The organism is Salipiger bermudensis HTCC2601 (genome assembly GCF_000153725.1).
Taxonomy (GTDB): domain Bacteria; phylum Pseudomonadota; class Alphaproteobacteria; order Rhodobacterales; family Rhodobacteraceae; genus Salipiger; species Salipiger bermudensis.
On sequence record NZ_DS022276.1, the window covers coordinates 1,639,251 to 1,692,874 of the forward strand.

47 protein-coding genes, 3 tRNA genes, 3 rRNA genes and 2 pseudogenes (1 of these 55 only partly in view) are annotated in these 53,624 nt (G+C 65.8%); 26 read left to right on the forward strand and 29 right to left on the reverse strand.

Annotated elements, in window-relative coordinates; all coding sequences use genetic code 11:
* Positions 1-47, reverse strand: partial view of a 3'(2'),5'-bisphosphate nucleotidase CysQ gene (cysQ, locus tag R2601_RS07760; protein ID WP_040544485.1) — the 5' portion only. 751 nt of this gene lie to the left of the window's left edge; the window shows 47 of its 798 coding nt (coding positions 1-47); the start codon lies at positions 45-47; the stop codon falls past the left edge of the window.
* A gap of 123 nt (positions 48-170) precedes the next feature.
* On the opposite strand from cysQ, the gene R2601_RS07765 reads away from it, so the two are divergent.
* Positions 171-1,001 (forward strand): ABC transporter permease, encoded by an 831-nt coding sequence (locus R2601_RS07765; protein ID WP_007796148.1) that lies wholly within the window; start codon positions 171-173, stop codon positions 999-1,001.
* Positions 1,002-1,058: 57 nt separating this feature from the next.
* Entirely contained in the window at positions 1,059-1,670 is a 612-nt protein-coding gene (locus R2601_RS07770) for a hypothetical protein (protein ID WP_007796151.1), read from the forward strand.
* A gap of 73 nt (positions 1,671-1,743) precedes the next feature.
* Here R2601_RS07770 and R2601_RS07775 read toward each other — a convergent pair whose 3' ends face one another.
* From R2601_RS07775 to R2601_RS07805, 7 genes are all read right to left on the reverse strand, one after another.
* A complete protein-coding gene (locus tag R2601_RS07775) occupies positions 1,744-2,220 on the reverse strand; it encodes an Hsp20 family protein (protein WP_007796153.1) in 477 nt (158 codons plus the stop codon).
* A gap of 143 nt (positions 2,221-2,363) precedes the next feature.
* Positions 2,364-3,116, reverse strand: coding sequence for a trypsin-like serine peptidase (locus R2601_RS07780; protein WP_007796156.1), 753 nt, complete (start codon positions 3,114-3,116; stop codon positions 2,364-2,366).
* A gap of 68 nt (positions 3,117-3,184) precedes the next feature.
* Positions 3,185-3,892 carry a trypsin-like serine peptidase gene (locus tag R2601_RS07785; protein ID WP_007796158.1) on the reverse strand — a complete coding sequence of 236 codons (708 nt, stop codon included), beginning with the start codon at positions 3,890-3,892 and terminating at the stop codon, positions 3,185-3,187.
* Between the two features lie 159 nt (positions 3,893-4,051).
* Complete coding sequence (gene glcF / locus R2601_RS07790; protein ID WP_007796161.1) at positions 4,052-5,410, reverse strand: glycolate oxidase subunit GlcF; 1,359 nt, start codon at positions 5,408-5,410, stop codon at positions 4,052-4,054.
* A 7-nt stretch (positions 5,411-5,417) separates the two neighbouring features.
* On the reverse strand, positions 5,418-5,759 hold the full coding sequence (locus R2601_RS07795; RefSeq protein ID WP_007796164.1) for a hypothetical protein: 342 nt from the start codon (positions 5,757-5,759) through the stop codon (positions 5,418-5,420).
* Positions 5,756-6,868, reverse strand: a complete 1,113-nt coding sequence (locus R2601_RS07800; protein WP_007796167.1) for an FAD-binding protein — start codon at positions 6,866-6,868, stop codon at positions 5,756-5,758. The genes R2601_RS07795 and R2601_RS07800 overlap by 4 nt, the downstream gene beginning before the upstream one ends.
* Positions 6,869-6,936: 68 nt before the next feature.
* Complete coding sequence (locus R2601_RS07805; protein ID WP_007796169.1) at positions 6,937-8,379, reverse strand: FAD-linked oxidase C-terminal domain-containing protein; 1,443 nt, start codon at positions 8,377-8,379, stop codon at positions 6,937-6,939.
* A 134-nt stretch (positions 8,380-8,513) separates the two neighbouring features.
* Here R2601_RS07805 and R2601_RS07810 point away from each other — a divergent pair, with 134 nt between their 5' ends.
* Together R2601_RS07810 and R2601_RS07815 are read left to right on the forward strand one after the other, a co-directional pair.
* A complete protein-coding gene (locus R2601_RS07810; RefSeq protein WP_040544491.1) occupies positions 8,514-8,924 on the forward strand; it encodes a CopD family protein in 411 nt (136 codons plus the stop codon).
* A 3-nt stretch (positions 8,925-8,927) separates the two neighbouring features.
* Positions 8,928-9,629 (forward strand): DUF599 domain-containing protein, encoded by a 702-nt coding sequence (locus R2601_RS07815; RefSeq protein WP_040545221.1) that lies wholly within the window; start codon positions 8,928-8,930, stop codon positions 9,627-9,629.
* Positions 9,630-9,639: 10 nt separating this feature from the next.
* On the opposite strand, the gene R2601_RS07820 is transcribed toward R2601_RS07815, so the two are convergent.
* From R2601_RS07820 to R2601_RS07845, 6 genes are all read right to left on the reverse strand, one after another.
* Complete coding sequence (locus R2601_RS07820) at positions 9,640-9,981, reverse strand: DUF2794 domain-containing protein (RefSeq protein WP_040545223.1); 342 nt, start codon at positions 9,979-9,981, stop codon at positions 9,640-9,642.
* A 91-nt stretch (positions 9,982-10,072) separates the two neighbouring features.
* Positions 10,073-11,275, reverse strand: a complete 1,203-nt coding sequence (locus R2601_RS07825; RefSeq protein WP_007796178.1) for a ComEC/Rec2 family competence protein — start codon at positions 11,273-11,275, stop codon at positions 10,073-10,075.
* Complete coding sequence (locus R2601_RS25450; RefSeq protein WP_007796179.1) at positions 11,272-12,948, reverse strand: gluzincin family metallopeptidase; 1,677 nt, start codon at positions 12,946-12,948, stop codon at positions 11,272-11,274. The genes R2601_RS07825 and R2601_RS25450 overlap by 4 nt, the downstream gene beginning before the upstream one ends.
* 3 nt (positions 12,949-12,951) lie before the next feature.
* Positions 12,952-14,262, reverse strand: coding sequence for an esterase/lipase family protein (locus tag R2601_RS07835; protein ID WP_007796181.1), 1,311 nt, complete (start codon positions 14,260-14,262; stop codon positions 12,952-12,954).
* A gap of 18 nt (positions 14,263-14,280) precedes the next feature.
* The gene (locus R2601_RS07840) at positions 14,281-15,582 is read right to left on the reverse strand and encodes a ComEC/Rec2 family competence protein (RefSeq protein WP_007796184.1); all 1,302 of its coding nucleotides are present in this window, start codon (positions 15,580-15,582) and stop codon (positions 14,281-14,283) included.
* Between the two features lie 307 nt (positions 15,583-15,889).
* Positions 15,890-17,302, reverse strand: a complete 1,413-nt coding sequence (locus tag R2601_RS07845; protein WP_007796185.1) for a fused MFS/spermidine synthase — start codon at positions 17,300-17,302, stop codon at positions 15,890-15,892.
* A gap of 429 nt (positions 17,303-17,731) precedes the next feature.
* Here R2601_RS07845 and R2601_RS07850 point away from each other — a divergent pair, with 429 nt between their 5' ends.
* From R2601_RS07850 to R2601_RS07875, 6 genes are all read left to right on the forward strand, one after another.
* A complete protein-coding gene (locus R2601_RS07850; protein WP_007796187.1) occupies positions 17,732-17,932 on the forward strand; it encodes a hypothetical protein in 201 nt (66 codons plus the stop codon).
* 2 nt (positions 17,933-17,934) lie between these two features.
* The gene (locus tag R2601_RS07855; RefSeq protein WP_007796189.1) at positions 17,935-18,696 is read left to right on the forward strand and encodes a MauE/DoxX family redox-associated membrane protein; all 762 of its coding nucleotides are present in this window, start codon (positions 17,935-17,937) and stop codon (positions 18,694-18,696) included.
* Between the two features lie 69 nt (positions 18,697-18,765).
* Complete coding sequence (locus tag R2601_RS07860; protein ID WP_007796192.1) at positions 18,766-19,098, forward strand: hypothetical protein; 333 nt, start codon at positions 18,766-18,768, stop codon at positions 19,096-19,098.
* Positions 19,099-19,192: 94 nt separating this feature from the next.
* Positions 19,193-19,627, forward strand: coding sequence for a c-type cytochrome (locus tag R2601_RS07865; RefSeq protein WP_007796194.1), 435 nt, complete (start codon positions 19,193-19,195; stop codon positions 19,625-19,627).
* Between the two features lies 1 nt (position 19,628).
* Positions 19,629-21,017, forward strand: a complete 1,389-nt coding sequence (locus R2601_RS07870) for a multicopper oxidase family protein (RefSeq protein WP_110740004.1) — start codon at positions 19,629-19,631, stop codon at positions 21,015-21,017.
* A gap of 33 nt (positions 21,018-21,050) precedes the next feature.
* A complete protein-coding gene (locus R2601_RS07875) occupies positions 21,051-21,485 on the forward strand; it encodes a c-type cytochrome (protein WP_007796197.1) in 435 nt (144 codons plus the stop codon).
* Positions 21,486-21,602: 117 nt separating this feature from the next.
* Here R2601_RS07875 and R2601_RS07880 read toward each other — a convergent pair whose 3' ends face one another.
* Genes R2601_RS07880 through R2601_RS07905 form a run of 6 tightly spaced genes read right to left on the reverse strand, consistent with a single transcriptional unit; the run spans position 21,603 to position 28,707 of the window.
* Positions 21,603-23,192, reverse strand: a complete 1,590-nt coding sequence (locus R2601_RS07880; protein WP_007796201.1) for a gamma-glutamyltransferase family protein — start codon at positions 23,190-23,192, stop codon at positions 21,603-21,605.
* A 53-nt stretch (positions 23,193-23,245) separates the two neighbouring features.
* Positions 23,246-24,280 (reverse strand): ABC transporter ATP-binding protein, encoded by a 1,035-nt coding sequence (locus R2601_RS07885; protein ID WP_040545227.1) that lies wholly within the window; start codon positions 24,278-24,280, stop codon positions 23,246-23,248.
* Positions 24,281-24,282: 2 nt separating this feature from the next.
* A complete protein-coding gene (locus R2601_RS07890) occupies positions 24,283-25,257 on the reverse strand; it encodes an ABC transporter ATP-binding protein (protein WP_007796206.1) in 975 nt (324 codons plus the stop codon).
* Positions 25,254-26,153 carry an ABC transporter permease gene (locus tag R2601_RS07895; RefSeq protein ID WP_007796208.1) on the reverse strand — a complete coding sequence of 300 codons (900 nt, stop codon included), beginning with the start codon at positions 26,151-26,153 and terminating at the stop codon, positions 25,254-25,256. Before R2601_RS07895 ends, R2601_RS07890 begins: the two co-directional genes overlap by 4 nt.
* Entirely contained in the window at positions 26,150-27,100 is a 951-nt protein-coding gene (locus R2601_RS07900; RefSeq protein WP_007796210.1) for an ABC transporter permease, read from the reverse strand. The genes R2601_RS07895 and R2601_RS07900 overlap by 4 nt, the downstream gene beginning before the upstream one ends.
* Positions 27,100-28,707 (reverse strand): ABC transporter substrate-binding protein, encoded by a 1,608-nt coding sequence (locus R2601_RS07905; RefSeq protein WP_007796213.1) that lies wholly within the window; start codon positions 28,705-28,707, stop codon positions 27,100-27,102. The genes R2601_RS07900 and R2601_RS07905 overlap by 1 nt, the downstream gene beginning before the upstream one ends.
* Positions 28,708-28,929: 222 nt before the next feature.
* On the opposite strand from R2601_RS07905, the gene R2601_RS07910 reads away from it, so the two are divergent.
* The 6 genes from R2601_RS07910 to R2601_RS07935 all read left to right on the forward strand — a co-directional run bounded on the left by R2601_RS07910 (position 28,930) and on the right by R2601_RS07935 (position 34,924).
* The gene (locus R2601_RS07910) at positions 28,930-29,571 is read left to right on the forward strand and encodes a GntR family transcriptional regulator (protein WP_007796216.1); all 642 of its coding nucleotides are present in this window, start codon (positions 28,930-28,932) and stop codon (positions 29,569-29,571) included.
* Between the two features lie 38 nt (positions 29,572-29,609).
* Positions 29,610-30,434 carry a sulfite exporter TauE/SafE family protein gene (locus R2601_RS07915; RefSeq protein WP_007796218.1) on the forward strand — a complete coding sequence of 275 codons (825 nt, stop codon included), beginning with the start codon at positions 29,610-29,612 and terminating at the stop codon, positions 30,432-30,434.
* 206 nt (positions 30,435-30,640) lie between these two features.
* Positions 30,641-31,774 carry an ABC transporter permease gene (locus R2601_RS07920; RefSeq protein ID WP_007796226.1) on the forward strand — a complete coding sequence of 378 codons (1,134 nt, stop codon included), beginning with the start codon at positions 30,641-30,643 and terminating at the stop codon, positions 31,772-31,774.
* The gene (locus R2601_RS07925) at positions 31,771-32,562 is read left to right on the forward strand and encodes an ABC transporter ATP-binding protein (RefSeq protein ID WP_007796229.1); all 792 of its coding nucleotides are present in this window, start codon (positions 31,771-31,773) and stop codon (positions 32,560-32,562) included. Before R2601_RS07920 ends, R2601_RS07925 begins: the two co-directional genes overlap by 4 nt.
* Positions 32,563-32,565: 3 nt before the next feature.
* Positions 32,566-34,305 (forward strand): MlaD family protein, encoded by a 1,740-nt coding sequence (locus tag R2601_RS07930; protein ID WP_007796239.1) that lies wholly within the window; start codon positions 32,566-32,568, stop codon positions 34,303-34,305.
* 13 nt (positions 34,306-34,318) lie between these two features.
* Complete coding sequence (locus R2601_RS07935; protein ID WP_007796247.1) at positions 34,319-34,924, forward strand: ABC-type transport auxiliary lipoprotein family protein; 606 nt, start codon at positions 34,319-34,321, stop codon at positions 34,922-34,924.
* Positions 34,925-35,038: 114 nt separating this feature from the next.
* Here R2601_RS07935 and R2601_RS07940 read toward each other — a convergent pair whose 3' ends face one another.
* Entirely contained in the window at positions 35,039-35,476 is a 438-nt protein-coding gene (locus R2601_RS07940) for a DUF302 domain-containing protein (protein WP_007796251.1), read from the reverse strand.
* Positions 35,477-35,593: 117 nt separating this feature from the next.
* Here R2601_RS07940 and R2601_RS07945 point away from each other — a divergent pair, with 117 nt between their 5' ends.
* Positions 35,594-37,102, forward strand: a complete 1,509-nt coding sequence (locus R2601_RS07945; protein WP_040544495.1) for an FMN-binding glutamate synthase family protein — start codon at positions 35,594-35,596, stop codon at positions 37,100-37,102.
* A gap of 65 nt (positions 37,103-37,167) precedes the next feature.
* On the opposite strand, the gene R2601_RS07950 is transcribed toward R2601_RS07945, so the two are convergent.
* Positions 37,168-37,785, reverse strand: a complete 618-nt coding sequence (locus tag R2601_RS07950) for a hypothetical protein (RefSeq protein ID WP_007796259.1) — start codon at positions 37,783-37,785, stop codon at positions 37,168-37,170.
* A 276-nt stretch (positions 37,786-38,061) separates the two neighbouring features.
* Between R2601_RS07950 and msrP the strand changes: the two genes are divergently transcribed.
* On the forward strand, positions 38,062-38,967 hold the full coding sequence (msrP, locus tag R2601_RS07955) for a protein-methionine-sulfoxide reductase catalytic subunit MsrP (RefSeq protein WP_007796261.1): 906 nt from the start codon (positions 38,062-38,064) through the stop codon (positions 38,965-38,967).
* Between the two features lie 27 nt (positions 38,968-38,994).
* Here the strand turns inward: msrP and R2601_RS07960 are convergent, their stop codons facing one another.
* Positions 38,995-39,642, reverse strand: a complete 648-nt coding sequence (locus R2601_RS07960; RefSeq protein ID WP_007796265.1) for a hypothetical protein — start codon at positions 39,640-39,642, stop codon at positions 38,995-38,997.
* A gap of 104 nt (positions 39,643-39,746) precedes the next feature.
* Between R2601_RS07960 and msrQ the strand changes: the two genes are divergently transcribed.
* From msrQ to R2601_RS07995, 7 genes are all read left to right on the forward strand, one after another.
* Complete coding sequence (gene msrQ / locus R2601_RS07965; RefSeq protein ID WP_007796268.1) at positions 39,747-40,355, forward strand: protein-methionine-sulfoxide reductase heme-binding subunit MsrQ; 609 nt, start codon at positions 39,747-39,749, stop codon at positions 40,353-40,355.
* Positions 40,356-41,091: 736 nt separating this feature from the next.
* Positions 41,092-42,555: ribosomal RNA gene (locus R2601_RS07970) — 16S ribosomal RNA — on the forward strand.
* 236 nt (positions 42,556-42,791) lie between these two features.
* Positions 42,792-42,867: transfer RNA gene (locus tag R2601_RS07975), tRNA-Ala, on the forward strand.
* A 22-nt stretch (positions 42,868-42,889) separates the two neighbouring features.
* Positions 42,890-42,966: transfer RNA gene (locus tag R2601_RS07980), tRNA-Ile, on the forward strand.
* 395 nt (positions 42,967-43,361) lie between these two features.
* Positions 43,362-46,259: ribosomal RNA gene (locus R2601_RS07985) — 23S ribosomal RNA — on the forward strand.
* A gap of 193 nt (positions 46,260-46,452) precedes the next feature.
* Positions 46,453-46,567 (forward strand): 5S ribosomal RNA (gene rrf, locus R2601_RS07990).
* Together the 16S, 23S and 5S rRNA genes with 3 tRNA genes alongside form the textbook arrangement of a ribosomal RNA operon.
* 72 nt (positions 46,568-46,639) lie before the next feature.
* Positions 46,640-46,716 (forward strand) — tRNA-Met (locus R2601_RS07995).
* Here the strand turns inward: R2601_RS07995 and R2601_RS25800 are convergent.
* From R2601_RS25800 to R2601_RS08010, 4 genes are read right to left on the reverse strand one after another with little or no spacing between them, the layout of a single operon-like run.
* A complete protein-coding gene (locus tag R2601_RS25800) occupies positions 46,673-48,106 on the reverse strand; it encodes a recombinase family protein (RefSeq protein ID WP_254656073.1) in 1,434 nt (477 codons plus the stop codon). The two genes, R2601_RS07995 and R2601_RS25800, sit on opposite strands and share 44 nt — an antisense overlap.
* A 4-nt stretch (positions 48,107-48,110) precedes the next feature.
* Positions 48,111-48,320: a recombinase family protein gene (locus tag R2601_RS27275; RefSeq protein WP_007796279.1), complete on the reverse strand. Its 210-nt coding sequence runs from the start codon at positions 48,318-48,320 to the stop codon at positions 48,111-48,113.
* Complete coding sequence (locus R2601_RS08005; protein WP_007796282.1) at positions 48,317-49,360, reverse strand: tyrosine-type recombinase/integrase; 1,044 nt, start codon at positions 49,358-49,360, stop codon at positions 48,317-48,319. The genes R2601_RS27275 and R2601_RS08005 overlap by 4 nt, the downstream gene beginning before the upstream one ends.
* Positions 49,357-50,769: a tyrosine-type recombinase/integrase gene (locus R2601_RS08010; RefSeq protein ID WP_007796285.1), complete on the reverse strand. Its 1,413-nt coding sequence runs from the start codon at positions 50,767-50,769 to the stop codon at positions 49,357-49,359. Before R2601_RS08010 ends, R2601_RS08005 begins: the two co-directional genes overlap by 4 nt.
* 147 nt (positions 50,770-50,916) lie before the next feature.
* Between R2601_RS08010 and R2601_RS26445 the strand changes: the two are divergent.
* Positions 50,917-51,051 (forward strand): annotated as a pseudogene (locus R2601_RS26445) (helix-turn-helix domain-containing protein); the annotation flags it as partial.
* A 90-nt stretch (positions 51,052-51,141) separates the two neighbouring features.
* Here R2601_RS26445 and istB read toward each other — a convergent pair.
* Positions 51,142-52,009 (reverse strand): annotated as a pseudogene (gene istB, locus R2601_RS27695) (IS21-like element helper ATPase IstB).
* Positions 52,006-53,532 (reverse strand): IS21 family transposase, encoded by a 1,527-nt coding sequence (istA, locus tag R2601_RS08025; protein WP_040544143.1) that lies wholly within the window; start codon positions 53,530-53,532, stop codon positions 52,006-52,008. The pseudogene istB and the gene istA overlap by 4 nt, the downstream one beginning before the upstream one ends.
* Between the last annotated feature and the right edge of the window lie 92 nt (positions 53,533-53,624).

A 53,624-nucleotide genomic window follows, 5' to 3' on the forward strand; every position in this document is an offset into this window, starting at 1 on the left:
TCCAGGGCGAGGCGGCGCATGACCCGAACAAGAGTTTCGTAATTCAAAGTGGTTCTCCTTTACCGCGGCGGCGCAATGTTTGCGTTGGCAGCCACGAATCCTTATGCTTTCCTCAACCAAGATGGGCAAGAAAGACCCGTCGCACCCGCCGGCACCGGAGCAGTTTTGCCATGTTTCAGACCACGAAGCCGCGCTCGCGGCTGGGTTCCGCGTTCTACATCTCCGAGTTGATCTACCACAATTCGGTACGCGCTGTCCGCCGGACCCATGGCAACGCCTTCATGGCGATCTTCATGAACATGCTGCAGACCATCATCTTTGTGCTGGCCTTCTACTTCATGTTCCAGATCCTCGGCATGCGCAGCACCGCGATCCGCGGCGATTTCATGATCTACATCATGACCGGCGTGTTCCTCTACATGACCCACACCAAGACGCTGAGCGCGGTGGTGGGCTCGGAGGGGCCGGCCAGCCCGATGATGCAGCACGCTCCGATGAACACCGCCATCGCCATCGCCTCGGCGATGCTGAGCACGCTCTACATCCAGATCCTCAGCCTCGTGTTCATCCTCTTCATCTACGATGTGGCCTTCAATCCCTTCGTCATGCAGGAAATCCACGATCCCATCGGCTGCATGGCGATGATCCTGCTGTCGTGGTTCTCGGGCGCGGCGATCGGCATGGTGTTCCTTGCCGCCAAGCCGTGGTTCCCGACCCCGGTGCAGATCCTCTCGACGGTTTATCAGCGCGCCAACATGATTGCCTCTGGCAAGATGTTCGTGGCCAACACGCTGCCCAGCTACATGCTGGTGATGTTCGACTGGAACCCGCTGTTTCACACCATCGACCAATCGCGCGGCTATGCCTTCGTCGACTACAACCCGCGCAACTCCGATTGGGAATATGCGCTTTACCTGTCGCTGGTTCTCATCATGATCGGTCTTATGGGAGAGTTCTACACGCGCAAGCACGCCTCGGCGAGCTGGAGCGCGCGGCGGTAAGGCCCGCCTGCCACGGGGCCGGCCCGCGAGTTCGAAAGTCTCAAAGGAGGGTATGCGATGTTCAGATCCGTACTGTTCTGCCTGGCGATCTGCCTCGCTGGCGCGAGTGCCGCGCAGGAGGCACCCGCGCTCTACGATGTTACCGGTGTGGCGAGCGATGACCACCTCAACATCCGCGCCGAGCCCGAGGCCGGGGCCGCGCAGATCGGCACGCTCGCGCCCGACGCCACCAATATCGAGATCACGGCCATCAACGAGGAGGGAACCTGGGGCCGGCTCAATACCGGCGAGGGCAGCGGCTGGGCGTCGCTCTCGTTCCTCGAGATGCAGCCGGGCAGCGCCATGCCCGATGCCGCCGAGGTGGGCTGCTTCGGCACCGAGCCGTTCTGGAGCTACCGGGTCGACCCGGACAGCATCGCGAGCTGGTCCGAGCTGGGAGAGGATCCGGTGACCCTGCTGGCGGGCGACACCCGGCGCGTCGATGCCGGGCTGCACCCGTTCGTGTCGGTGGCGGCTGCGCCTGACCTTCAGGCCATCCTCGTAATGACCCCGAAATTCGCCTGCAGCGATGGCATGTCCGACCGGCTCTATGGGTTGGGGGCCACGCTGGTGCTGACCGGCAAGGTCAGCCGCGCGGTCACCGGCTGCTGTATGCTGACCGCGAACTGAGAACATCCCGGCGGATCCATGCGAAAAGGCCCCGGCGGGTGCCGGGGCCTTGCAGGCGGGTTTGAGGTCGCGATCAGTTCACCGACTTGCTGTCGACCACGTCCTTTTCCAGCGCCGGAGTGCCGGAGGCGCGGGCGATTTCGATCCGGCGCGGCTTCAGCGCCTCGGGGATCTCGCGCTTGAGGTCGATGTGCAGCATGCCGTTCTCGTGCACCGCGCCGGTCACGCGCACGTGGTCGGCAAGGGTGAAGCGGCGCTCGAAGGCGCGGGTGGCGATGCCGCGGTGCAGGTAGCTGCGGGCCTCGTCCTCCTCGGCCTTGCGGGCCGACACAACGAGCTGATGCTCTTTCAGTTCGACCGACAGGTCATCATCTGCGAAGCCTGCCACGGCGATCGAGATGCGGTAGGCATCGGCGGCGGTCTTCTCGATGTTGTAGGGCGGGTAGGTCGGCTGGGCGACGTCGCTGGTCAGCGCCCGGTCCATCAGGTCGGCGATCTGGTCGAAGCCGACGGTTGCGCGATAAAGCGGTGCGAAATCAAAGTGACGCATGGATCATCCTCCATTGAGCGATACCATATGTGATGCGCCTTCCCGGCATGGGACAGGCGGCTTGAACGCTCCGGAGCCCTGTCTCAGGCACTCCGGATAGCTCTTAGTTGGGGAGGCGATTTGTGGCTTTCAAGACCTTCGGCTCAGGGCTTCACGAAGCGCGCACCGATGCCGTCGCGGTTGCTGCCGCCGACGGTGATCCGGCGTGCGCCGGAGGTCACCTTGGGGCGCGCGTCCTCGCGGTTGAGGCGCTGCCGCAGTTCGGAAACCAGGGCCGGCAGGCTCGGGCCGAAGGCCTCGCCGCCAGCGTTGCCCGAGGAGATCACCGACAGGATGCGCAGCCGTGCGTTCTCGCGCACGAAGACTGGCGCCCCCGACGATCCGAAGGTCACGTCGCAGTCGAACCCGAGGATGTCATCGCGGTAGCGCTCGGTGAGTTCGCAGTCCGGCTGGCGCGAGAGCACCTCCTCGCGGCCGCGTCCGTAAGAGACCACGCTTACGCCGGTGCCCGGGGAGGGGGTCTCGTGGATGCGGAAGGCATCGGCCTCGGCGCTCGAGACCGGCTGTTCCAGCTTAAGCAGCGCGACATCGGTCGCGACCGCCGTGCCGGAGGTCATCGACCCGCCAGCGGCCAGCTCGGCGGCGTAGCGCTCGGGCACGGCCCAGCGCTCCACCCGGCGTTCGGTGATGGCGCTGCCGTGGTGATAGCCGGCACGGAAGGTCATGCCGCGGGCCGGGTAGGGCTGGCGCGTGGCGGTGTCGTAGACGCAATGCGCAGCGGTGAGCACGAGATCGCGGCCGATCAGGGCGCCGGTGCAGAAGCCTTGGGGCATGTCGAGCCGGCCCACCGCCTCCCAGCCGAGCATGTCGCCACGGCTTTCCATCACGTCGAACACGGCGCGGCTCTGCGCGTGCGCAGCCGCGGACAGGCTGGCGAGCGCGATGCCGGCAGCGGCGAGATATCTTACGGCGTTATGAATTTTGCCCCCGTTTCCCGCCGCATTCCGGCGTCGAGTGTCTGGCGGACCGCGTCGGTGTCCAGCGCGGCGCGCAGCGGCGCCAGCGCGTCCTCGATCTCGGCGCCAAGAGCCACCGGGAGGCCATCGGCCTCGGCCTTGGCCGAGATCACCGAAACGATGACCGGCGCGTCCTCGGGGCCCGAGAAAACCGGAGAGCCGGAGGCGCCGAAATCGACCTCGCAGGACAGCACCATCATCCGGCTCTGCAGGTCGAGCACACCGCAGAGCCCCTGCAGCGAGGGTGCCTCGGAGCGGTCATGGGCGTAGGAGACCACGCTCACCTCGCTGCCGACCGCCGGGTGCGGCCCGGTGGCGAAGGGCCGGATGGTGGTGTTGCGGATCGGCAGCTGCAGCTCGATCAGCGCAACGTCGCTGCTGACGCGGTGGCCGTCCTTCGGCGCGGTGAAATCATAGGAGGGATGCGCAACCGCCCGGCGCACCCGGCGATAGGCGGCGGCGCGGCCATTGCGCCAGCCGGCAAGGAACTGGATCTTCTCGGCCGGGATGCGCGCGCCGGTCTCGGCATCAAACAGGCAATGCGCGGCGGTCAGCACCAGATCCGGAGCGATCAGCGCCCCGGTGCAGAACGCCTTTCCCGCCAACTCGAGCCGGCCCACGGCCTCCCACGGGCGGCCGTCTTCGCGGCTCTGCATCGAAAACAGACTGCCATCCGCCCATGCGGGACCAGACAGGCAGATCAAAAGGACTGCCAGAAATAGACGCACCGAGACTTCCCCTTCTCACGCCCTTCAGGGGTACCGGCGGTGTTTGTCAAAAATTGGGCGCAACCGCGCCGGGCAGGAGCCCCGGCGTTACTCCGCCAAGGCCCGCGGTTTCGGTCCGCCGGTGGCCCAATCGAGCAGTTCGACCGTATGCACGACCGGCACCCCGGTGCCCGAGCCGATCTGCATCATGCAGCCGATATTGCCGGCGGCGATGATGTCGGGCTGCTTGGCCTCGAGCGTGCGCACCTTGCGCGCCTTGAGCTGGCCCGAGATCTCGGGCTGCAGCAGGTTGTATGTGCCGGCGCTGCCGCAGCACAGATGGCTGTCGGCGGGTTCCACGACCTCGAAGCCCGCGCCTTTCAGCAGCGCCTTGGGATGGGTCTTGATCTTCTGACCGTGTTGCAGCGAGCAGGCGGCGTGATAGGCCACCCGGATCGGCCCGCTGCCCTCCGCGCCGGTGGGCTCGGCCATGTCGGTGCCGGCGATCTCGGCCTTGGCGAGGTTGCGCGCGGTGACGTCTGCCTCGGGCATCAGCTCGGCCAGCAGCTCTGAGATGTCGCAGGCGAGCTTTGAAACCCGCGCCGCATCGCCGGCCAGCGCCGCGTCGGTGCGGAACATGTGGCCGTAATCCTTCACCGTGGTGCCGCAGCCCGAGGTGTTGATCACGATGGCATCAAGACCGTCACCGTCGATCTCGGCGCACCAGGCGCGGATGTTGCGCGCCGCCGAGCCGTGGCTCTCGTCCTCGCGCCCCATGTGATGGGTGAGCGCGCCGCAGCAGCCGGCGCCCTTGGCCACCACCACCTCGCAGCCCAGCCGGGTCAGCAGCCGGATGGTGGCGTCGTTGATATCGGTGTTGAGCGCCTTCTGCGCGCAGCCGGTCATCAGCGCCACCCGTTTGCGGCGCGGGGCCTCCGGCGCAAAGCTCTGAGGGTCGTCGTTGCGGCTCACCGGCGGGATGGTTTTCGGCGCCATCTCGAGCATGGCGCGCAGGCGCGGATCGGGCAGCAGGCGGGCGAAGGGGCGGCCGAGCTTGGCCCCGGCCAGCGCCGCGCGGAACCGCATCGGGTGCGGGATGATGCGCGCCAGCAGCCAGCGCAGCGCGCGGTCGCTCCACGGGCGCTGGTAGTTCTGTTCGATATAGGCGCGGGCGTGGTCGACAAGGTGCATGTAATGCACCCCCGAGGGGCAGGTGGTCATGCAGGCGAGGCAGCTCAGGCAGCGATCGATATGCTTGACGGTCTTGGCGTCGGGCACGCGTTCGTTCTCGAGCATGTCCTTGATCAGGTAGATCCGCCCCCGCGGGCTGTCGAGCTCGTCGCCCAGCACCTGGTAGGTCGGGCAGGTGGCGGTGCAGAAGCCGCAATGCACGCAGGCGCGCAGGATCTCGTTGGCGCGCTCGGTGCCGGGGTCTTGAAGCTGCTGGTCGGTGAAATGGGTCTGCATGGAACTCTCAGGAGGTCATCATCCGGGCGGTTGCGAGCCCGAACCAGGGAAGGGGAGTGGCGCAGAGGCCGAGGATCGCGATGGCGCGGCGCGGGGCAGGGGCGGTCACGTGGCGCCGCAGGGTCAGTGCCATCATCGCAACGGCAAGCACCCAGGCAAACCACATCAGCGCCAGCGAAGACGCCGGCGCCGAGGGCTGCAGCACCAGCGCCAGCAGCGCGCTCGCCACCACCGCCAGCGCCAGCGCAAGCCGCGCCGTCAGGCCGGAGACCAGCCGCGGCAGCAGCGCGTAGGCCAGCGGACCGGCCACGAAGCACAGCGCGAAGGCGATGAAGGCGGCGGAACTCATGCCATCAGTCCGGGATTGAGCAGGCCCTTGGGGTCGAAACGCGCCCGCAGACCTGCGCTCAGCGCTGCCACCGGCGCGGGCTCGGGCTGAAAGGTCGGCACATCGCCGCTGGCGCGCACCGCCGTGGCATGGCCGCGGAACCCCGCGCCAAGCCTGTCGCGCGCGTCGGCGCCCTCGGGCAGCAGCGCCCAGATCAGCCCGCCGCCCCAGTCGAAGACCAGCGCATCGGCTCCCAGCGTCGCCGCCAAAGCCGGCGCCTCGGACGGCGTGCAGGAGATCCGCCAGACATCGCCCGGCCGGCCGTGGAACGCCTCGACATCGCGGACCGCTTTCCAGAGCGTCGCCCCGCGCGCCTCGTCAGTTTCCACCAGCGGCTGGTGCCGGGCGAAGAGCTCGGAAAGCCGCCCGCCGCGATAGGCCACCGACTCGGCAAAGCCCTCGATCCGCACCAGCGTCAGCGGCGAGCCCTCCGGCCCCTCGGGCAGATGCGCCGCGCCGCTCACATCGAAGGGCGAGCCAAGCGCCTGCGACAGCACCGGCACCGCCTCCTCCGGGCTCAGCCCGCCCAGCACCAGCGTCGCCGTGGCGGCCGGTTTCGGCAGCACCTTGAAGGAGATCTCGGTCATCACGCCCAGCGTGCCCCAGCTGCCCGCCATCAGCTTGACGAGGTCATAGCCGGTGACGTTCTTCATCACCCGCCCGCCATTGCTCACCACGCGGCCCGCGCCGTCGACGAAGCGCACGCCCAGCATGAAGTCGCGGCAGGCCCCGGCCTGCACCCGGCGCGGCCCCGAGACGTTCGCCGCCGCCACGCCGCCGATGGTTGGCGCGCCGTCGGTGCCCAGCAACCCGCGATGGTCCATCGGCTCGAAGGCCAGCCGCTGGCCCTCGCTCTCGAGCGCGGCCTCGATCTCGGCCAGCGGTGTGCCGGCCTTGGCGACCAGCGTCAGCGCGCCCGGCTCGTGCAGCACGATGCCCGACATCGCCCCGGTCTCCAGCAGCTCGCCGGCGCTCCTCCCGACCGCGCGGGTGCCGCCGCCGCGCACCCTCAGCGGGCCGCTTGCGTCCCGGATCATCTCGGCCAGCTCGGTCTCTGTCTCAGGTCTCATGGTCTTCTCTGGTTCAAAAATACCTCGGGGGAGTCCGCGCCTTGCGCGGACGGGGGCAGCGCCCCCGGCTATTCGGCTGCCACCGCGCGCCGCGCTTCGGACACCGCGAGCGGGAACACCTTGGCGGGGTTCAGCAGCCAGCCCGGATCGAACACATCCTTCACCGCCATCTGCGCCTCGAGATCCGCGGGCGCATATTGCACCGTCATCAGGTCGCGCTTCTCGATGCCCACGCCGTGCTCGCCGGTCAGGCAGCCGCCGACCTCGACGCAGAGCTTCAGGATTTCCGCCCCCAGCGCTTCGCATTTCTCGAGTTCGCCGGGCTGGTTGGCGTTGAACAGGATCAGCGGGTGCATGTTGCCATCGCCGGCGTGGAACACGTTGGCCACCTCGAGCCCGACCTCGCGCGACAGCTCACCGATGCGGCGCAGCACCTGCGGCAGGGCCGAGACCGGGATCGTGCCATCGAGGCACATATAGTCGTTGATCTGCCCCATGGCGCCGAAGGCGCTCTTGCGGCCGAGCCAGATGCGACCGGCCTCGTCGGCGTCCTGCGCCTCGCGCAGCTCCACCGGATCGTGGCGGCGGGCAATCTGGGTGATCAGCCCGAGCTGCTCGGCGATCTCGGCCTCCGAGCCCTCGACCTCGACGATCAGAAGCGCCTCGCAATCGGGATAGCCCGCCTTGGCAAAGGCCTCGCAAGCCACGATGCAGGGCCGGTCCATGAACTCGATCGCCACCGGCAGCACGCCCGCCTTGATGATGTCCGACACGCATTCGCCCGCCACCTCGTTCGAGTTGAACGCGATCAGCACCGGGCGCGCCCCCTCGGGCTTGCGCAGGATCCGCAGGGTGGCTTCCGTCACCACGCCAAGCTGGCCCTCCGAGCCGCAGACGAGCCCCAGCAGATCGAGCCCGCCGGGATCGAGATGCGCGCCGCCAAGTTCGATCACCGTGCCGTCCATCAGCACCATGGTGACGCCGAGCAGGTTGTTGGTGGTGACGCCGTATTTCAGGCAATGCGCCCCGCCCGAGTTCATCGCGATATTGCCGGCGATGGCGCAGGCCAGCTGCGACGAGGGGTCGGGGGCGTAGAAGAAATCCTCTTCCTCGACGGCGCCGGTGACGCTGAGATTGGTGCGTCCGGTCTGCACCCGGATGAAGCGGTTGTCGTAATCGGTCTCGAGCACCTCGTTCATCCGCGCCACGCCAAGGATGACCGAGTCCGCCGTCGGCAGCGCGCCCCCGGCCAGCGAGGTGCCGGAGCCGCGCGGCACCACCGGCACGCCCTCCTCGTGGCAGATGGTCAGAACCGCCGAGACCTCTTCGGTGGTGGCGGGCAACACCGCGCAGAGCGGCGGGCAGCGATAGGCGGTCAGCGCGTCGCACTCGTAGGCGCGGGTCTCGGCCTCGTCGTCGATCACCGCGTCGGCGGGCAGCACCTCGCGCAGGCGCGCAACGATCTCGGCCTTGCGGGTCAGCACCCTGGCGTCGGGCTCGGGCATCTGCATCTGAGGGTCCTCCCTTGGAATTGGTAAAGTGATATAACCAATTTGCCACGCCCGCGCCAGACATTTTCCGGCCCGCGCCGCTGCGACGCGGCAGCGTCTTGCCTTCGGCGGGGAAACGGTAGCACTACTGGGCCATGGACTGGGTAAAGATCATACATCTTCTCTGCGTGATGGGCTGGATGACCTCCATCTTCGCGGTGCCGCGCGCGCTGATCTACTGGAAGCGCGAATATGCCAAGCTGGGCGAGTTCGGCCCACTGGGCGACCTGACCATCCGGCTCTACCGCTTCTCAGCAGGGTTGGGTGTGATCGCGCTAATCACCGGGCTGGTGCTGGCGCAGCTCTGGGCCTGGGCGCCGTGGATCCACCTCAAACTGGCGCTGGTGGCGCTGCTTGCCGGGCATTACGTCTGGACCGGCAGGCTGGTGATCCGTGCCAAGCGCGGCGAGTTCCGCGAATCCGACCTGTTTCTGCGCATCTTCAACGAGATCAGCGTGGTCGGCGTGATCGCCGTGCTCTGGGTCGTCGTGGTCAAGCCGTTCTGATTGATGGGATGGCTCGACCAGCTTGGCTATTTCAGCCTGCTCGACCTCGCCGGGACGGTGCTGCTGGTGACGGGCTGGCTGCTGTGCTCGTGGTTCGTCGAGCATCCGCCGAGCTGGCGGCCCTCGGTGTCGCGGCTGATGGCCAATTACCGGCGCGTCTGGATGGTGCAGTTCGTCACCCGGCAGCCGCGTATCTTCGATTCGCAGATCGTCGCCTCGCTGCGTCAAAGCACCGCCTTCTTCGCCTCGGCCTCGATGATCGCCATCGGCGGTATCTTCGCGCTCCTGGGCAATACCGAGCAGCTGCGCGGCGTGGCCGGTGACCTGACCGACGGCGTTGCGCCGGTCTTCGTCTGGGAGGTGAAGCTGCTGCTGCCGCTGCTTTTCGCCGCCAATGCGTTCCTGAAATTCGTCTGGTCGAACCGGCTCTTCGGCTATTGCTCGGTGATGATGGGCTCGGTGCCGAACGAGCCCAGCGATCTGGCCTATGCTCGCGCCGCCAAGGCGGCCGAGATCAACATCTTCGCCGCCAAGAGCTACAATCGCGGCCTGCGCGCGGTCTATTTCGGAATCGCCTCGACCGGCTGGCTGATCGGCCCGGAGGCGCTGCTTGTCGCCACCATCGTCACGCTGGTGATGATCCTGCGCCGCGAGTTTGCCTCGCAATCGCGCGAAGTGCTGCTCCAGAGCGAACCCGAGGGCTGAGCAGGCGCGTCTAGTCGACGGCGCGGATCAGCTTGCGTTCGAGGACGCGGAGCACGGTGCGCAGGTCGTGGCCGCGCTTGAGCACCTGTCCTTCCATGCTGATCACCGCGTATTGCCCCTGCTTGCTGCGCAGCTTGGGGCGTTTCTCGATGCGGTAGAGCGGGTGTTCGGCGGTGCGGCGAAAGACCGAGAAGATCGCGACGTCGCGCAGGCTCGAGATGCCGTAATCACGCCATTCGCCGGCTGCGACCATGCGCCCGTAGAGCGAGAGGATGACGTTCAACTCGGTCCGGTGAAAGGCCACGACGTCCTGCGCGTGGCCGGGGCCCGGAAAAGGCGTAAGGCTGTTCATGTCATAAAGCTGCGCCTGATATCGGCGCAAATCAAGAGTCTCGCTGCTCAAATGCCGGTCATCTCGCCTGCGGTGCCACGGAAATTGCCGCTCAGCCGGTCGGCGGAGCCCCCTCCGAGACCGTGATGGGGCCGCCATCTGCCGGAAACCTGAGCTCGAACCAGCCGCCCATCGCGAGGCTCCGGGTGTCGAGCAGCCGCGCCCGCCGGCGCAACGCGGTCAGCGTTTCGTCATGCGGCACGCCGCGATAGGCGCCGTCGGCGGTCGAGACCGCGACCACCCGGTCGCGGGCATCGGGCGGGGTCTCGGGCAACACCTCGGAGAGCACCGCATCGGGGGTGCCGTTGTGGCTGCCGTGATGGCTCACCTTGAGGAAATGCGCCGGGCGCAGCGCCTGTTGCGCCTCCATGAACGCCCAGCTGCGCTCCTCGGCGTCGCCGGGAAAGAGCAGCCGCCAACCGCGCCATTCGAACTCGAACACGATGCTGGAATCGTTGGCTGCCCGGTCGATGTGGAAGAGATTGGCAAAGCTCGACGCCGCGCGGAACGCCAGCAGCTCGGCAAAGTCGCTGTCGCGCACGCCCTCTGGCGCGGTCAGCGTGGCGCTGGCAGGGGCGCCTGAATCGCCATTGGCCAGCCGCAGGCCGAGAGCGCGGGGCTTCAGGCGGCCGTAATAGACCGAGCAATCCTGCTCGGGCGCCAGCACGCGGAAAGAGGCGTCCCGGAACGGCTGCGGCAGCGTCGGCGCGCTCTGGCGCGAGACGTAGTGCGGCGCGGCGGGCGCGCTCATGTCGCGGATGTAGTCCACGCAATCGGCGCTGGCGCGCGGGTTGTTGATGCCGAGCAGGATGTCCATGCCGAAGGGCAGCGCACCAGCCATGCCGCGTGCCGCCTCGGCGATGTCCTCGAAGGCGTCGAGCGCCAGCCGCCGTTTCCTGCGGGCCTCTGGATGGGCGCCGTAATAGCCCGGTTCGCTCGAGGCGGTCATCCAGACGCTGCGGGCGCGCAGGTCGAGCCCGTCCTTGCGGGCGGCCATCAGCGGTCCCTGGATATGGTCGAGATGCTCGTGCGTCATGATGTAGAGGTCGAGCGGCGCCCCGGCGAGCCGGGCGTGGATGTCGCGCAGGACGGCGCGCAGGGTGTCGTCATCGCCATGTGTGCCGGTCAGCGCGTTGCCGGCGTCGATCAGCACCGTACGGGTGACATCGGCGCCGGTCGCGTCGGTGTCGGGCAGGCTCAGGACAACCGCGTCGCCGAAGCCGACATTGTAGAGGCGCAGCGTCAGCCCGGTCATGACCGGCCCGCCATGTGAAGCTGCTGACCAAGGCCGCGTAGGCGCAGGCTGCCATCCGGCAGCGCGGTGGCGTCTTGCAAGAGGTCTATGGTGCCATCGGCGATGCAGGCCTTCAGGAAGCCGCGGCGCATCCGGTCGCTGACCTGCCGGTCGCGCGCGCCGCCATGCGGGCCGAGGCGGCTGTTGGTGACCACGGCGCGGATCTCGCGGGTCTCCCAGCCAATGGCGAGGGTGGTGCCGAAGGTGACGTTGAGGGGCTCGGGAATGCCGGCCCGGTCCAGCACGAACTCGTCCTCTTGCCAAGCCACCTTGAGGATCAGCTCGCGGGTGTCGACCCGGCCGCCGCCCTTGCGCCACGTGGCCTTGGTCACGTCAAGCCGGGGCCGCAGGGTGAGGCTGGCACCTGCGGGCACGTAGAGCGCCGCGCGGTGCCGTTCGGCAAAGGCCAGCGCCGCGGCATCGTCGGAGAGCAGCGCCTCGAGATCGTCGCCCGGTTCGAGCGTCAGGCGTGGTGCCGCCGGGGCGAGATCGGCGGCCTGCGCCACGATCTGCCGGGTCAGGCATTCGGCGGTGAAGGCGGCGCGCTCTTCGGGGCTTTGCGGGTTCGAGGCGGTGTCGGCGGCGATCAGCGCGCGGGCGTAGTCGGCAAAGGAGATCTCGCCCGGCGGCAGGTAGTCGAGCGCCCGGAAGGCGATGCGGCGCAGCCGGCTGGCGGCGCGGAACAGCACCCTGCCGGAGCGGCTGAAGCGCTCGTCGGCCTGCTCTGCCTCGGGCACCTCCGCGAGTTCCTCGGCCATCTCGGTGTCGAAGACCCAGAGCATCAGCGCGTAGAGCGTTCCGGTCAGCACCTCGCTCAGCGCGTGCGGCGTGGCGCTGGGCACGCTGGTCATCGTGCGGTCGTTCATCAGGTCGCGCAGCGGCTGGATACGGCCGCTGCGGGCACGTCCGAACTGCTCGGCGATGGCGTTGAAGGCGCCGGGCTTGCGCAGGTCGCCGCCATTGTCCTCGAGCACCAGCGTCGCCAGCCGGCTCGATTGTGCCGCGAAGAGCATCGCGGTGATGTCCGCGATGGCCTCGTGCAGCGCCAGCGATTGCGGCGAGGTGGCGTCGTAGAGATCCGGCGCGATGCCGTCGAGAATGGCATGGGCGGTCTCGTGGGCCACGATGTCGGGCGACAGGCAGGTGTAGACCGTGGTCTCCTCGTCGGCGATGACACCGTCGAAATAGAAGAACTGCAGGCTGCGCGACGCGCGGTGGTAGAAGGCGTTGGCCATGCGCCCGGCGCGTGGCACGACCAGAAGCTGCGGCCCGTCGAAGGCCCAGACCAGCGGGCGGCCCAGCACGTCTTCCTCCTCGAACATCGCCATCGTGGTGCGGATCGCGCCGAACACCGAAACCTGCTGGAAATCCCGCGCCGCCATGTCGTTGCGGTCGGCGACCTGCCACAGCCCGCGTGTCCGGCCGCGTCCGGGCGGCAGGAAGGGCGCGCCGGGCAGGAGCGTGCCGTCGTCCGGATCGAGGTCGAGCACCGCCACCCGGGTAGAGATCGGCCCGTCGCGCAGGGTTTCCTCGAGCGTGAAGTGCCGACCCTGCATCAGCCCCGACCTCGGGCGCGACAACAGGGACATGGCCGGGTCGGCGGCGAGGAATTCGACCTTGACCGGGATCGCCATGGCTCAGCCTCCCGGAACGACCGAGAACAGGACAGGGGCGCCCGAGCTCGGGGTGCCGGCAAAGCTCAGCCGGTAATGGCCGGGGGTTGGGCGCGGCGGCAGCAGCACCCGCAGCTGGCTCACCGGGGCGCCTTCGTAGCTGATCGCCACCGGCTCTCCCAGCGGCGCGAAGGGGGCGGCCTCGTCGGCAGTGAACTCGACAACCACCTCGCCGCTGATCGCGCTGGTGGGGGCGGGGGCAAGGATCAGGAGTTCGACCTCCTCGTCCGGGCGCAGCACCAGCGCCTGCACCGACAGGTCGAGCATTGCGGCCGCCGCGACCGGCGGGGTCGGGAAGCGCTGGCCGAACAGCCGGTAGAGCACCGCCGAGAACTCTTCGCGGCGGAAGAACTTGCTGTGTTCGCCGCGCACCAGTTGCTTCTGCGTGGCCTTGCCGAAGGCGCTCCACATCGGCACCGTGCCGTCGCCCGCGTCGTCGGTCAGGGTTGGGATGACCTGTCCCGGCGCCACGTTGATCCGGGTGCAGGTGCGGTGCCCGGCGCCGCCGAAGAACAGGTATCGCACGCCCGGTGGCTGGCTGCCCTCTGCGAAGCTCTGGTGCACCCAGGCCACGCGCGCCACCAGCGCGGGGTCGAGCCCCACCGCCTGCGCATCGCCCAGATCGTAGATATTGAGCGGCCCGAGCGTGCTGTCGGTGAGGTTCCAGCAGGCATCCTCTCCGGGCGCCGGCAGCAGCTGGTAGGCCGAGGGGTATCGGTGATCGGCGGCATAGGTCCGGAAATCCGCCGCCGAGATACCGAGATCGCCCTCGAGCCCGAGGATGCGCACCAGCGCCATCGGCGCGCCCAGATGCGGCGTGCCGAGGGTGAAGAGCGTATCGACGAGGTCGAACCACGGCTCGGCGCGGAAGGTATCGGGTTCGAGCACCAGCCGCGCCACCAGACCGCCCATCGAATGTGCCACGATGGCGATCTCGGTCGCTCCTGCTGCGGCCAGCGCACCAAGGCGGTGCGCCAGTGCCCGGGCGGTGATTTCCAGATCCAGCCGCCAGTCATAGTGGAAGATCTCGAGCCGTTGCGTGGCGCTGCCCTCGGTGAAGCCGATGCCGTTGAGCTGATCGATCAGCGGCTTGTAGACATCGAGGCAGCTGACCTTGCGGATGATGTCGGTCGACACCAGGTCCTCGCGCATGAGCTCGGAGAGCCGCTTGTAGCCAAGCACCACCTCGGAGGGTTTCGGCGGCCAGACCTGCTCGCCTCCCGGTGTCTCGAGAACGGAGCCCTGAACTCCCGGTACCAGTACGACGCATTTCATCAGCCGATCTCCCTTCGGTCAGGACTTCGTTGCTTGGATGGTGCAGCCGCAGCTGCAGGCCTGGGGCGGGAATGGTGCTCCCCATGTCAGGCCGGTATGGCCCAGAATGCCGTTGCGCATGTAGGTCATGCGGTCGTCGATCTCGGATGTGGGGGCGCCGATGCTCCAGCCCTGTCCGCCAAGGTCGCTCAGCGCGCGGGTCAGCGGATGGCCATAGCGGTTGGGGAGACCGCAGGAGATCACCGCGCGGCTGTCGGCGTGGTGCGGATCGGGCGGCGGGGTGCCGGGCGCGGCCCCGCCGTGATGCGCGACCACAAGCGAGCGCACCCGGCGCGGGCGGCCGCGATTGAGCGAAGGGATGTCGGCATAGCCTGCGTCGCCGGGCAGAAGGATGGCATCTGCCCCTCCCGGCCCTTCGACCCAGACCGCGATGCCCGAGCGGTTCTGGCCGCTGCCGGTGCAACGCTCGAGCGTGAGGGCGCCGTGCCGCAGCGGTCGGCGCCCGTTCCAGACCAGCAGCGTTCCGTTGCTCAGGATGGCCTGCGCCATGGCGCTCTGCGGTCCCGGTCCAAGCGTCTGGTTCGGCGCGATCCAGACCAGCTGCTGTGCCTGCGGCGTCTTGTTGGCGCCGTGAAAATGATCGTAATGCCAGTGGCTGAGGATCACCGCCGGGCCATGCACAAGGCAGAAATCCTGCATTGCCGAAGGGTAGGTCCCGGCATGGCGCAGCACGCCCGCGCCGAGGTCGACATAGGCGCACACATCGCCGCTGCCATCGACAAGCGCCGCGGCGCTGCCCTGTCCGACGTCGAGAACCACGACGCCTTCGATCGGAACGGATGGCAGCACCGACCGAAGCGTGCGGCGCTGGGCCAGGTGTTCGTTCAGCCGCGTGGCGCGGGTCAGGCGGTCGCGCGTCGGGGCGGCCAGCGGCTCTGCCTGCATCGTTACCGGTCGCCCCTCGCTCTCGATGCTCTCATAGAGCAGGCCGGCCCCGTCGGGGTCGGCGCGGAGCCTCAATTCGACCCAGTCGCCGCGCGCCTCCCGCGTCGCCAGCCAGTGCCGTGCTTCGCGCGCCGGACGCGTGTCCTCGGGAAACTGCGCGGCATCGATCTCGAGTGCGTAGACCGGCAGATGCTCGACCAAGGCTCCGTAGCCACGGATGGCGTCCGGGAAGCCGAGCGCGGTCGCGCCGTCGAGGGCGTCGGCGTCCACCGCATCGAAAAGCTCGCGCGTGTCGGGAGAAAAGCCGATCGACAGGGCATAGAGCCGCGACGGTGTTTCAGAGTCGAATGACGGTCCAAAGAAGCGGTTGGGCATATCGGTGGATCTAGAAAGAGGAATTTCTAAGATTGAAATGCCGTTAGCGTACTACACCTTTGGGCGATCTCAAAGCCTCGGCTGCGAGAGGGTGAGGCCCCAAGATGCGTTTGAGCGCAGCGCCGCGGGTGCGACGCCGTCTTCTGGTCGCTGCAGGGGCCTTTGGGAGGGGCGGCGGGCAGGCGCCCTGCGTGGCACAGATCCTGCCAGGACGACCCGCAACGCCCCCCCTCCGGCAGGCTTGCGGGAGGGGCGCGGGGCCATGAAGAGAGGGCGTGAGCCGGTTTCGCGGTGCGAGGCTTCGGAGCTAGCGGTGCCCGACCCAGCCACGATCATCGGTGAAGGCCCGGGCGTCGCTGATCCGGACCGGGCCGTAGCCCTCTGGCTGGTCCACCGGGGCGTCGAGCGGCTGGGCCGCGGCGGCGAAAAGCACGTTGGTCCTGTTCCGTTCGCTCACCGGCCCCTGCGCCACCACGACATGTGGGTAGAGCTCGGTCAGGATCGCATGTACACCCCTTGCCAGCGGGCCGTCGGGGGCATCGAGCAGGTTCACGTAGACCGGGCCGTCGACGATGTCGCGCAGCCGCGCGAAGGTCTCGCGCGTGACCAGATGCGCCGGCACGGACCCGGAAGAGAACGCATCCATGACCACGGCGTCAAAGCGCGTCTCCGTCTCGTTCAGGTAGACCCTGCCATCGTCATGTACGATGCCAAGCCGCCCGGCAGCGCTGCCGCTGTCAGAGGCATCGTAGCCGGCGGCATCGATCATCGCGGAGGCGCGCGGCATGTGACTGCGCACGACATCGGTCACCAGCGGATCGATTTCGACCGCGACGGCCCGCGCATCGGGCCGTGCGGCAAGCAGTTTTGTCGGCAGCGTGTAGCCACCGCCGCCGATGAACAGCACCGAGGGCGCCGGCCCGAGGTCGTGCGCCATCCGCGACCAGAGCCAGTCGGTATAGCCGAGGGCGAGCGGGACCGAGCCATGCCCGAGCTCCTGCGGCGCGCTGCGCTCTGCCGCCTGCACGGTGCCGTCCGAGACAAGGAAGATCTCCGGCCCCTTGCGGGCGATGTCGAGGCAGGACAGGCCCGATTCAAACTCGCAGGCCGGCGTTCCGGCGAGACCGGCAAAGCCAACGAACCCAGCCGCGGCGAGGGTGACGACGCGATTGTCGGGCGGGCCGCCGCGCAGGAATGGCAGACAGAGCAGCGTGAGCACGCCGCAGGTGGCAAAGGTCGCCGTCGATCCGATCAGCGGCAGCGTCACGAACCCCGCGAGGATCGCGCCCACGATGGCGCCGACCGAACCGGCGGCAAGTACAAAGCCCAGCGACGAGCCCTCGCGCCCCGGTCGCGCCTCCATGGCGAGCTTGGCCAGCAGGGGCGACGGCAGGGTGACCAGCACCGAGGCCGGGAAGAACACGAGGAAGACGCTGAGCATCATCCCCTGCGTGCCGCGCGCGCCCCAGTTGTGAAGCAGGCCGAGCAGGGTCGGAGAGGCGGCCATCAGCACCGCCGTTCCCACGAGCGCGCCGCGCGTGGCGCGCAGGGCGGCGTCGCGCGGTCGTTCTGCGACGATGCCGCCAAGGGCGCTGCCAAGAGAGAAGCCGCCTAGCACCGTCGCGATCACGGTGGTCCAGGTCAGCAGCGATGTTCCGAAAAATGGCGCAAGCACCCGGCCGGCGGCGATCTCGTAGGTGAGCCCGACGGCGGACAGCACCAGAATGAGCGCGATGGTAAGCGGAAAACGAATGGCGGGCTCCTGTGAAACGATATGGGGGCGTCGGCTGCGACCCCGTTCGGCAATGCCTGTCGCGGTATTGTCCAGAAACCCGCCTCTTTCAAACGCTGCAAGAGCGATCCGGGCGCCCAGCCACCGAGGTCGCAGCTTTGTGACCGCGAAACCGGTCGCACGGGGCTGCCGACGGTCGGGCAGGCAAGCTCAAGGGACGCTTCCGAACCGGGGTCGCACGCTGCAGGACGTCTCAGTGCCTCGTCCGGCGGCCGTCGCGATTGGGGGCTGTCAGGGGGCGGGGACCACGCGTCGGATTTTCCGGGAACCCTCCAGCGGTGGAAGGTCGTTGAGCATGAAACGGCCAAGCCGACGGAGCCGCCCGATGCAAAGTTCTCTTCGGAAAAGCCCATCTGCATGGCCATCCTGATGGGCGCGAGCGACCGCTTTGCCTTTGCCGAGACCGGCCCGGCTGTCGTCAGTGCCGGACGCGATGCCGCCGCGACTGAGATCGGCGGCGATCAGGTTCAGTTGGAACGCCACGGCGAGGGCAGCGTCCCCGCCGGCCCGGACTACTCCGCCGCCTTCCGTGGCCTCTACACCTGCGAAGGAGATTGAGAATGCCCAAGGACACCGCCAAGACCGCCATCCTATACCGCATGGTCATGCCCGACCATCTTTGCCCCTTTGGCCTCAAGTCCAAGGATCTGCTCGAGCGTCAGGGCTATCATGTTGAAGACCATCATCTGACCACCAAGGACGAGACCGAGGCCTTCAAGCGTGAACATGACGTGAAGACCACGCCGCAGACCTTCATCGATGGCGCGCGCATCGGCGGCTATGACGATCTGCGCGTGCATTTCGAGCTCGATCCGCCCAAGGAGGAGCAGAGCGAGACCAGCTACCAGCCGGTGATCGCGATCTTCTCTGTGGCGGCGCTGCTGGCGCTGGGGCTGTCATGGCATCAGTACGGCACGATCTTCACCCTCCGCGCGGTGGAGTGGTTCATCTCGTTGTCGATGGCGATCCTCGCGATTCAGAAGCTGCAGGACATCGAGAGCTTCTCGACCATGTTTCTCAACTACGACCTGCTGGCCCGGCGCTGGGTGCCTTACGGCAAGATCTACCCGTTCGGCGAGGCGCTGGCGGGCATCCTGATGACCGCCGGGGCTCTGACCTGGATCTCGGTGCCGGTGGCGCTGGTGATCGGGACAATCGGCGCGGTCAGCGTGTTCAAGGCGGTCTATATCGACAAGCGCGAGCTGAAATGCGCCTGCGTGGGCGGGTCGTCGAACGTACCGCTGGGCTTCGTGTCGCTGACCGAGAACGTGATGATGGTCGTCATGGCCCTGTGGATGGGCGCGCGGGCGTTCATCGGCTGACAGGGTTGTGCGCTTGACCTCTTCGCAGCGGATGGGACAGATTGCAGGGGTCTCATCTTCGGAGAACCCGTGCGTCTGTTCATCCTCCTTGTCTTGACCGGCTGTCTCGCCGTGCTCGCCCTGCCCGGGGCGGCCATGGCGCATGGCGCGACGGGCGAGGCCGAGATGGTGCACATGGCCGGATGCCCGGAGTGCCCCGATGTTTCCGAGGCGGCGGACGGTCCCGCAAGCGGCGCTCGGCAGGATTGCCCGCACCTGACCGGCTGCGCGGCGATGGTGCTCATGGAAACGGCGGTCGTGCTGCCCCTGAGGCGCGCGCCACAACCGCGCTATCGCTTGCCCGGCTCTTGGCGGATCGTCGGGACGCCGATGCCGACAGACCTGCCGCCTCCGCGCGGCTGACCTTTCCAGCGTCACCACAGGAGCACTGCTATGCTCCTGTAAACCGTTTCGCACCGGGCTGTTGCCCGTGTGCGCGGAGAGGATCCAAGCCACTATGAACACCTTCATCATCTCCGGGGCGATCGGCCTCGGCCTCGGCCTTGCCGCCGTCTGGGCCTATGTCGGATCGAACCCGACCGCCCCCGCAACCCCGCCGGAGACAGGCGGAACCGCCCTTGCCGAGGTCACTGTCCCCGACAGCCTCTCGGCCGAGGCGCAGATCGGAGAGCGCGCCTTCGACGCGGTTTGCGCCGCCTGCCACGGCGACAACGGCGCGGGCGTCGACGGCTCGGGCCCGCCGCTGGTTCACAAGATCTACGAGCCCTCGCATCATGCGGACATGGCGTTCTTCATGGCGGTCGAGCGCGGCGTGCAGGCGCATCACTGGTCGTTCGGAAACATGCCGCCGCAGCAGGGGCTGACGCGCGCCGATGTTGCCGGGATCATCACTTATGTGCGTGAATTGCAGCGTGCCAACGGGATCGACTGAGATGACTGAATTGACCATGACACGCCGTGCGGTCTGCGCCGGCCTCGCCGCAGCCGCAGTCGTCCGACCGGCTTTCGCGAAGTCCGCGACCGAGCTGACCGCGCGCAAGGCCTCGGTCCAGCTCGCGCCCGAGGGCTACCCGGCCACCGAGGTTTGGAGCTATGACGGGTCCATCCCCGGCCCGATGATCCGCGCGACCCAAGGCGCCCGCCTGCAGCGCAGGCTGGTGAACGCGCTCGACGTATCGACCTCGGTGCACTGGCACGGCATCCGCATCGACAACGCCATGGATGGGGTCGCGGGGCTCACGCAGTCGCCCGTCGCGCCGGGAGCCAGCTTCGACTACGACTTCACGCTGCCGGATGCCGGAACCTACTGGTATCACGCCCACACCAACTCGATGGAGCAGGTGGCACGCGGCCTCTCGGGGCCGCTGATCGTCGACGAGGCCGAGGCGCCGGATGTCGACCGCGACGAGGTCCTGATGCTGGACGATTGGCTGATCGATCCCGAGACCGGTGGCTTCATGGAGCCCTTCGCCCACCCGATGATGATGAGCCATGGCGGACGCACCGGGAACCTCGTTGGCGTGAACGGTCGCTTCGATTTCGCGCTGACCGCCCAGAGGCACGAGCGCCTGCGCCTGCGGCTGATCAATGCAGCCAACGCCCGGATCTTCGTGCTGCGGCTGCAGGGCATGGCCGGCTGGACGGTGGCGCTCGACGGGATGCCTCTTCCCGCACCGGAGACCGTCGAGGGAGAGCTCGTCCTCGCCCCGGCGCAGCGGGTCGATCTGATCGTCGACGTGACCGCCGAAGAGGGCAGCCCCGCCGGGCTCTTGATGGCGCAGGACGACGACAGCTGGGTGGCGCTGGCCGACATGACCGTCTCCGGCAGAAGGGCCCGGGTCGCACGCCCCGCGCCGGCGGCGCTTCCGCCCAATCCGCGCACCGACCTGCCCGATCTCGCGCAGGCGCGGCAGTTCGAGATGGCGATGGAGGGCGGCGCCATGGCCGGCATGGAGAGCGCGCTGTTCGAGGGCGAACGTCTGGGCTTCCGCGAGCTCGTGTCGCGCGGACAGTTCTGGGCGCTGGCCGGTCAGGTGGGCCGTAGCGACACGCCCTTCGCCAGCCTCTCGCGGGGTGAGACGATGCGGCTGCGCCTGAGCAACGACACGGTCTTTCCCCACGCCATGCACCTGCACGGGATGCATTTCCGCGAGCTTCGCGGCGATGGCAGCCTCGGCCCGCTGCGCGACACCATCCTGAGCCTGCCGCAGGAACCGCTCGAGATCGCCTTCGTGGCGGACAACCCCGGGAAATGGCTGTTTCACTGCCACATGCTCGCCCATGCGGCCTCCGGCATGACCACGTGGATCGAGGTCGCCTGACCGGATCAAACAGCAGAAGAAGGACCAACAGCAATGAAGAAGACGGCAATTGTCCTGTCGATCATCGCGACCGGCAGCGCGGCGCTTGCGCATGGCGGCGTCAAGAACAGGGACGTGCTGGCCCGCATGGAGGTGATGAGCGCGATCGGCCAGCAGATGAAGGTGATCGGCAGCATGGCCAAGGGGGAGGCGGATTTCGACGCGGACGCCGTAAACGCGGCGCTGATCGAGATCGCAGCGCAATCGGCGCAGGTGCCCGCGATGTTCGAAACCCCGGCAACGGACCCGAAATCCGAAGCGCTGCCAGTGATCTGGGAGCAATGGGACCGTTTCACCGAAGACGCGCGCGAGGCAGAAACCGTGGCCGAGCGGCTCGCCGGCAGCGTCTCGGACCCGTCCGATCTCGGCCCGGTGCTCGGGCAGCTCGGGGCGACCTGCAAGGCCTGCCACGCGACTTACCGCGAGTAAGCCCCCCGAAGGTGGCGTGTGCGCGATGCGCGCTCACCGCCTGCGGGCAGGAAAAAGGCGCCACCCCGTGAGGGGTGACGCCCGGGAAATGACCGCGGGATGGCGGTCAGTCGGGGATCAGAACCCCAGCGCCATGCCGTCCTTGCGGGTGTCGCTGCCGCCGGTGAGCGTGCCGGCCTTGCGGTCGATCATGATCGCCTGGCTGCCGCCGATCGGGCTGGTCTGGATGGCGAGCTTGTGGCCGCGCGCCTCGAGCTCGGCGCGGGCCTCGGCCGAGACGCCCGGTTCAAGCTGCAACTCGCCGCCGAAGCCGAAACTGCGCGGCGCGTCCATCGCCGCCTGCGGGTCCATGCCAAGATCGAACATGTTCGACAGGAACTGGCCATGGCCCGCCGCCTGGTACTGGCCGCCCATCACGCCGAAGGGCATCACCGCCTCGCCATCCTTGCAGACCATGCCGGGGATGATGGTGTGCATCGGGCGCTTCATCGGCGCGATGGCGTTGGGATGGCCCTCGATCAGGCGGAACGAGGCGCCGCGCGAGTGGAACAGCACGCCGGTTTCGGGGTCGAGCCGGGTCGAGCCGAAGCCGTGGAAGATCGAGTTGATGAAGGACAGCGCGTTGCCGTCGCCATCCACCACGCAGAGATAGATCGTGTCCTTGTGCTCGGGCTCGTCCCAGAGCGCCGGCGCGCCGGCCTTGCTCATGTCGATGCGGGCTGCGAGCGTGTCGACCACCTCGTCCGAGAGCAGGGTCTCGACCACGCCCTCGCAGGTGGCCGGGTCGCCGATCAGCGCGTCGCGGTGATGATAGGCGAGCTTGGCGGCCTCCGCATGGATGTGGATGCGGTCGGCCTCGGACAGGTCCGGACCCATGTCGAACTTGGACAGGATGCGCAGGATCAGCAGCGCCGCGAGGCCCTGGCCGTTGGGCGGGCACTCGTAGATGTCGTGGCCGCCGAACTCCGTCGAGATCGGGTCGACCCAGATCGCGGCGTCCTTGCCGGCGTGGAAGTCCTCTTCGGTCTGAAGGCCGCCGAGCGATTGCAGATGCGCGGCCATCTTCGCGGCGGTCTCGCCCTCGTAGAAGCCGGCGGCCCCCTTCTCGGCAATTTCGCGCAGGCGGGCGCCGATCAGCGGCTGGGCGTGCATCTCGCCGACCTTGGGCGCGGCGCCATTCGGCAGGAACACCTTGGCGGCGTGTTCGTCCGCACCCACCTGCGCCGCGTGCTCGGCCCAGTCCATCGCCACGCGCGGGGTCACGACATAGCCGTTCTCGGCGTAGTGGATGGCGCGGGCGAAGAGCCGCTCGAGCGGCATGGAGCCGTGATCTTCGTGCAGGCGGCACCAGGCCGAGATCGCGCCGGGGATGGTGACCGCGTGGGGGCTGGTCTGCGGGATCTCGTCAGTGAGACCGGTGGCCTTCAGCGCCTCGACGGTGGCGGCCTTGGCGGCGCGGCCCGAGCCGTTGAGCGCCTTCACCGCGCCGCCCTTGGGGGCGTAGAGCGCGAAACAGTCACCGCCGATGCCGGTCATCAGCGGGTCGACGACGCATTGCACCGCAACGGCGCAGATCGCGGCGTCGACGGCATTGCCGCCGGCAGAGAGGATCTCGAGCCCGGCCGCCGTCGACAGCGGATGCGACGTGGCGATCATGGCGTCGGAGGCCAGAGTGCTGGGACGCCGGGCGGAGAAGAAGTCGAACATGGGTCTTTGTGTCCTGCTTTTGATGCTTCGGTTCCGTGAGTGATGTGTGGACCTTAGCGGGTTTCGGAGGCTTGCGCCCCCGTCGAAGTGAGCGGGTGAAGACATGCGACGGCCCGCCCGGCGCCTTGCTGACCGAGCTGCGGGTCGCGCAGCCGGCAATCCTCCTGCGCTGCCGGGCAGCGCGAGGAGAAACGACAGCCATTGGGCAGATCCAGAGGGCTCGGGATCTCGCCCGGGAGCGGCTCGGGGATCGGTTCGAAGAACCGCGGAGCCGCCGCCCGAAGGGCTGCGGAATAGGGATGCGCTGGCGTGTCCAGAACCGCATCCGTGGGGCCGGTCTCGACGATCCGGCCCAGATACATGATGGCAATCTCTTCGCAGAGATAGCTCGCCACGCCAAGGTCGTGGGTGATGAAGACCAGAGTCAGCCCCATGTCGCGCTGCAGGCTGCGCAACAGCGTCAGCAGCTGCGCCTGGGTCGAGACGTCGAGGCCCGAGACCGCCTCGTCGGCCACCAGAACCGAGGGCTCCGAGGCCAGCGCGCGGGCGATGGCGACGCGCCGCACCTGCCCGCCGGACAGGCCCGAAGGGTAGCGGCTGGCGGCGTCGGTCGGCAGGCCCACCCGGTCGATGAGCTGCGCCACGCGGGCGGCTTCCTCGCCTTTCCTCACGATGTTGAAGTGCCGCAGCGGCTCTGCGATGAGCTGTCCCACGGTCATGCGCGGGTCGAGCGAGCCGCGCGCGTCCTGATAGACCATCGCCACGTCGCGGGCGAAGCCGGTGCCGCGGGCGCGCGCCTCGCGGATCGGCTTGCCGCGATAGAGCGCGCGCCCGCCGCTGGGCGCGTCGAGCCCCAGCAGCACCCGCAGGAGCGTCGACTTGCCCGAGCCGCTCTCGCCCACCAGCGCCAGAGAGGCGCCCTGCGCGATGCTCAGCCGCACGCCGTCGAGCGCCTTGAGCCCCACGGTGTCGCGATTGAAGAGACTGCGTCCCGGTTGCGGCACGGAGAATTCCTGCTCGACCTCGATCAGCTCGAAGACCGGCGGAGTGGGCGCCGTGGAGGGGCGCTTGGTCTGGGTCTGCGACATGATCATTCCGGGTTCCAGCAGGCAAAGTGGTGATCGAGCGGGCCATCGGCCCCGGCGCGCGCCGGCTGCAGCGGCGGGGCCTCCCCGGCGCAGCGCGGCAGTGCGCGCGGGCAGCGGGTGGCGAAGCGGCAGCCCACGGGCATCTCGCTATGCGGCGGCACCGTGCCCTCGGGGGCGGTGATGTCCTTGGTGCCGATCTCGAGCACGCAGGACTTCAGCTGCTTGGTATAGGGGTGGCGGTGGCGTTCGAGGATATCGCGGGAGGGACCCGCCTCGACCACCTGACCGGCATAGAGCACCACGATGCGGTCGCAGGACTGGCTGGCCAGCGCCAGATCATGCAGCACGAAGATGCAGCTCGCGCCGCGCGACTTGGTCTGCGCGAGGATCAGCCGCACGATCTGCGCCTGAATGGTCACGTCGAGCGCCGAGGTCGGCTCGTCCGCCAGCAGCAGGTCGGGATTGCAGGCGAGCGCGATGGCCACCATCACGCGCTGCTGCATGCCGCCCGAGAGCTGGTGCGGATAGGCGCTCATCCGGCCCTCGGGGTCGTTGATGCCGACCGAGGTGAAGAGCTCGATGGCGCGGCTGCGCGCCTCGGCTTTCGATAGCCCGAGATTGCGACGCAGCACGGTGATCAGCTGCCGGCCCACGGTGTAGGACGGGTTCAGGGCCGAGCCGGCATCCTGGAAGATCATCGACAGCCGGCGGCCGCGCAGCTTGACCATCTGGCGCTCGGACAGCGCCAGCAGGTCGCCGGCGCCCGTCATCTCGGCCGAGCCCTCGACCTTGGCGCCATCCAGCAGGCGCATCAGCGCCGTGGCGATGGTCGACTTGCCGGCGCCGCTCTCGCCGACGAGCGCGAGGGTCTCGCCCTCGGCCAGCGACAGCGTCACACGATCGAGGATCTTGGCCGCGCCGCGATGCACGCTGAGATCCCGGAGGCTGAGGATCGGTTGGGTGACCATGTCCTTCATGCGCCCCTCCGAAGCTTGGGGTCGAATTCCTCGCGGATGCCGTCGCCGACGATCGACAGCGCGATCAGCAGCAGGGCGAGCGCGAAGCCGGGCATCGCCGACATCCACGCGGCGAAGCTCACGAAGGCGCGGCCTTCTGCGATCATCAGGCCCCAGTCGGGGGTGGGGGGCGTGACGCCGATGCCGAGGAAGGAGAGCGAAGAGGAGACGAGAATGGCCTCGGAGATGCGGATGGTGACCTGCACCGCCAGCGGAAAGATCACGTTGGGCAGCACGTGGCGCCAGATCACCTTGAGATAGGGGATCGACATCAGCGTTGCCGCCTCGACGAAAAGCTGCACGCGCACCTGCATGACGTCGGCGCGCACGGTGCGGGCGAAGGGGCCGATCATCGACAGGCCCACGGCGACGACGACCTTGTCGACGCCCTGTCCGAGGATGGCGATGAAGGCCACCGCGAGGATCAGCGACGGAAGCGCGAGGATCGAGTCGATGAGCCGCATCAGCGCCCATTCCAGCCAGCCGCCCGAGAGACCGGCCGCAAGGCCGATGACGAGCCCGCCGGCGGCGCCGATCAGCACCGAGAAGATGCCGATGATCAGCGCGTAGCGGGCGCCGTAGATCACCCGGCTCAGGATGTCCTGGCCGTAGCTGTCGGTGCCCAGCAGATGCGCCATGCTCGGCGCCTGCATCATCGCGTTGATGTCCTGCATCACCGGATCGTAGGGCGCCACGTAGGGGGCGAAGATCGCCGCCAGCACGTAGCCGGCCGCGACGATCAGGGCGATGGTGAAGAACGGCCGCCGCAGGAAGATCGAGCGCCGGCCGGTCTTGGCCTTTTTCGGCGGCTCGGCGGGCGGCAGGGCGGTCGGGGCGTCTGGAGTCTGGATGCTCATTTCCGTGCCCTCAGCCGCGGGTCGAGGAAGGGATAGGAGAGGTCCACGAGGAGGTTCACTCCGATGAAGAGGGTGGCAGTCATCATCACGCCGGCCTGCACGACCATGTATTCGCGGCCCAGTACGGCGGAGGTCAGCATCTGGCCGATGCCCGGCAGGTTGAAGACCGTCTCGGTCAGCACCGTGCCCTGCAGCAGCACGCCGAGCTGAAGCCCGAGGATGGTGACCAGCGGCATGGCGATGTTGCGCACGCCGTGCACCCAGATCACCCGCCACGAGGGCTCGCCGCGGGCGCGGGCGGCGGCGATGTAGGGCTGCTCCATCACCTCGATGAGGGTGGCGCGGGTCAGGCGCGTGATCATGGCGATGAAATAGGTCGACAGCGTCAGCCCGGGCAGGATCATGTGATAGATGCCGCCCCAGAAGTCCTGCCACGGCGAGACGTAGCCCATCACCGGGAAGAGCTGCATCTTCACCGCGAAGAACCAGATCAGCAGGATGCCGAGCAGGAAGGAGGGGAAGGCGGTGCCGGTCAGGGCCAGCACCGCGGCGCCCGCGTCGAACGCGGTGTCCTTCTTGACCGCCGACAGCACGCCCAGCGGCACGCCGATCAGGATCGCGAAGGCGAGGGAGAAGGAGGCGAGCGTCAGCGTGACGGGCAGCGCCTCCTTGAAGGCATAGGTAAAGATATCCGTCCGGGCGACATAGGATGTGCCCCAATCTCCCTGCACGAACCTCACCGCCCAGTCGGCATATTGCGCGAGGAAGGGCTGATCCAGCCCCAGCTCGGCGGTGAGCGAGTCATACGCCTCCTGCGAGAATTCCGATCCCAGCATGATCTGGATCGGGTCGCCCGGCGCCAGCTTCAGAAGTCCGAAGCTGGCCACCGAGACGACGAACAGGACGACAAGCGTCTGCGCGATCTTTCCCAGTGCCTGTCCCCACATCAGGCGAGGCTCACCGTGTGCAGGTTCACGAGGTCGGCGGGGATGTATTCGAAGCCCTGCACCTTGTTCGAGAACACCTTGTAGATCGGCATATGCGCCATGATGGCGATCGCCGCCTCATCCATGAGCAGATCTTCTGCCTTGTAGTAGAGCTCCTTGCGGGCTTCCGGTTCGAGCACCACCTGCGCCTGCGCGCAGAGGTCGTCGAAATCGGTGTTGACCCACTTGCCGAAGTTCCACGCGCCGTCCGAGCGGAACTCGGGGTAGAGCGTTTCGTCGGGGTCGAGGTCGGCCACCCATTCGAAATCGTAGAGGTCGAAATCGCCCTCGTTGCGGCGCTTCACCCAGGCGGCGGGCTCGATCAGCTCGAGGTTCGCCTTGATGCCGATCTGGGCCAGCATCGGCGCCACGGTCTGAGCGACACGGGTTCCGACCGGACCACGCTCGGCCATCATGTAGGTCACCTCGACCTCGCCCTGGTTCGCAGCCTTGGCGCGGAATTCCTTGGCCTTCTCGAGATCGAACCACTGGCCGCGGCCAGAGGTCGCGATGTCGGGATCGAAGAAGTCGGTCATCGGCGGGGAGATCGGCGTGTAGGCCTGCTGGGCACGACCGAAATAGGCCTGCTTCACGAGGGTCTCGCGATCCAGGGCCCAGGCCACGGCGCGGCGCAGGTTGATGTCGTCGAACGGGGCGCGGGCGCAGTTCATGCCGACATAGGTGTAGTTGCCCTCGATCTCGCCGTAGAGCGTGGCGTTCGGGAAGGCGTCGACCTGATCCACCAGCTGCATCGGGCAGTCGGTCATGCCGTCGATCTGGCCGGCCATCAGGGCAGCAAGCGCGGTCGACGCCTCGTTCATCAGAACGAACGTGACGCGCTCGAGCTTCGGCATGCCTTCTTCGAAATACTCGGTGTTGGCTTCCAGCTCGATGGCATCGTTCTCGCGCCAGGAGACGAACTTGAACGGGCCGGTCCCGACCGGGTTGCGGCCATAGTCCGCACCGTATTTCTGCACGGCGGCGGGGCTGACGATGGTGCCGGCACGGCCGGTGGAGCCGTTCAGCGCCACGGGCAGGAACGCGTAGGGCTGCGAGAAGTGCAGCTTGAAGGTCAGGTCGTCGACGATCTCGACCTCGTCGAGAAGCGCCAGCTTCCAGGCGTGCGGCGACTTGGGCTCGCCTTCCTTGACGCGCAGAAGCGAGAACTTCACAGCTTCGGCGTTACACGGTGTCCCATCATGGAACATCACGCCGTCGCGCAGCTTGAAGACGTGGGTCTTCTCGTCCTCGAGGTCCCAGGTCTCGGCGAGATCGGGCTCGAAGGTCACGTTGGTGCCATCATAGGCGATCTTGAGGAGACCGTTATGGATGTTGTTGATGATCTGGATCGCCGACAGGAAGCCGGTGAAATGCGGGTCGAGCGTGTCGATGACCTTGATCGACGCGATCCTGAGGTGGCCGCTCTGCTGGGCGCGGGCGATGCCCGGCGCGCCGGTCGAGGCGGCTGCGGTCAGAAGGCCTGCGCCCATCCCCTTGAGCACGGCCCGGCGACCGAATCGCGCCGAGAGGCGCTCGGCCAGAACCTTCTTGTGATCTACCTTCTTCATTCTTTGTCTCTCCTGTTGGCATGGTCTCCTCCCTTTTTCTCCATAGAGGCCAGTGCCTTTGTCGCGGCCCGGTTGGCTCCGGATCTCGCCCGCCTCGGTCTGGTTTCGAGGCGTTTTTGTCGATGTCTCCCTAATCATGCGACGTAGTTATGAATTCAACTTGCTGGGACATGTATACATATGCAAGATAAAAGTGTTCCAAACGCGGAAGGCGGACGACAGATGTCTATTCGCACGGCAGAAAACATTTTCGAGACGCTGGTCGACGGCATTGTTGCCGGGCGGATGCCTCCGGGTGAGCCGCTGGTCGAAAAGGCGCTGGCCGAGCAGTTCGGCGTGTCCCGCACCCCGGTGCGTGAGGCATTGCACCGGCTGGAGCAGGCGCGCCTTGCCGAGCGCGGTGCGCGGCGGGCCTTTTTCGTGCGGCAGATGGCGCCAGACGATCTGGCCGAGCTGTTCGAGGCAGCGGGCGAGGTCGAGAGCGGGCTGGCGGCTCTGGCGGCCAATCGCATGAGCGAGATCGAACGCCGCAAGCTCGAGGCGATCCTCGCCGAGGGCGACGCCTGCGACGATCCCGAAGCCTATGGCGCGATCAATGCCCGTTTCCACGACACCCTCAAGAGCGGCGCGCGCAATGCCATCCTCGCCGCCACGCTCGACGAGCTGAACCTGCGCACGCTGGCGTGGCGTGCCGCCAATTTCCACGAAGATGCCTCCCGGCTCGAGACCTCGCGGGCCGAACATCGCGGCATCACCGAGGCCATTCTCGCGCAGGACGCCGAGACCACGCGACGGCTGATGCGCAGCCACGTGGCCTCGTCCTACATCGTATTGACCGACATCCTTGCCCGTCGGGCGGAGTGATCCGCGCCGTTGCCGCCCTAGCCATTCTGGAGACCTAAATGCCCGATCTGACACTGACGCTGGAACTGCTGCTTTTCATGGTGGTGATCGGAGGGTTTGCGGGTGTGCTCGCGGGGCTTCTTGGCGTCGGCGGGGGCATCGTTCTGGTGCCCGCTTTCTTCTTCACCTTCCAGGCGCTGGGCTATGACGGGCCGCAGACCATGCAGGTCTGCCTTGCCACCTCGCTGGCGACGATCATCGTCACCTCGCTGCGTTCGGTGGTCAGCCACAACCGCAAGGGCGCGGTCGACTGGGACATCCTCAAGGGTTGGGCGCCGGGCATCGTGATCGGCGCCATCATCGGCGTGCTCGCCGCCTCGGCGCTGAAATCCACCAGCCTGCAGGTGATCTTCGGGGTGCTGGCGCTGGTGATCGGTGCCTACATGACCTTCGGCAAGCGCAGCTGGCGTCTGGCCGAGGCGATGCCGAGCGGCGGCAAGCAATACATCTATTCCCCGGCGGTGGGCTTCCTGTCGGTGCTGATGGGCATCGGCGGCGGCAGCTTCGGCGTGCCGCTCATGAGCCTGCACAACGTGCCGATCCACCGCGCCGTGGCGACCGCCGCCGGCTTTGGCGTGCTGATCGCGGTGCCCTCGGCGGTGGGCTTCCTGCTGCTGACCATCGAGCCGGGCTCTCGCCCGCCCTTCACCATCGGCGCGGTGAACCTGCCGGGCTTTCTGGTGGTGATCGCCATGACCCTGCTGACCGCGCCCCTGGGCGTCAAGCTCGCCCATGCCATGGATCCGGCGCCGCTCAAGAAGCTCTTCGGCGCCTTCCTGATCCTCGTGGCGCTCAACATGCTGCGCAAGGCGTACATCGGCTGAGCACCGCCGCCGCTGCCGATGCTTCGAGTTGCCGCATGGCCTTGCCGTGCAAACAGCGGTTGCTGCGGGCCTCAGAGTGGATACCGTATCCCGGAGGGTGCGGCCCGGTTTGCCGGGCATCAGATCTGAGCAGAGCGACCCCGGCGTGATGCCGCCGCGCGATCCGCGAGGGGCCGCCCGGTGGAGCCGGAGCAGAGGCAGGGCAGATGGCGGCGCGACAGGAACGGATCGAGTTCGGTCTTTCTGAGACAGGCGCGGAGGCGGTGCTGAGCCTCTCGGGTGCGCTGTCGATCCGCACCGTGAGCGTTCTGCGCCAGCGTTTTGCCGCGCTGGGCTTCGACCGGTCGCTGGTCGTCGATCTTGCCGGGGTCGAGCGCATCGACACCGCCGGGGCGTGGCTGCTTGTCGATCTCGAGGCGCGGGCGCAGGCCGCGGGCGGCAGCTTCGGGCTGCGCAACGTGAGCGACACCACCGCCCTGCTGCTCGACAATGTCCGGCAGGCCCGTCCCGAGCGTGAAGACCGTCCGGCTGCGGCGCGCGGCATTCAGGCGCTGCTCGAGCAGATCGGCCGCGCGGTGGTGGGCGGCCTGCGCTACTTTGCCGACCTGACCGGGTTTCTCGGCCTGTTCCTCGCGCGGCTCGGGCGGGTGCTACGCCATCCCTCACAGTTCCGCCTCACCGCGCTGGTGGCGCATTGCGAGGATGTGGGCCTGCGCGCCGTGCCGATCGTGGCGCTGATGTCGTTCCTGATCGGCGTGGTGTTGGCCTTTCAGGGCTCCGAGCAGCTGCGCCAGTTCGGCGCCGAGGTCTTCGTGGTCGACCTGATCGCCATCTCGGTGCTGCGCGAGCTGGGCATCCTGCTCACCGCGATCATCGTGGCGGGCCGGACAGCCTCGGCCTTCACCGCCGCCATCGGCTCGATGAAGATGCGCGAGGAGATCGACGCGATGCGCACGCTCGGGCTTGATCCCGGGGTGATGCTGTTCGTGCCGCGTATTCTTGCGCTGCTGCTGATGCTGCCGATCCTCGGGCTGATCGCCGATTTCATGGGGCTCTTCGGCGGCGCGCTGATGGCGTGGCTCGAGCTTGGCATCTCGCCCTCGATGTTCGTCACGCGGCTGATCGAGGGCACCGGCGTCGGGCATCTTCTCGTGGGGCTGGTCAAGGCCCCGGCCTTTGCGCTGATCATCGGCGTGGTGGGCTGCCACGCGGGGATGCAGGTCAAGGGCAACGCCGAGTCGCTGGGGCGGATGACCTCGGGCGCGGTGGTCGCGGCGATCTTCGCGGTGATCCTTGCCGACGCGCTGTTCTCGGTGTTCTTCGCGAAGGTGGGCATATGAGCGAGGCAGAGCGAGACGCGGTGATCCGGGTGCGCGGGCTAAAGACCCAGTTCGGCAGCCACGTGGTGCACGAGGATCTCGACCTCGACGTCTATCGCGGCGAGATCCTCGGCGTGGTCGGCGGCTCGGGCACGGGCAAGTCGGTGCTGCTGCGCACCATCACCGGGCTACAGACCCCGGCGGCGGGCGAGATCGAGGTGTTCGGCGTCGACGTGCTGGGGCGGGGCGCCGTTCGCGACAGCCTCGACGACCGCTGGGGGGTGATGTTCCAGGATGGCGCGCTGTTCTCGTCGCTGACGGTGCGCGAGAATATCGAGGTGCCGATGAAGGCGGTGCCGGGGCTGGCCCCCGACATTCGGCGCGAGCTGGCGGATCTGAAGATCTCGATGGTCGGGCTGCCCTATCTCGCCGGCGACCTCTATCCGTCCGAGCTCTCGGGCGGGATGCGCAAGCGGGCGGGGCTGGCGCGGGCGCTGGCGCTCGATCCCGAGATCGTTTTCCTCGATGAGCCCACGGCGGGGCTTGACCCCATCGGCGCGGCGGCTTTCGATACGCTGATCCGAAACCTCAGCCAGTCCCTTGGACTCACGGTCTTTCTCGTGACACATGACCTCGACACGCTCTACGCGATCTGCGACCGCATCGCCGTGCTCTCGGAGCGCCGCGTCCTTGTGACCGGCAGCCTCGCGGACATGCTCGAGGTCGACGACCCCTGGGTGCGCGAGTATTTTCACGGACCGCGCGCCCGGGCGGCGTTTGCGGACACCGCGACAGGCACGGAGGACTGAGGCATGGAAACCCGCGCCAACTATGTGCTGATCGGGGCGTTCACGCTGGCGGGCTTTCTCGCGATGCTGGCGGCCTTCATGTGGTTCGCCAATATCCAGCTCGACCGCCAGTTCGCCTATTACGACATCGACTTCCCGACCGTCTCCGGCCTGTCCGATGCCTCCGACGTGCGCTTTTCCGGTCTGCCGGTGGGGCAGGTGGTCGATGTGCGCCTGTCGCCCGAGCGCGACGGAACGGTGCGGGTGCGGATCGAGATCGGCGCCGACACCCCGGTGCGGGCCGACAGCGTCGCCACCATCGAGGCGCAGGGCGTGACGGGGGTGTCCTATGTCGGCATTTCCGCCGGCACGCCCGAGGCGCCGCTGCTGTCCGAGGTCTCGGACGACGACGTGCCCAATATCGAGGCCGGTCAATCGGTGCTGCAATCGCTCACCGAGGACGCGCCGCTTCTGGTCTCCGAAACCTTGCGCGCCGTGCAGGACGTGCGCCAGCTCTTCGGTGACGAGAACCAGGCCAAGGTTCAGAGCATCCTCGACAATATAGAGGACTCATCGGTTGCCTTCGCGCAGGCGCTGGATGATTTCTCGGCGGTCGGTGGCTCGGTCGCCACCTTCGCGGATCAGATCGACCGCTTCAACAACACGCTCGACTCGGTCAGCCGCGACGCCTCGGCAACGCTGGCGGATGTGCGCGAGGCGGTGGTCTCGGTGCGCGATCTCTCCGAGGAGGCGCGCGGGGTGCTTGAGCAGGGCGGCGGCACGCTGGAGCGCGCCGACAGCGCGATCGGGTCCGCCGAGCGCTACGTCACCGACCAGCTTGGCCCGGCGACCGAACAGCTGCAGCGCTCGGTGGCCGATATCGAGACCCGCTTCGCCGCGCTCAGCGACAGCGCCGGCGGGCTGGTCGAGACCTTCACCGAGACCGGGGAGACAGCGACGCAGCGCCTGACCGAGGCGCGCGAGACACTGACGGCCACCAACGAGATGATCGCCAGCATCGGGGCCACGATGGAGAGCGTCGATGGCGCGGCGCAGAGCGTCGACACGCTGATCGTGGGCGACGGAACGGCGTTGGTGGCTGAGCTGCGCGAAGCCACCGCGCAGGCGACGCGCGTCATCGAAGAGGTCGGCGCGGTGGCCGAGACTGACCTGCCCGCGATCATCGCCGATATCCGCAGTGCGACCGACACCGCCTCGGGCGTGGTGTCGCGCGTGGGCGAAGACCTGTCCTCGGCCTCGGGGCAACTCGACGATCTGGCACGCAACGCGGGCGAAACGCTCGACAGTGTGCGCGTGACATTTACCAATGCCAACGACACGCTCTCTGCCATCAACGCGGCGCTCGAGATCGGCGACCGCGCCTTGCGGGCAGCCGAACAGGCCTTTCAGGGCGCCGACCGGGTGATGAACGAAGAGGTGGCGGGCATCGCCGAGAGCTTGCGCGCGACGCTGGCGCAGCTCGAGACCGCGGTGGCCGAGGTCGCGGGCGAAGTGCCCGGCGTCACCGAGGAGCTGCGCGCCGCCAGCCGCTCGGCACAGGCCGCCTTTGCCGAGATCGAGACGGCGGTGGGCCAGAGTGCCCCGGCGGTCAGCGCCTTCGCCACCGATGCGTTGCCGCAGTTCGGGCGGCTGGCGGTCGAAACGCGGACCCTGATCAACAACCTCGATGACCTGGTCGAGCGGCTCGGGCGCGATCCCGGCCGCTTCCTGCTCGACCAGCGCGCCCCGGAATACGGGCGATAAGGAGATGACCCCCATGCTGCGCCTGATCCCGATCCTGTTCGCTGCCGCCCTCACCGGCTGTGGCGCGCTCACCGCGCTCGAAGAGGCGTCGACCCCTCTCGAGGTCTACGAACTGCGCACCCCGGAGGTGGCGCAAAGCGGTGCGCGGCGCGGCGTGGAGGTGATCGTCGAGGAGCCGCTCGCCAGTGGCTCGCTCGCGACCGAGCGCATCATGATCCGACCCTCGCCGCTACAGGCGCAGTACCTGCCCGGCGTGCGCTGGGCCGATCCGGCGCCGGCGATGCTCCAGACGATGCTGGTGCGCAGCCTGAGCGAGACCGGCGGGCTGGGCTCGGTCAGCCGCCGGCCCGTCGGCCCGCGCGCCGATTACGCGGTACTGGGCGAGCTGACCGATTTTCAGGGCGAGGCGATCGAGGGGGCCGAGAGCGGGCTGGTGCGGGTACGTTTCGTGCTGCGCGTGGTGCGCGAGGGCGATGCCCGTGTCGTGGCGACCCGAAGCTTCGAGGCCACCGAGCTTGCCGCCGCGACCGATCCCGACAGCATTGTTGCCGCCTTCGACAGCGCCACCTCGCGGCTGCTGCCCGAGGCGGTGGCGTGGATCGTCTCGCAGGCCCGCTGAGAGGCCCGCGGGCGCACTGCCCCGAGACCTTGATCTTCGACCGCGCGCGATCGCCGAGGCGTGGTACGAGGCCGGGCCCCGGGGGGCATTGCCCGTGGCGGCGGTGGACGGGCCTTACTCCATCCCGATTGCCGCCCGCGCCAGCCCGTCGAGCAACTCGTGGATGGTCTGCATCTCGCCCTCGGGGAAGGCGCGGAAGCCGATGGTTGTGGTCTCGGGCGCGTCGTGGCGCACCATGACGAAGATGTCGTAGGGGCAGAACATGATGTTCATCGGATCCGCCTCCATCACCTGTCGCGAGAGTTGCGCCGAGCAGAAGCTGTAGACATCCGCCTGATCGTAGAGAACCACGTCCGAGCCGACGTCCTCGCGCGTGCGCTCGAGCATCTCGCCCACGTGGCTGATATGGTCGACCACGAGGCCAGCGTCGATGATCGCGTTCTCGAGCCCGAAGGTCACGTCGTCGAAGCTCTGGTCGGTGTCATAGGAAACGACATCGGCGGCCAGTGCCGGCGCGGTGCTCAACACGAGCGCTGCCATCCATTTCATCATCTCTCTCCTCCCTTTCGGTTGCCGTCCCCGGCAAGCGTTGTCACTGTGGCGTCAGGACTCGCAGGGTATGCGGGAGGCGGCTATCATGCAAATGAATGAATACGTGAGGATGTGACCATGGGTGCGGCAATGTATGCGCTTCAGGTGCTGGCACTGGTCTTTGTCGCGGTGGTGGGGATCGGCGTCTTCGTGGCGCTGGCGCTCTATGTCATCGACTCGGTGCAGTCGAACGACGCGATCCGCCGCAACTACCCGGTGATCGGCCGGTTCCGCGGCCTGTTCACCAAGTTGGGCGAGTTCTTCCGGCAGTATTTCTTTGCCATGGACCGCGAGGAGATGCCGTTCAACCGGGCGCAGCGCGACTGGGTCTATCATGCCACCAAGGGCAAGGATAACACCGTCGCCTTCGGCTCGACCCGCAACCTCAACATCCCCGGCACGCCGATCTTCGTCAACGCGGTGTTCCCGCCGCTCGACGACCAGTTCGCCACCACCGACCCGATGGTGATCGGCCCGCACGCGCGGGTGCCCTACCTGGCCCGGTCGATCTACAACATCTCGGGCATGAGCTATGGCGCGATCTCGAAGCCTGCGGTCGAGGCGCTGAGCAAGGGCGCCTGCGAGGCGGGGATCTGGCTCAACACCGGTGAGGGCGGGCTCTCGCCTTATCACGAGGCGGCGTCTTGCGATCTGGTGTTCCAGATCGGCACCGCCAAGTTCGGGCTGCGCGACGAGCAGGGCCGCATCGACGACGACAAGCTGCGCGCCGTGGCTGCCAACCCGCAGGTCAAGATGTTCGAGCTGAAGCTGGCGCAGGGGGCCAAGCCCGGCAAGGGCGGCATTCTGCCGGGCGAGAAGGTCAACGAGGAGGTCGCGGCGATCCGCGGTCTCAAGGTCGGGCAGGCGGGGATCTCGCCCAACCGTCACCCCGAGATCGACGATTTCGACGATCTGCTCGACATGATCGGCCATATCCGCGAGGTCTCGGGCAAGCCCGTGGGCTTCAAGACGGTGATCGGCTCGTCGGATGCGTGGGAGGATCTCTTCAAGCTGATCAATGAGCGCGGCAGCGAGAGCGCGCCCGACTTCATCTGCATCGACGGCGGCGAGGGCGGCACCGGGGCGGCGCCGATGCCGCTGATCGACCTCGTTGGCATGCCGATCCGCGAGGCGCTGCCGCGCATCGTCGACCTGCGCGACCGCTACGGTCTCAAGGACCGCATCCGCATCATCGCCTCCGGCAAGCTGGTGAACCCGGCCGACGTGGCCTGGGCGATCTGCCTCGGCGCGGATTTCGTCACCTCGGCGCGCGGCTTCATGTTCTCGCTCGGCTGCATCCAGGCGCTGAAATGCAACCGCAACACCTGCCCGACCGGCATCACCACCCATGACCCGCATCTTCAGCAGGGGCTGGTGGTGCAGAACAAGTACAAGAAGGTGGCGAACTACGCCAAGGGCGTCATCAAGGAGGTCGAGACCATCGCGCACTCGGTGGGTGTCTCGGAGCCGCGCCAGATGCGGCGTCGCCACGTGCGCATCGTGCAGGCCGATGGCAGCTCGATCCCGTTCAACAAGATCCGGCCGAGCTACCAGGCCGAAACCGCGTCGCCTCAACACGGCGCCTGAGCCGGGCGGCGGGTGTTGCCCCGCCGCGAAAAGCGCGGCAGGGCAACGGGATCAGGCCCAGATCATCAGGCGTGGATCATCCGCCCGGCTTTCATCTCGGCAAAGACGTCGCGCTTGCCTTTGCCCTTGCTGCCTTTCGCGCGGGTTTCCTCGAGCTCCTTGTTGAGCCGGGCGATCTTGGCTTCGCGCCCGAACAGCGCCTCGAGGAAGATCTGCTTCACCACGCTGACATGCTTCTTGTCCTTGAGGTTCAGCTTCTTCGCGGCCTCGGTCGCGGCCTTGTTGGGGTCTTTGTAGCCGGTTAGGCGCGCGCAGTGATGATCGACGAATATCTTGCTCTTGAAGAAGGCCGGCACCGCCTTGCCCTCGAGCAGCTTGCTGCAATGCTGCTCCATGAAATCGATCACCTTCTTGTAGTCGGGGTTGTCCCATTCCTCGATGCCGAAGGCGAGATCGGCGATCTGCTGCATCTTCGGCGACATCTGGATCTTGTGGCTGGCGTTCTTGGCAAAGAACATCTGGTAGCGCACCGCGGGGCGAGCGTCGGCGGTGACGTATTTGAAATAGGCGTCGTATTCCTTGTTGCCGCGCAGGAATTCGTTGAAGGCGCGGACCAGTTCGGTGTCGCGCTTGATACCGGCGATGGTGGTCGGGTAGGTCACGAGGCCAGCTTTATAGGGCATTGGGGCTTCCTTTCATAAGCGGCCACGAGCCGGGCCGGGAGGGGAGGGAGGCGGTTGCGGGCCGATGATCTGCCCTTGGCCGCGGTGTTGTGCCGGGTAAGTGCGGGCTCGCGCCGAAAAGGTTCATCGCCGGGCATCGGCGCGGGCAGCGGAATTGGGCAGAGGGATCGGGCGGGGGCAATGTTTCAGCGCCCGAACGTGAACGTGAGACGCTTTGCTTTGGCAGATGCGCATCGCTCGCATACCTTTTGTCCAAGCAAACACAGGAGGTTCCGCATGGCTGGCCGCTACAAGAGTCCGCTGACCGCATCCGACGTCACCCCCGAGCACGCCTGGCTCAACCGCCGCCAGCTGATGGCCGGTGCCGCCGGGCTCGGTCTGGCCGGTCTCGCCGGCAGGGCGGGCGCAGCGCCGGGCGATCTCGAGCCCAACGACTGGGAAGAGATCACCAGCTACAACAATTACTACGAGTTCGGCACCGGCAAGGAAGATCCCGCCCGCCATGCCGACCAGCTCACCATCGACCCCTGGACGGTGCGCATCGACGGCCTGGTCGACCGGCCCGGCGACTATGCCTTCGACGACATCATGTCCCAGATGACCATCGAGGAGCGCATCTACCGCTTCCGCTGTGTCGAGGCCTGGTCGATGGTGGTGCCGTGGAACGGCTTCGAGCTCGCCGACCTTCTGGATCTGGCCGGGGTGCAGCCTTCGGCGAAGTATGTCGCCTTCGAGACCGTGCTGCGCCCGGACGAGATGCCCGGCACCGCCTACAAGATGCTCGATTGGCCCTATGTCGAGGGGCTGCGGCTCGACGAGGCGGTGCATCCCCTCACCATCATGGCCACCGGCATCTACGGGCGCGACATCCCGAAACAGAACGGGGCGCCGCTGCGGCTGGTGGTGCCGTGGAAATACGGCTTCAAATCGATCAAGTCGGTGGTGCGCATCACCCTGACCGACAGCGAGCCGCCGACCGCGTGGAACAAGGCCAACGCGCGCGAGTACGGCTTCTATTCCAACGTGAACCCCGAGGTCAGTCACCCACGCTGGTCGCAGGCGACCGAGCGCGAGATCGGCGGCGGGCTGTTTTCGCCCCGCAAGCCCACGCTGATGTTCAACGGCTATGCCGACGAGGTTGCGTCGCTTTACGAAGGCATGGATCTCGCCGAGAACTTCTGAGGCGCAGTGTTTCTGTCAGAGCCCCTGTCAGAGCCCCATGCGATAGCGCAGGCTGCGGTGATGATCCGGCGCGGCATGGGCGTTCTGCGCGGCGATGGCCCGCATCTCGGCGATGAAGGTCTCGCGCGCGCTCAGGTATTTGGGGATGTAGAGATGCGGCTGATCGGCAAAGCTCAGGACCAGCGCCGGCCGGTTTGGGTGCATCTCGATCCCGGTCAGGCCGGAGAGCTGCCGGGTCTGTGGGCGGGGGTCGATGCCGTAGCTGCGGATCTCGCGACGGTCATAGGCGACGCGCTGCACGAAGAGCAGCATGGCCGTCGAATAGGCCAGCCCCGCCCCGATCGCGAGCTTGAGGATTCGCGCGCCTTCCGGAAGCGCCCAGCCCACCGACTCCGTCAGGGGCGTGAGGTCCACATATATAAGCATCAGCGCCGCAAGGATCGGTCCGCCGATGCGCAGCCCCCAGGGCGGGCGCAGCACGGTGCGGAAGTCCTCGGTCGTCGCGCGCGAGGGGAAGGCGGCAGAGAGCACCGAGAGCCCGACATCCTCGAGGCTGTCATCCTGCGCGAAGACAGAGGTCTCGCCCTTGGATTTTTTCCAGAGCCGGAAGGCGATGGTCAGAAGCACGGAGGCCCCGATGCCGCAAACCGCAAGCAAGAGCGTGTCACCAATCATGTGGTCGATCCTCAATTGATCTGCCTCCGGGATCGCAGGGGAATATGGACCGGGTGGTGCGGAATTCGGGTAAGTTGAAGACAATGCAAAGGAGTGGCCGCACCATGCTGGTGGACCGGATCAACAAGGGGGCGCGGCGGGTGCCGAGCTGGCTCGTCTACCTGCTCTTGGCGCTGCCCGCGCCGTGGCTCTTCTATAGTGGTGCGACCGGCGGCCTCGGCGTCGAGCCGATCAAGGCGCTCGAGCACGAACTGGGCGAGTTGGCGCTGCAACTGCTGATCGCTGGGCTCTGCATCACGCCGCTGCGCCGTCATGCCGGGGTCAACCTGCTGAAGTTCCGCCGCGCCGTGGGGCTGATGGCCTTCTTCTACGTGGCGCTGCATCTCCTGGTGTGGCTGGTGCTCGACATTCAGGACCCGGCCCGGATCTGGGCCGATATCGTCAAGCGCCCCTATATCACCGTGGGCATGGCAGGCTTCCTGCTGTTGCTGCCTTTGGCGCTGACATCGACCAACGGGGCGATCCGGCGACTTGGCAAGCGATGGCGGCAGCTGCACCGGCTGGTCTACGCGGCGGCGCTGCTGGGCGGGCTGCACTTCGTGATGCTGGCGAAAGGCTTCCAGATCGAGCCGCTCCTCTATCTGGGGGCGACGGTCGTCCTGGTGGCGCTGCGGCTCCCGGCTCTGCAGCGCCGCGTGGCCCTGCGCAGCTGAGGATCTCCCATCCGGCACATCTTAGCGCCCCGACTCGTCCGAGTCGGGGCGCTTGCGATTCAGGAGGGGTGACTCGGGTGAGTCCGGGGCTGACTCGGCCGGATTCTGGATGGATCTGTGGATAGGTCTGTGGGCAGCCCGTCCCCTAGTGCGGTGACTCGCTTGAAGCTGTTGGTGTTGCCGTTGGGTCAGGGTGTTTTGTTGTGGTGTTGGGCGAGAAAGTTTGTCCTTCAAGTCATTGATATCATGCGATTTATGATCTTCTTTTGGAAGAACATGACGTTTTCCTAAAAAAGGGGTTGCGGGTGTCGGGGGGGATCCGTAAAAGCCCCTTCACCGGCGGCGCTGAGGCGCACGACGGGGCGCCAGACGGGGCGGCGGCGAGGCGGAAACGCGGAGCTGACGCAGACGAGGCGGACGACAAATTCGAGAGGCATGACGGGCGGCGCGCCGGAAGTTAGGGCGCACTGGTTTGGTTTTGTCTCTCACGCTGTTTGACATCGCTAATATCTGAAGAGATATGTGGGCGACCTTGGTTCATTCGATGGATCAAACGTCTGTATATCGCGCTTCTAGGGTTTCGGCCCGATGATGAAGTGTCAGCTTCACTGTTTGTACGGCTTCTGGTTTTCTTAGGGAAACCTGGAGCACATCAAACAGATGACTTCATCCGGTTTAGCCACCGGATGAGATGTGCAGAGGTTCGAACGTCAAGGATAACCGAGCAATCGGTTTTCAACTTGAGAGTTTGATCCTGGCTCAGAACGAACGCTGGCGGCAGGCCTAACACATGCAAGTCGAGCGAGACCTTCGGGTCTAGCGGCGGACGGGTGAGTAACGCGTGGGAACGTACCCTTTTCTGCAGGATAGCCACTGGAAACGGTGAGTAATACTGCATACGCCCTTCGGGGGAAAGATTTATCGGAGAAGGATCGGCCCGCGTTAGATTAGGTAGTTGGTGGGGTAATGGCCTACCAAGCCTACGATCTATAGCTGGTTTGAGAGGATGATCAGCCACACTGGGACTGAGACACGGCCCAGACTCCTACGGGAGGCAGCAGTGGGGAATCTTAGACAATGGGGGCAACCCTGATCTAGCCATGCCGCGTGAGTGATGAAGGCCTTAGGGTCGTAAAGCTCTTTCGCTGGGGAAGATAATGACGGTACCCAGTAAAGAAACCCCGGCTAACTCCGTGCCAGCAGCCGCGGTAATACGGAGGGGGTTAGCGTTGTTCGGAATTACTGGGCGTAAAGCGCGCGTAGGCGGATCAGAAAGTTGGGGGTGAAATCCCGGGGCTCAACCTCGGAACTGCCTCCAAAACTCCTGGTCTTGAGTTCGAGAGAGGTGAGTGGAACTCCGAGTGTAGAGGTGAAATTCGTAGATATTCGGAAGAACACCAGTGGCGAAGGCGGCTCACTGGCTCGATACTGACGCTGAGGTGCGAAAGTGTGGGGAGCAAACAGGATTAGATACCCTGGTAGTCCACACCGTAAACGATGAATGCCAGTCGTCGGGTAGCATGCTATTCGGTGACACACCTAACGGATTAAGCATTCCGCCTGGGGAGTACGGTCGCAAGATTAAAACTCAAAGGAATTGACGGGGGCCCGCACAAGCGGTGGAGCATGTGGTTTAATTCGAAGCAACGCGCAGAACCTTACCAACCCTTGACATCCTCAGCTACATCCAGAGATGGATGGTTCCCTTCGGGGACTGAGTGACAGGTGCTGCATGGCTGTCGTCAGCTCGTGTCGTGAGATGTTCGGTTAAGTCCGGCAACGAGCGCAACCCACATCCTTAGTTGCCAGCAGTTCGGCTGGGCACTCTAGGGAAACTGCCCGTGATAAGCGGGAGGAAGGTGTGGATGACGTCAAGTCCTCATGGCCCTTACGGGTTGGGCTACACACGTGCTACAATGGCATCTACAGTGGGTTAATCCCAAAAAGATGTCTCAGTTCGGATTGTCGTCTGCAACTCGACGGCATGAAGTCGGAATCGCTAGTAATCGCGTAACAGCATGACGCGGTGAATACGTTCCCGGGCCTTGTACACACCGCCCGTCACACCATGGGAGTTGGGTTCACCCGAAGGCCGTGCGCCAACCTTTCGAGGAGGCAGCGGACCACGGTGAGCTCAGCGACTGGGGTGAAGTCGTAACAAGGTAGCCGTAGGGGAACCTGCGGCTGGATCACCTCCTTTCTAAGGATGTTCCTGGTTGATTGGCTTGCCAATCACGTGGAACACTTAGCAAGCCTCGGTTAGTCGCCGAGGCACATCATCGGACCCGGGTCGTCCTCATATCTCTTCAGAACGTAAGCATCGGGCATCGGCTCGGTGTGACAGTGGCTCCCAGGATTGCCACCGGGTGACGCTCCCGGGACATTGCTGACGCAATGCCCTGACGCGCACTCCCACAATTCTGCGGGCAGAATTGTGGGGCCTTAGCTCAGCTGGGAGAGCGCCTGATTTGCATTCAGGAGGTCAGGAGTTCGATCCTCCTAGGCTCCACCACTTCTGGCGGGCCCATCGGAATGGGTCGGTAGCTCAGGTGGTTAGAGCGCACGCCTGATAAGCGTGAGGTCGGAGGTTCAAGTCCTCCTCGACCCACCATTCCGCTCGATTAGATCGATAAGCACTTGTGAGTGTTTATCCGTCCAATCGGACGAGATTTAACATCGTATAGAGAGATACAAATCAACCTTGCTTGGTTTGCCGAAGTAACGGCGAAACCTCTGCAGGTCTTCCTCCGGGAAGAGGTGATTGACCAGTCTAGCCGGCCGGTCCGTCATATCCCTGTTGAAACGAGCAAGTGTTGTCCAAGTCAAGTACACTAACCCGTGCGATCGCGAGATCGCACAAGTCCACTCGACAGAGTGGGCGGGAAAGTATGCTTTTGATCCGGTAACAAGATGGTCGACACGAACCAGCGTCGGCCGTCAGGTTCATGTGCTCAAGTAGCCGTAAGGCGGTAGCACACTAGACTGAACCTGTCTTTTACTGGATCAAATCAAGCGCGAGAAGGGCGTTTGGTGGATGCCTTGGCAGTAAGAGGCGATGAAGGACGTGATACTCTGCGATAAGTCCTGGCGAGCTGAGAATAAGCTTTGACCCAGGAATTTCCGAATGGGGCAACCCACCTGATAATCTTCAGTTATTGCTTCGCAATAACCACACTCCGTGCCTGCTCAATGCAGGTACACCGATCCTTCGGATCGGCACTGGGCGTGGTGCGAGGCTCTTATCTGGGGGTTAAAACAGGTACTTTTAACCTGAATACATAGGGTTTTAAGAGCAAACCCGGGGAACTGAAACATCTAAGTACCCGGAGGAAAGGACATCAATAGAGACTCCCCTAGTAGCGGCGAGCGAACGGGGACCAGCCGAGCCTTGAGAGTGACCAGAAGGATCTGGAAAGATCAGCCATAGTGGGTGACAGCCCCGTATGGGAAGCTCGATAGGACGTATCAAGTAGGGCGGGACACGTGAAATCCTGTCTGAAGATCGGAGGACCACCTCCGAAGGCTAAGTACTCCTTACTGACCGATAGCGAACCAGTACCGTGAGGGAAAGGTGAAAAGCACCCCGACGAGGGGAGTGAAACAGTACCTGAAACCGAACGCCTACAATCAGTCGGAGCTTCCTTGCGAAGTGACGGCGTACCTTTTGTATAATGGGTCATCGACTTGGTCTATCTAGCAAGCTTAAGCCGTTAGGTGTAGGCGCAGCGAAAGCGAGTCTTAATAGGGCGTCGAGTTAGATGGATCAGACCCGAAACCGAGTGATCTAGGCATGACCAGGATGAAGGTAAGGTAACACTTACTGGAGGTCCGAACCCACACCTGTTGAAAAAGGTCGGGATGAGTTGTGCCTAGGGGTGAAAGGCCAATCAAACTCGGAGATAGCTGGTTCTCCGCGAAATCTATTTAGGTAGAGCGTCATCCGAATGCCCCGGGGGGTAGAGCACTGGATGGGTAATGGGGCCCCACAGGCTTACTGATCCTAACCAAACTCCGAATACCCGGGAGTACTAGATGGCAGACACACTGCGGATGCTAACGTCCGTAGTGGAGAGGGAAACAACCCTGACCTACAGCTAAGGCCCCCAATTCATGGCTAAGTGGGAAAGCAGGTGGGACGACCAAAACAACCAGGAGGTTGGCTTAGAAGCAGCCATCCTTTAAAGATAGCGTAACAGCTCACTGGTCTAATCAAGTTGTCCTGCGGCGAAGATGTAACGGGGCTCAAGCCATGAGCCGAAGCTTAGGATGCCGTAAGGCATGGTAGCGGAGCGTAGTGTGATATAGGATCTATCCTCTTCTGCATCCTTCGGGATGCAATGGAGGACAGGATCCTTTCAGTGAAGCCCGGGCGTGAGCCATCGGGTGGAGAGATCACTAGCGAGAATGATGACATGAGTAGCGACAAAGAGTGTGAGAGACACTCTCGCCGAAAGTCCAAGGGTTCCTGCTTAAAGCTAATCTGAGCAGGGTAAGCCGGCCCCTAAGGCGAGGCCGAAAGGCGTAGTCGATGGGAACCAGGTTAATATTCCTGGGCCATGTGGTGGTGACGGATCGCAGAGGTTGTCAGTCCTTATCGGATTGAACTGGCAGCTGAGCGGTCCCTGGAAATAGCCCCACTTTAGGACCGTACCCTAAACCGACACAGGTGGACTGGTAGAGAATACCAAGGCGCTTGAGAGAACGATGTTGAAGGAACTCGGCAAAATACCTCCGTAAGTTCGCGAGAAGGAGGCCCGGTTCCTAGGCAACTAGGGGCTGGGGGCACAAACCAGGGGGTGGCGACTGTTTACTAAAAACACAGGGCTCTGCGAAGTCGCAAGACGACGTATAGGGTCTGACGCCTGCCCGGTGCCTGAAGGTTAAAAGGAGGGGTGAGAGCTCCGAATTGAAGCCCAGGTAAACGGCGGCCGTAACTATAACGGTCCTAAGGTAGCGAAATTCCTTGTCGGGTAAGTTCCGACCTGCACGAATGGCGTAACGACTTCCCCGCTGTCTCCAACATCGACTCAGCGAAATTGAATTGCCTGTCAAGATGCAGGCTTCCCGCGGTTAGACGGAAAGACCCCGTGCACCTTTACTACAGCTTCGCACTGGCATCAGGATTGTGATGTGCAGGATAGGTGGTAGGCTTCGAAGCAGGGACGCCAGTCTCTGTGGAGCCAACAGATGAGATACCACCCTTCGCACTCTTGATGTCTAACCGCGGTCCGTTATCCGGATCCGGGACCCTGCGTGGCGGGTAGTTTGACTGGGGCGGTCGCCTCCTAAAGCGTAACGGAGGCGCGCGAAGGTTGGCTCAGAGCGGTCGGAAATCGCTCGTTGAGTGCAATGGCAGAAGCCAGCCTGACTGCAAGACTGACAAGTCGAGCAGAGTCGAAAGACGGCCATAGTGATCCGGTGGTCCCAAGTGGGAGGGCCATCGCTCAACGGATAAAAGGTACGCCGGGGATAACAGGCTGATACTGCCCAAGAGTCCATATCGACGGCAGTGTTTGGCACCTCGATGTCGGCTCATCTCATCCTGGGGCTGGAGCAGGTCCCAAGGGTACGGCTGTTCGCCGTTTAAAGAGGTACGTGAGCTGGGTTTAGAACGTCGTGAGACAGTTCGGTCCCTATCTGCCGTGGGTGTAGGATACTTGAGAGGAGTTGCCCCTAGTACGAGAGGACCGGGGTGAACGATCCACTGGTGGACCAGTTGTCGTGCCAACGGCAGTGCTGGTAGCTATGATCGGACAGGATAACCGCTGAAGGCATCTAAGCGGGAAGCCCCCTCAAAACAAGTATCCTGAGGACCGTGGAAGACCACCACGTCGATAGGCCGGAGATGTAAGCATGGTAACATGTTCAGTTGACCGGTACTAATGGTCCGATAGGCTTGATTTGATCCAGTAACAGACAGGGACACAAACCTGACTGCGAACACTCAAAAGCATACACATACAGCGTACTCGACTGACAGCACCGCCCGACAGGGCAGGTTGATGAACACCCACCCGCAGTGACGGGATCTGGCAGCGCGCTTCGCGTCGCGAAACGCTCCCTGCCGCACCGTCTCTGCAGCGTGGTCTTTCCTTGGTTTGGTGGTCATAGCACGAGCAAAACACCCGGCTCCATTCCGAACCCGGTCGTTAAGTGCCGTCGCGCCAATGGTACTGCGTCTCAAGACGTGGGAGAGTAGGTCACCGCCAAACCTAGAAAAGACCACAAAACCGTATCTCTCTAAACGATCCACCCTGACCAAAACATAATCAGGGCAAAATCGCCGCGGGATGGAGCAGCCCGGTAGCTCGTCAGGCTCATAACCTGAAGGTCGTAGGTTCAAATCCTACTCCCGCAACCAGTCCTAACGAACTCGGATCGACATCACCCAGCCCTCCGGGCTGGGCCTGCGCGATCATCGCGCTCAGCGCCCCCTCGACCTCCAGCGTGATCCCCTCCGTCCCCGCGTCGTGATGCACCACGACGCGGTCGATCAGGCTGCGCAGCAGGTCCAGCGCCGGGACGCGGATCGCATCGTCCTTCAGCGCCTCTGACAGCTCCGTGACCTTGCTCCGATAGAGCTCCGCCAGCTTCGGATGGAACCGCACCGCGCTCGGGGCAGGGGCCTCGAGCTTGCGCTCCAGCTCGACCTTCTCGTCTTCCAGCGCCTGCAGCTTGTGCAACAGCCCCGCTGTCCGCAACCCGTCGGCGATGGCGTCGTAGAGGCCTGCGAGTTTGCGCTCGACGTCCCGGAGGGCCTTCCGGGTCTGTTCGTGCTTGACCTCCTCGTCGCGCCTCTGGGCGTTTGCGGCCCTTGTGAAGGCGGTGACGAACTCTGCCACGGCGTCCGGTTGCATGAGGCGATCCCGCAAGAGCTCGAGAGCGGCGTCTTCGAGGGTCGCGCGCTTGATCGATCGCGTTGCGGAGCAAGTCTGCAGTTTGCGGGCATTGGAGCAGGCGAGGTAGTCCTTGCCCACCGCGGCAAACCCGCCGCCGCAACAGCCGCAGGCAAGCTTGCCGGTGAGCAGGTGCTGGCTGCGCTTCTTCTCCCAGAACCGGCTCTTCCGAATGCCCTGAACGGCGGGCGTGGCGTCGATCTCCTGCTGTCGCCGCTTCACCGCGTCCCAGAGCGCATCGGTGACGATGCGCAGCTCGGGGACATCGTGGATCACCCAGTCCTGTTCCGGGTTGAGGCGCGACACGCGTTTGCCGGTCTCCGGGTCCTTCACGTAGCGGAGACGGTTCCAGATGAGGCGCCCGATATAGAGTTCATTGTTGATGATCCCCGTGCCGCGCTGACGGTGGCCGCGGATCGCAGTGTCGCGCCAGTACGTGCCGCGCGGTCCTGGGATGCCGTCTGCGTTGAGCCTTTGCGCGATCTTCTTCGGGGCATAGCCGTCGGCAAACTCCTGGTAGATGCGTCGGATGATCTCGGCCTCGTGCGGGACGATCTCGCGCTCACCCGTTACGGGTTGGCCATCCGGACCGAGGCCTCTCACGACACGGTAACCGTAGGCATTCCCGCCACCGGATTTGCCGGCCTCGACACGGCCCCGCAAGCCGCGCCGCGTCTTGGCCGCGAGATCCTTCAGGAACATCTGGTTCATCGTGCCCTTCAGCCCGACATGCAGCTCGTTGATCTCGCCTTCCGAGGTGGTGATGATCCGCACGTCGTGGAAGCTGAGGCGCTTGTAGAGCTGCGCGACATCGGCCTGGTCGCGGCTCAGGCGATCGAGGGCTTCGCAGAGGATGACATCAACGCCGCCGCGCTCGGCGAGCGCGAGGAGGCTTTGTAGCCCCGGGGCGGCGTGTCGAGGCGCCCGAGATGGCCATGTCGCTGAAGACCTCGATGACCTCGCAGCGTTCGAGCGCGGCCCGCTCGCGGCAGATCCGGACCTGGTCCTCGATCGAGGCCTCGCGTTGCATGGTGGTCGAGAAACGGGCGTAAATCGCGGCGCGGGTCATGCGGATGTCCCCTTCAGGCTTTGGAGGAGGTCCGCATACTCGCGTCCGGCCTCGATGGTCTGGGCATGGATGTAGTGCCGTTCGGCGGTTTGGAAGCCACTGTGGCCAAGGACAGGGCGGATCAGGGACGCGGCTTCTGGCGAGATGCGCGCCAGCGAGGTGGCCGCCGCGTCTCTGAAGAAGTGCGGCGGGACCGAGATCCCGGTCAGCCGCTTCGTCTGCTTTGTGATGGCGGGTCTGAAGGCGTCGATCTTGAGGGCGCATCCCTTGCGCCCCAGCCAGAGGCTCGGGTCATCGCCCGAACCCCGGGCCGCAAGAAACGGGCGGGCCTCATTGAGGTAGTCGCGCAAGGCCGGCGCGACCTGCGGCGGGACCTCTGCTTCCCACGGGATGTGGGTCTTGCTGAGCTCGGGTGAGATCGCGATGAAGATTCGGTCTTCGTCGACGACGATGGAGGTGCCGAGGGTCAGCCCCGCCAGCGCGCGGACGCGCATCGGCATCATGGAGAGCAGGGCGATCATGGCCCCGTCCCGCATCGATGTGGCTCGGAAGACTCTGCTACCGCCGCGCGCCTTGGCCTCCTCGACGAGTTGCAGGCCGGTATCGAGTAGCCGCTGGGAGCTCAGGATCCTGCCGATCTTGCGCGCCTGCGTCCCGCGTCCGGCAAGGGATTTGAGCCGGGCGCGTAGCGCGCGCTCCGGGCTCCAGTCGCGGGACAGGTTCATGGCGGTGACGACGCGCAGGACGCCCGTGACCAAGATGAGGCGGGACATTGGAGCCAGCCGATCGAGCGTGGAAAGCCATTGCAGGAGCGCGGCCCGTGTGACTCTGTCGGCAGGCGCGAGGTTGCGGGCTTGGGGCTCGCATTCAAGGTGCCATTGCAGCCATTGCCCGTAGCTGAGGGCAAGGCGCTTGCGCGATGTCTCCCGCAGGTGGACGAGCGGCCCGCGATCGTCGAGCGGGTTGCCCTCGGTGAAGAGGCCTCGCCACATCTCCTGATCCGCGGCGGGCCAGTCCTGCAGGGGCAGAATGAGGCTCATGCCTGGCCCTCGCGCAGAGCGCCGATAAGGTCGGAGAAGGCCCGCGTCGCGGACTTTACCTCCATCCCGGAGTACATGTTGATCGTGTGGCTGACGTCGGCGTGGCCCAGCAGACGGCGCGCGACCTCGTAGCCTCCGGGGTTGGCATCAAGCCAGTTCATCACTGCGAAATGCCGGAAAAGATGCGCGTTGATCTCAAGGCCCAGCTCCCCGCGAACCAGTTTGGAAATCCGTGTCGCGAGGTCTGCCGAATTGACCGGCGCTTCACCGGAGCGCTTGGGGAACAGGTAGGGTGTTCCGGCAGGGCACATCCAGGGGACTCTGGAGGCGAGATGCGCATCGATCAGGCGCACGACATCCTCGGGCAGCTCGAACTCGATCGGGCGGCTGGTCTTGGTGTCTTCCTCTTCCAGAACAAGGTAGACCCGACCATCGCCGGGTCGTTGGAGGTGACGGCCAAGCTCGAGCTCTGCAAGGTTCTTCACCCGGATGGGGCAGACGAGAAGGATGGCGATGGCGAGGGCCGTCTCGCGGTCCAGCGCCGCGTAGTAGGGCTTCTTGTTGCCGGTGCCGCGCCGAAAGACCTGCTCGGGCAGAGTGAGGAGCTCCATGCGGTTGCGCGGCTGCTGCAGAACGCGGAGGCGCTCTCGGTTCTTGGCGGTCAGCCCCTTCTGCGGGTCCACGGCCAGCTTGCCGGAGAGCTGGCGCAGGCGTGCCACCTCCTCAGAGGGACGGTGCAGGGTGGTGGCAATATTGGGCAGCAGGCGGGCCACCTCTGCGATGCCGCGGGAGCTGGTGTTGCCATTGCGGGAGAGCATCTGCCGCAAACCCCGCTCTGCGGCGGTCGGTTCAAGGAGGCTGCTGACGGATGTGATGGAAGAGGCGTCAATGCCCGCATGCACGAGCTCGGACGCGAAGCGCAGGAGCATCCTGCGGTACTGCTTGAGCGTCGCGGGACGAAGCGCGCGGTAACGCCCGGTCTCGGAAAGCGGGTCGTTGGCGCCAAGTGCGGCAATGAGGCTGTCCAGATCGGTGAGAAACGTCGCAGGGAAGCTCTGGTCCGGCAGCCGGAAGATCTTCTGGCGGGACGGAAGTGCGATGGGCGTTTGCGGCCAGCCGGGGACGCGTGCAACGGCGAGGTTCCAGCCATTCACCGCGGCGCGGTAGCTGGTCTCCGGCTCCTTGCTGATCTCGTTGAGCGTTACCGCCTCGAGAAAAGCGCCTGCGTGCCGCTCGTTTACCTCGTCGGGGATGACCTCTTGTTGGGACAGGAAATGCACGAAGCGACCGAGGGACGTGGAGAGGGTGGCATCGTCCAGCTCGAGCAGGCGACGCCAGAGTGAGCGCCACGCGGGTGCAAGATCGGTCGTTCTGCGGAAGCGGCGTTCGACGATGCCGGCCGTTGCCATCGCGGCACGCGCGTTGCTGACGGAGTTCTGCCAGGTTGTGAACAGGCATGGAAAACTGACCCCGTAGCGGGGTGATCGGCGTCCAAGAATGACCCCCTTACATTGATGGTCATCATGCTCCTGGGAACAACCGGGAGCAATTTTGGGATGTTGGTCGTGGAGACTATCGCGAAGATCCGTCGGGCATATTTCCAGGACGGCAAATCGATCAAGCAGATCTGTCGTGACCTGCGTGTCTCGCGGAACACCGTCCGGAAAGTGATCCGTTCTGGTGTGACGGAACTGTGGCGCGACATCGCAGTTGAGTGCTGGGCGACATCGCAGGTGGATGACGGTGACGTTTTTTGACGGTGCCGGTTTGCGGCCGTCAGATCAAGTTTCGATCTCGCTGCTCAATGTCGCTGGCCGCGAGTTGTCCTTCGCTGTGGCGATCTCCTTTTCGGGCTGTTGTTTGTCGCGGTCATCTTCGATGTCGCTGAGCGATGTCGCGGCGGCATAGGCGGCACGGCGTCGGTAGCTTTCGACGTTCATCTCGAAGATTGTTGCATGGTGAACGAGCCGATCGATGGCGGCGATGGTCATCGCCCTGTCGGGGAAGATGGCGTCCCAACCACTGAACGGCTGATTGGCCGTGATCATGATAGAGCGCCGCTCGTATCGTGCGGAGATGAGCTCGAAGAGGGCGCTGGTCTCGGCCTGATCCTTTCGCACGTACGACAGGTCGTCGAGGATGAGCAGGTCGAACTTGTCGAGCTTCGCGATCTCCTGAGTGAGCGCCAGGTCCTGCCGCGCCACTTGCAGGCGTTGGACCAGGTCCGACGTCCTTGCCATAAGCACACGGTACCCTCGTTGGATGAGTTCGTATCCGATGGCCCCCGCGAGGTGCGTCTTGCCCGAGCCGGGCGGGCCGAAAGGCCAGCAAATTGTGCCCTGCCTGCAGCCAGCTGTCGCCTTCGACCAGCGCTCTGACGCGGGCCTGGCTCAAGGTGGGTACCGCCAGGAAGTCGAAGGCGTCGAGCGTTTTCCCTTGTGGCAGCCTTGCAGCGGCAAGATGGCGTTGGATGCGGCGCTGTTCCCGCTCGCTCAGCTCCAGCTCGCACAGCGCCGCCAACAAGCGTTCGGCCGGCCAACCCTCCTTGTCGGCACGGGTGCAGAACTCCGGCCAGAGGCGGGCAACCGTGGGCAGCCTGAGCGCCGTCAGTAAGGTAGGCAGTGTTGCGGTTTCCACGGTCATGCTCATGCGGCCGCTCCCTGACCCTGGATCAGGTCATCGTAACTGCCGGCAGAGGGGATGCAGACCGGGACATCGGGCCCACCATCGCCTTCGGTCCGCGTGAAGCGGGAGCGCAGTTCCTCGAGGACCGGAAGTTCGCCTCGGGCAAGGATTGCCGAGAGGGCCGCGGCCAATTCCGCCTCGCAGGTCTGATCATGGGCGAGCCACAGCAGGCCGACCATGATCCGGCAGGCTTGCCGCAGCGGTCCGGCAGCCGTCAGCGCGTCCCAGCATCGGCGGTATTCCGTGCGAGGGAAGAGCGCGTCGCGATAGGTCAGGTTGGCGAAGGCCTGAGGCTTGGCCCGCAAGCTGTGGATGACGTGATGGTAGCTAACGACATAGCCATGGCCCCCACGTCCGCCGGCAGGCGGGCGCCCGCGCGGTAGGGTCTCGAGGGGTGTGCCGCCGAGGAACAACTCCAGGCGATCATCGAAGATGCGCAGCTTCAGCTCGTAGCCGATCAGGCGAGAGTGAACGGTGTAGAACACCTTTCGGAACACGAAGCCGCCCGACGAGGTCACCCGCACGCGCGCCTCGTCGTAATCACAGCTACGGCGCGCCGGAAGCGGCTGCAGATGTGGCCGTTCGACCCTCAGGCGGTCCCGATGCCGTGCATTGTGGCGCGCGACAACCTGGGCCACGAAGTGTCGCCAGCCGTCCAACTCATCGAAGTCATGACTGCCACGCAGCAGCAGGGCCTGCTCCAAGCGGGTCTTGAGATGTCCGTGCCGGCTCTCGATAGACCCGTTTTCGTGTGCAATGCCGCGGTTGTTCCGGGTCGCTTCCATGCCGTAGTCGGCACACAGCGCGTCATAGCGTGTGCGCAGGTCCTCTCGGGCATCCCGATCGAGATTGGCGAAGGCGGCCGACAAGCTGTCCGTCCGATGTTCGCGCGGGGCGCCGCCGAGAAGCCATAGGGCGTTCTGCAATCCGCCAGCCAAGGCGGTGTAGCTCTCGCCGCCAAGCACCACCTCGGCATGCTCCCAGCCCGAGTGAACCAGGGTGAAGTGATAGATCCGATGCGCCAAGGGCACTCCGGCAATCGTGACGCCGAGCGCGCGCGCGTCGAAGAAGTCGGACATGCCCTCCCGTCCCGGCGGGTGTGACTGGCGGAAGATCACTTCCCTGTCCGGCCCGTGTTCGGCGCGCCAAAGCCGCATCCGGCGCTCCAAGGTGCGGCGCGCAGAGCTCAGGTCCCGGTCCGGATGACGGTACTGCATCTCCTCGAGCACCGCGATCGGCCGAAGGCCCGGTGTCGCTTCGATCAGCGGAACGATCTCTTCATCCCACAGGCCGGCCAAAGGGTCGGGCTTGCCGCCTCCGTGTCGGCGCTCACGTCGTTTCTGAGATGGAGGGCGGGGGTCACGTTCGATCCGGGCTCCGGTGCTGACGCTGAAGCCGGCTTTGGCAGCCGCAATCTTTTGCGTGTGATGCTGTCGAAGGGTCATGTAATCCTCGTGTTGTCGGTCGGTGATGAAACGGCCGGGCATCCGATCCTCTTCTTGGTCGTCGAAGATCGGACCACCCTGACCGCCGTCACCGCCAACCGCACGGGGTAAACCCGCGCGAGATTTTGGGGGAA

What these genes read in the sequence shown, in the direction of transcription:
- R2601_RS07765 (WP_007796148.1), top strand. Translation starts at nt 171, where the DNA reads ATGTTTCAGACCACGAAGCCGCGCTCGCGGCTGGGTTCCGCGTTCTAC.
- R2601_RS07770 (WP_007796151.1), top strand. Translation starts at nt 1,059, where the DNA reads ATGTTCAGATCCGTACTGTTCTGCCTGGCGATCTGCCTCGCTGGCGCG.
- R2601_RS07775 (WP_007796153.1), bottom strand. Translation starts at nt 2,220, where the DNA reads ATGCGTCACTTTGATTTCGCACCGCTTTATCGCGCAACCGTCGGCTTC.
- R2601_RS07785 (WP_007796158.1), bottom strand. Translation starts at nt 3,892, where the DNA reads ATGCAGAGCCGCGAAGACGGCCGCCCGTGGGAGGCCGTGGGCCGGCTC.
- glcF (WP_007796161.1), bottom strand. Translation starts at nt 5,410, where the DNA reads ATGCAGACCCATTTCACCGACCAGCAGCTTCAAGACCCCGGCACCGAG.
- R2601_RS07795 (WP_007796164.1), bottom strand. Translation starts at nt 5,759, where the DNA reads ATGAGTTCCGCCGCCTTCATCGCCTTCGCGCTGTGCTTCGTGGCCGGT.
- R2601_RS07800 (WP_007796167.1), bottom strand. Translation starts at nt 6,868, where the DNA reads ATGAGACCTGAGACAGAGACCGAGCTGGCCGAGATGATCCGGGACGCA.
- R2601_RS07805 (WP_007796169.1), bottom strand. Translation starts at nt 8,379, where the DNA reads ATGCAGATGCCCGAGCCCGACGCCAGGGTGCTGACCCGCAAGGCCGAG.
- R2601_RS07810 (WP_040544491.1), top strand. Translation starts at nt 8,514, where the DNA reads ATGGACTGGGTAAAGATCATACATCTTCTCTGCGTGATGGGCTGGATG.
- R2601_RS07815 (WP_040545221.1), top strand. Translation starts at nt 8,928, where the DNA reads ATGGGATGGCTCGACCAGCTTGGCTATTTCAGCCTGCTCGACCTCGCC.
- R2601_RS07820 (WP_040545223.1), bottom strand. Translation starts at nt 9,981, where the DNA reads ATGAACAGCCTTACGCCTTTTCCGGGCCCCGGCCACGCGCAGGACGTC.
- R2601_RS07825 (WP_007796178.1), bottom strand. Translation starts at nt 11,275, where the DNA reads ATGACCGGGCTGACGCTGCGCCTCTACAATGTCGGCTTCGGCGACGCG.
- R2601_RS25450 (WP_007796179.1), bottom strand. Translation starts at nt 12,948, where the DNA reads ATGGCGATCCCGGTCAAGGTCGAATTCCTCGCCGCCGACCCGGCCATG.
- R2601_RS07835 (WP_007796181.1), bottom strand. Translation starts at nt 14,262, where the DNA reads ATGAAATGCGTCGTACTGGTACCGGGAGTTCAGGGCTCCGTTCTCGAG.
- R2601_RS07840 (WP_007796184.1), bottom strand. Translation starts at nt 15,582, where the DNA reads ATGCCCAACCGCTTCTTTGGACCGTCATTCGACTCTGAAACACCGTCG.
- R2601_RS07850 (WP_007796187.1), top strand. Translation starts at nt 17,732, where the DNA reads ATGGCCATCCTGATGGGCGCGAGCGACCGCTTTGCCTTTGCCGAGACC.
- R2601_RS07855 (WP_007796189.1), top strand. Translation starts at nt 17,935, where the DNA reads ATGCCCAAGGACACCGCCAAGACCGCCATCCTATACCGCATGGTCATG.
- R2601_RS07865 (WP_007796194.1), top strand. Translation starts at nt 19,193, where the DNA reads ATGAACACCTTCATCATCTCCGGGGCGATCGGCCTCGGCCTCGGCCTT.
- R2601_RS07870 (WP_110740004.1), top strand. Translation starts at nt 19,629, where the DNA reads ATGACTGAATTGACCATGACACGCCGTGCGGTCTGCGCCGGCCTCGCC.
- R2601_RS07875 (WP_007796197.1), top strand. Translation starts at nt 21,051, where the DNA reads ATGAAGAAGACGGCAATTGTCCTGTCGATCATCGCGACCGGCAGCGCG.
- R2601_RS07880 (WP_007796201.1), bottom strand. Translation starts at nt 23,192, where the DNA reads ATGTTCGACTTCTTCTCCGCCCGGCGTCCCAGCACTCTGGCCTCCGAC.
- R2601_RS07885 (WP_040545227.1), bottom strand. Translation starts at nt 24,280, where the DNA reads ATGTCGCAGACCCAGACCAAGCGCCCCTCCACGGCGCCCACTCCGCCG.
- R2601_RS07890 (WP_007796206.1), bottom strand. Translation starts at nt 25,257, where the DNA reads ATGAAGGACATGGTCACCCAACCGATCCTCAGCCTCCGGGATCTCAGC.
- R2601_RS07895 (WP_007796208.1), bottom strand. Translation starts at nt 26,153, where the DNA reads ATGAGCATCCAGACTCCAGACGCCCCGACCGCCCTGCCGCCCGCCGAG.
- R2601_RS07900 (WP_007796210.1), bottom strand. Translation starts at nt 27,100, where the DNA reads ATGTGGGGACAGGCACTGGGAAAGATCGCGCAGACGCTTGTCGTCCTG.
- R2601_RS07905 (WP_007796213.1), bottom strand. Translation starts at nt 28,707, where the DNA reads ATGAAGAAGGTAGATCACAAGAAGGTTCTGGCCGAGCGCCTCTCGGCG.
- R2601_RS07910 (WP_007796216.1), top strand. Translation starts at nt 28,930, where the DNA reads ATGTCTATTCGCACGGCAGAAAACATTTTCGAGACGCTGGTCGACGGC.
- R2601_RS07915 (WP_007796218.1), top strand. Translation starts at nt 29,610, where the DNA reads ATGCCCGATCTGACACTGACGCTGGAACTGCTGCTTTTCATGGTGGTG.
- R2601_RS07920 (WP_007796226.1), top strand. Translation starts at nt 30,641, where the DNA reads ATGGCGGCGCGACAGGAACGGATCGAGTTCGGTCTTTCTGAGACAGGC.
- R2601_RS07925 (WP_007796229.1), top strand. Translation starts at nt 31,771, where the DNA reads ATGAGCGAGGCAGAGCGAGACGCGGTGATCCGGGTGCGCGGGCTAAAG.
- R2601_RS07930 (WP_007796239.1), top strand. Translation starts at nt 32,566, where the DNA reads ATGGAAACCCGCGCCAACTATGTGCTGATCGGGGCGTTCACGCTGGCG.
- R2601_RS07935 (WP_007796247.1), top strand. Translation starts at nt 34,319, where the DNA reads ATGCTGCGCCTGATCCCGATCCTGTTCGCTGCCGCCCTCACCGGCTGT.
- R2601_RS07940 (WP_007796251.1), bottom strand. Translation starts at nt 35,476, where the DNA reads ATGATGAAATGGATGGCAGCGCTCGTGTTGAGCACCGCGCCGGCACTG.
- R2601_RS07945 (WP_040544495.1), top strand. Translation starts at nt 35,594, where the DNA reads ATGGGTGCGGCAATGTATGCGCTTCAGGTGCTGGCACTGGTCTTTGTC.
- R2601_RS07950 (WP_007796259.1), bottom strand. Translation starts at nt 37,785, where the DNA reads ATGCCCTATAAAGCTGGCCTCGTGACCTACCCGACCACCATCGCCGGT.
- msrP (WP_007796261.1), top strand. Translation starts at nt 38,062, where the DNA reads ATGGCTGGCCGCTACAAGAGTCCGCTGACCGCATCCGACGTCACCCCC.
- R2601_RS07960 (WP_007796265.1), bottom strand. Translation starts at nt 39,642, where the DNA reads ATGATTGGTGACACGCTCTTGCTTGCGGTTTGCGGCATCGGGGCCTCC.
- msrQ (WP_007796268.1), top strand. Translation starts at nt 39,747, where the DNA reads ATGCTGGTGGACCGGATCAACAAGGGGGCGCGGCGGGTGCCGAGCTGG.
- R2601_RS27275 (WP_007796279.1), bottom strand. Translation starts at nt 48,320, where the DNA reads ATGACCCGCGCCGCGATTTACGCCCGTTTCTCGACCACCATGCAACGC.
- R2601_RS08005 (WP_007796282.1), bottom strand. Translation starts at nt 49,360, where the DNA reads ATGAGCCTCATTCTGCCCCTGCAGGACTGGCCCGCCGCGGATCAGGAG.
- R2601_RS08010 (WP_007796285.1), bottom strand. Translation starts at nt 50,769, where the DNA reads ATGGCAACGGCCGGCATCGTCGAACGCCGCTTCCGCAGAACGACCGAT.
- istA (WP_040544143.1), bottom strand. Translation starts at nt 53,532, where the DNA reads ATGCCCGGCCGTTTCATCACCGACCGACAACACGAGGATTACATGACC.